The 55,033-nt window shown below is 72.3% G+C and carries 58 protein-coding genes (1 of these 58 cut by a window edge); 18 read left to right on the forward strand and 40 right to left on the reverse strand.

What is annotated here, in order from left to right; genetic code table 11:
- Positions 1-61: 61 nt before the first annotated feature.
- Entirely contained in the window at positions 62-247 is a 186-nt protein-coding gene (locus tag ABD143_RS30940) for a hypothetical protein (RefSeq protein ID WP_343985033.1), read from the reverse strand.
- A gap of 124 nt (positions 248-371) precedes the next feature.
- Positions 372-941 carry an RNA polymerase sigma factor ShbA gene (gene shbA, locus ABD143_RS30945; protein WP_343985035.1) on the reverse strand — a complete coding sequence of 190 codons (570 nt, stop codon included), beginning with the start codon at positions 939-941 and terminating at the stop codon, positions 372-374.
- Between the two features lie 369 nt (positions 942-1,310).
- On the opposite strand from shbA, the gene ABD143_RS30950 reads away from it, so the two are divergent.
- A complete protein-coding gene (locus ABD143_RS30950; protein ID WP_343985037.1) occupies positions 1,311-2,687 on the forward strand; it encodes a cystathionine beta-synthase in 1,377 nt (458 codons plus the stop codon).
- Between the two features lie 18 nt (positions 2,688-2,705).
- On the opposite strand, the gene ABD143_RS30955 is transcribed toward ABD143_RS30950, so the two are convergent.
- Positions 2,706-3,998 (reverse strand): ankyrin repeat domain-containing protein, encoded by a 1,293-nt coding sequence (locus ABD143_RS30955; protein ID WP_343985039.1) that lies wholly within the window; start codon positions 3,996-3,998, stop codon positions 2,706-2,708.
- A gap of 137 nt (positions 3,999-4,135) precedes the next feature.
- Positions 4,136-4,300 carry a hypothetical protein gene (locus tag ABD143_RS30960; protein ID WP_343985041.1) on the reverse strand — a complete coding sequence of 55 codons (165 nt, stop codon included), beginning with the start codon at positions 4,298-4,300 and terminating at the stop codon, positions 4,136-4,138.
- Between ABD143_RS30960 and ABD143_RS30965 the strand changes: the two genes are divergently transcribed.
- Positions 4,299-5,444: a cystathionine gamma-synthase gene (locus ABD143_RS30965; protein WP_343985043.1), complete on the forward strand. Its 1,146-nt coding sequence runs from the start codon at positions 4,299-4,301 to the stop codon at positions 5,442-5,444. The genes ABD143_RS30960 and ABD143_RS30965 overlap by 2 nt on opposite strands.
- Positions 5,445-5,491: 47 nt before the next feature.
- Here the strand turns inward: ABD143_RS30965 and ABD143_RS30970 are convergent, their stop codons facing one another.
- Positions 5,492-5,719: a hypothetical protein gene (locus ABD143_RS30970; protein WP_343985045.1), complete on the reverse strand. Its 228-nt coding sequence runs from the start codon at positions 5,717-5,719 to the stop codon at positions 5,492-5,494.
- 121 nt (positions 5,720-5,840) lie between these two features.
- Between ABD143_RS30970 and ilvA the strand changes: the two genes are divergently transcribed.
- Complete coding sequence (gene ilvA / locus ABD143_RS30975) at positions 5,841-7,082, forward strand: threonine ammonia-lyase (RefSeq protein WP_343985047.1); 1,242 nt, start codon at positions 5,841-5,843, stop codon at positions 7,080-7,082.
- A gap of 18 nt (positions 7,083-7,100) precedes the next feature.
- Here ilvA and greA read toward each other — a convergent pair whose 3' ends face one another.
- The gene (gene greA / locus ABD143_RS30980) at positions 7,101-7,598 is read right to left on the reverse strand and encodes a transcription elongation factor GreA (RefSeq protein WP_343985049.1); all 498 of its coding nucleotides are present in this window, start codon (positions 7,596-7,598) and stop codon (positions 7,101-7,103) included.
- Positions 7,599-8,215: 617 nt separating this feature from the next.
- Here greA and mca point away from each other — a divergent pair.
- The 4 genes from mca (at position 8,216) to ABD143_RS31000 (ending at position 12,128) form a co-directional block, all read left to right on the forward strand.
- Positions 8,216-9,088: a mycothiol conjugate amidase Mca gene (mca, locus tag ABD143_RS30985; protein WP_343985051.1), complete on the forward strand. Its 873-nt coding sequence runs from the start codon at positions 8,216-8,218 to the stop codon at positions 9,086-9,088.
- A gap of 21 nt (positions 9,089-9,109) precedes the next feature.
- Entirely contained in the window at positions 9,110-9,379 is a 270-nt protein-coding gene (locus tag ABD143_RS30990; RefSeq protein WP_343985053.1) for a hypothetical protein, read from the forward strand.
- A gap of 12 nt (positions 9,380-9,391) precedes the next feature.
- The gene (locus ABD143_RS30995) at positions 9,392-11,413 is read left to right on the forward strand and encodes a thioredoxin domain-containing protein (RefSeq protein WP_343985055.1); all 2,022 of its coding nucleotides are present in this window, start codon (positions 9,392-9,394) and stop codon (positions 11,411-11,413) included.
- 94 nt (positions 11,414-11,507) lie between these two features.
- Positions 11,508-12,128, forward strand: coding sequence for a hypothetical protein (locus ABD143_RS31000; protein WP_343985057.1), 621 nt, complete (start codon positions 11,508-11,510; stop codon positions 12,126-12,128).
- A gap of 9 nt (positions 12,129-12,137) precedes the next feature.
- Here ABD143_RS31000 and ABD143_RS31005 read toward each other — a convergent pair whose 3' ends face one another.
- Positions 12,138-12,572, reverse strand: coding sequence for a PPOX class F420-dependent oxidoreductase (locus tag ABD143_RS31005; protein ID WP_343985059.1), 435 nt, complete (start codon positions 12,570-12,572; stop codon positions 12,138-12,140).
- Positions 12,573-12,624: 52 nt separating this feature from the next.
- Positions 12,625-13,248 carry a PAQR family membrane homeostasis protein TrhA gene (gene trhA / locus ABD143_RS31010; RefSeq protein ID WP_343985822.1) on the reverse strand — a complete coding sequence of 208 codons (624 nt, stop codon included), beginning with the start codon at positions 13,246-13,248 and terminating at the stop codon, positions 12,625-12,627.
- A gap of 215 nt (positions 13,249-13,463) precedes the next feature.
- Here trhA and ABD143_RS31015 point away from each other — a divergent pair, with 215 nt between their 5' ends.
- Positions 13,464-14,243, forward strand: a complete 780-nt coding sequence (locus tag ABD143_RS31015; protein ID WP_343985061.1) for an isoprenyl transferase — start codon at positions 13,464-13,466, stop codon at positions 14,241-14,243.
- A gap of 67 nt (positions 14,244-14,310) precedes the next feature.
- On the opposite strand, the gene ABD143_RS31020 is transcribed toward ABD143_RS31015, so the two are convergent.
- Positions 14,311-14,667, reverse strand: coding sequence for a hypothetical protein (locus tag ABD143_RS31020; RefSeq protein WP_343985063.1), 357 nt, complete (start codon positions 14,665-14,667; stop codon positions 14,311-14,313).
- 350 nt (positions 14,668-15,017) lie between these two features.
- On the opposite strand from ABD143_RS31020, the gene ABD143_RS31025 reads away from it, so the two are divergent.
- Entirely contained in the window at positions 15,018-16,247 is a 1,230-nt protein-coding gene (locus ABD143_RS31025; RefSeq protein ID WP_343985065.1) for a DUF885 domain-containing protein, read from the forward strand.
- Here the strand turns inward: ABD143_RS31025 and ABD143_RS31030 are convergent.
- A complete protein-coding gene (locus tag ABD143_RS31030; RefSeq protein ID WP_343985067.1) occupies positions 16,225-16,734 on the reverse strand; it encodes an O-acetyl-ADP-ribose deacetylase in 510 nt (169 codons plus the stop codon). The two genes, ABD143_RS31025 and ABD143_RS31030, sit on opposite strands and share 23 nt — an antisense overlap.
- A gap of 484 nt (positions 16,735-17,218) precedes the next feature.
- Between ABD143_RS31030 and phoH2 the strand changes: the two genes are divergently transcribed.
- The gene (gene phoH2 / locus ABD143_RS31035; RefSeq protein ID WP_343985069.1) at positions 17,219-18,556 is read left to right on the forward strand and encodes an RNA 5'-3' helicase PhoH2; all 1,338 of its coding nucleotides are present in this window, start codon (positions 17,219-17,221) and stop codon (positions 18,554-18,556) included.
- A 76-nt stretch (positions 18,557-18,632) separates the two neighbouring features.
- Here the strand turns inward: phoH2 and ABD143_RS31040 are convergent, their stop codons facing one another.
- Together ABD143_RS31040 and ABD143_RS31045 are read right to left on the reverse strand one after the other, a co-directional pair.
- Positions 18,633-20,084 (reverse strand): GuaB1 family IMP dehydrogenase-related protein, encoded by a 1,452-nt coding sequence (locus ABD143_RS31040; RefSeq protein ID WP_343985071.1) that lies wholly within the window; start codon positions 20,082-20,084, stop codon positions 18,633-18,635.
- Positions 20,085-20,152: 68 nt separating this feature from the next.
- Positions 20,153-21,661 (reverse strand): ATP-dependent DNA ligase, encoded by a 1,509-nt coding sequence (locus tag ABD143_RS31045; protein WP_343985073.1) that lies wholly within the window; start codon positions 21,659-21,661, stop codon positions 20,153-20,155.
- 133 nt (positions 21,662-21,794) lie between these two features.
- On the opposite strand from ABD143_RS31045, the gene ABD143_RS31050 reads away from it, so the two are divergent.
- A complete protein-coding gene (locus ABD143_RS31050) occupies positions 21,795-23,252 on the forward strand; it encodes a gluzincin family metallopeptidase (protein ID WP_343985075.1) in 1,458 nt (485 codons plus the stop codon).
- Here ABD143_RS31050 and ABD143_RS31055 read toward each other — a convergent pair.
- From ABD143_RS31055 to ABD143_RS31080, 6 genes are all read right to left on the reverse strand, one after another.
- Positions 23,249-23,890 carry an HAD family hydrolase gene (locus ABD143_RS31055; protein ID WP_343985077.1) on the reverse strand — a complete coding sequence of 214 codons (642 nt, stop codon included), beginning with the start codon at positions 23,888-23,890 and terminating at the stop codon, positions 23,249-23,251. The two genes, ABD143_RS31050 and ABD143_RS31055, sit on opposite strands and share 4 nt — an antisense overlap.
- Before the next feature lie 201 nt (positions 23,891-24,091).
- On the reverse strand, positions 24,092-25,084 hold the full coding sequence (locus tag ABD143_RS31060) for an ABC transporter ATP-binding protein (protein ID WP_343985079.1): 993 nt from the start codon (positions 25,082-25,084) through the stop codon (positions 24,092-24,094).
- A complete protein-coding gene (locus ABD143_RS31065; protein WP_343985081.1) occupies positions 25,081-25,866 on the reverse strand; it encodes an ABC transporter permease in 786 nt (261 codons plus the stop codon). The genes ABD143_RS31060 and ABD143_RS31065 overlap by 4 nt, the downstream gene beginning before the upstream one ends.
- Positions 25,863-26,765 carry an ABC transporter permease gene (locus ABD143_RS31070; RefSeq protein WP_343985083.1) on the reverse strand — a complete coding sequence of 301 codons (903 nt, stop codon included), beginning with the start codon at positions 26,763-26,765 and terminating at the stop codon, positions 25,863-25,865. The genes ABD143_RS31065 and ABD143_RS31070 overlap by 4 nt, the downstream gene beginning before the upstream one ends.
- Positions 26,762-27,898, reverse strand: a complete 1,137-nt coding sequence (locus ABD143_RS31075; RefSeq protein ID WP_343985085.1) for an ABC transporter substrate-binding protein — start codon at positions 27,896-27,898, stop codon at positions 26,762-26,764. The genes ABD143_RS31070 and ABD143_RS31075 overlap by 4 nt, the downstream gene beginning before the upstream one ends.
- 221 nt (positions 27,899-28,119) lie before the next feature.
- A complete protein-coding gene (locus ABD143_RS31080; RefSeq protein ID WP_343985087.1) occupies positions 28,120-29,313 on the reverse strand; it encodes an EAL domain-containing protein in 1,194 nt (397 codons plus the stop codon).
- Positions 29,314-29,647: 334 nt separating this feature from the next.
- Between ABD143_RS31080 and ABD143_RS31085 the strand changes: the two genes are divergently transcribed.
- Positions 29,648-29,872: a hypothetical protein gene (locus tag ABD143_RS31085; RefSeq protein ID WP_343985089.1), complete on the forward strand. Its 225-nt coding sequence runs from the start codon at positions 29,648-29,650 to the stop codon at positions 29,870-29,872.
- Here the strand turns inward: ABD143_RS31085 and ABD143_RS31090 are convergent, their stop codons facing one another.
- The 5 genes from ABD143_RS31090 to glpX all read right to left on the reverse strand — a co-directional run bounded on the left by ABD143_RS31090 (position 29,873) and on the right by glpX (position 33,728).
- Positions 29,873-31,282: a class II fumarate hydratase gene (locus ABD143_RS31090; protein WP_343985091.1), complete on the reverse strand. Its 1,410-nt coding sequence runs from the start codon at positions 31,280-31,282 to the stop codon at positions 29,873-29,875. It abuts the gene before it with no gap.
- 66 nt (positions 31,283-31,348) lie between these two features.
- Positions 31,349-31,708: an LppA family lipoprotein gene (locus tag ABD143_RS31095; protein ID WP_343985825.1), complete on the reverse strand. Its 360-nt coding sequence runs from the start codon at positions 31,706-31,708 to the stop codon at positions 31,349-31,351.
- Positions 31,650-31,982, reverse strand: a complete 333-nt coding sequence (locus tag ABD143_RS31100; protein ID WP_343985092.1) for a hypothetical protein — start codon at positions 31,980-31,982, stop codon at positions 31,650-31,652. Before ABD143_RS31100 ends, ABD143_RS31095 begins: the two co-directional genes overlap by 59 nt.
- 53 nt (positions 31,983-32,035) lie before the next feature.
- Positions 32,036-32,533 (reverse strand): L,D-transpeptidase, encoded by a 498-nt coding sequence (locus ABD143_RS31105; protein ID WP_343985094.1) that lies wholly within the window; start codon positions 32,531-32,533, stop codon positions 32,036-32,038.
- Positions 32,534-32,651: 118 nt separating this feature from the next.
- Complete coding sequence (gene glpX, locus ABD143_RS31110) at positions 32,652-33,728, reverse strand: class II fructose-bisphosphatase (protein ID WP_343985096.1); 1,077 nt, start codon at positions 33,726-33,728, stop codon at positions 32,652-32,654.
- A 147-nt stretch (positions 33,729-33,875) separates the two neighbouring features.
- Between glpX and ABD143_RS31115 the strand changes: the two genes are divergently transcribed.
- Positions 33,876-34,490 (forward strand): DUF4245 domain-containing protein, encoded by a 615-nt coding sequence (locus tag ABD143_RS31115; protein WP_343985098.1) that lies wholly within the window; start codon positions 33,876-33,878, stop codon positions 34,488-34,490.
- A 142-nt stretch (positions 34,491-34,632) separates the two neighbouring features.
- On the opposite strand, the gene ABD143_RS31120 is transcribed toward ABD143_RS31115, so the two are convergent.
- Positions 34,633-35,535: a TetR/AcrR family transcriptional regulator C-terminal domain-containing protein gene (locus ABD143_RS31120; RefSeq protein WP_343985100.1), complete on the reverse strand. Its 903-nt coding sequence runs from the start codon at positions 35,533-35,535 to the stop codon at positions 34,633-34,635.
- A 206-nt stretch (positions 35,536-35,741) separates the two neighbouring features.
- On the opposite strand from ABD143_RS31120, the gene ABD143_RS31125 reads away from it, so the two are divergent.
- Positions 35,742-36,965, forward strand: a complete 1,224-nt coding sequence (locus ABD143_RS31125) for an FAD-dependent monooxygenase (RefSeq protein ID WP_343985102.1) — start codon at positions 35,742-35,744, stop codon at positions 36,963-36,965.
- Here the strand turns inward: ABD143_RS31125 and ABD143_RS31130 are convergent.
- The 3 genes from ABD143_RS31130 to ABD143_RS31140 form a co-directional block, all read right to left on the reverse strand.
- Complete coding sequence (locus ABD143_RS31130; protein WP_343985104.1) at positions 36,946-37,164, reverse strand: exodeoxyribonuclease VII small subunit; 219 nt, start codon at positions 37,162-37,164, stop codon at positions 36,946-36,948. The genes ABD143_RS31125 and ABD143_RS31130 overlap by 20 nt on opposite strands.
- Positions 37,161-38,447, reverse strand: a complete 1,287-nt coding sequence (gene xseA, locus ABD143_RS31135) for an exodeoxyribonuclease VII large subunit (RefSeq protein ID WP_343985106.1) — start codon at positions 38,445-38,447, stop codon at positions 37,161-37,163. The genes ABD143_RS31130 and xseA overlap by 4 nt, the downstream gene beginning before the upstream one ends.
- 72 nt (positions 38,448-38,519) lie before the next feature.
- Entirely contained in the window at positions 38,520-39,077 is a 558-nt protein-coding gene (locus tag ABD143_RS31140) for a lipid droplet-associated protein (RefSeq protein WP_343985108.1), read from the reverse strand.
- Between the two features lie 108 nt (positions 39,078-39,185).
- Between ABD143_RS31140 and ABD143_RS31145 the strand changes: the two genes are divergently transcribed.
- Positions 39,186-40,145: a 4-hydroxy-3-methylbut-2-enyl diphosphate reductase gene (locus ABD143_RS31145; RefSeq protein ID WP_343985110.1), complete on the forward strand. Its 960-nt coding sequence runs from the start codon at positions 39,186-39,188 to the stop codon at positions 40,143-40,145.
- Here ABD143_RS31145 and ABD143_RS31150 read toward each other — a convergent pair.
- From ABD143_RS31150 to ABD143_RS31175, 6 genes are all read right to left on the reverse strand, one after another.
- Complete coding sequence (locus ABD143_RS31150; RefSeq protein ID WP_343985112.1) at positions 40,075-40,662, reverse strand: DUF6542 domain-containing protein; 588 nt, start codon at positions 40,660-40,662, stop codon at positions 40,075-40,077. The two genes, ABD143_RS31145 and ABD143_RS31150, sit on opposite strands and share 71 nt — an antisense overlap.
- A 16-nt stretch (positions 40,663-40,678) precedes the next feature.
- Entirely contained in the window at positions 40,679-42,217 is a 1,539-nt protein-coding gene (locus tag ABD143_RS31155; RefSeq protein WP_343985114.1) for a DNA recombination protein RmuC, read from the reverse strand.
- Between the two features lie 126 nt (positions 42,218-42,343).
- Positions 42,344-43,543, reverse strand: coding sequence for a S8 family peptidase (locus ABD143_RS31160; RefSeq protein ID WP_343985116.1), 1,200 nt, complete (start codon positions 43,541-43,543; stop codon positions 42,344-42,346).
- The gene (locus ABD143_RS31165) at positions 43,540-44,235 is read right to left on the reverse strand and encodes a hypothetical protein (protein WP_343985118.1); all 696 of its coding nucleotides are present in this window, start codon (positions 44,233-44,235) and stop codon (positions 43,540-43,542) included. Before ABD143_RS31165 ends, ABD143_RS31160 begins: the two co-directional genes overlap by 4 nt.
- A 439-nt stretch (positions 44,236-44,674) precedes the next feature.
- Positions 44,675-45,175 (reverse strand): methylated-DNA--[protein]-cysteine S-methyltransferase, encoded by a 501-nt coding sequence (locus ABD143_RS31170; RefSeq protein WP_343985120.1) that lies wholly within the window; start codon positions 45,173-45,175, stop codon positions 44,675-44,677.
- On the reverse strand, positions 45,172-46,728 hold the full coding sequence (locus ABD143_RS31175) for an AlkA N-terminal domain-containing protein (protein ID WP_343985122.1): 1,557 nt from the start codon (positions 46,726-46,728) through the stop codon (positions 45,172-45,174). Before ABD143_RS31175 ends, ABD143_RS31170 begins: the two co-directional genes overlap by 4 nt.
- Positions 46,729-46,773: 45 nt before the next feature.
- On the opposite strand from ABD143_RS31175, the gene ABD143_RS31180 reads away from it, so the two are divergent.
- The 3 genes from ABD143_RS31180 (at position 46,774) to ABD143_RS31190 (ending at position 49,510) form a co-directional block, all read left to right on the forward strand.
- Positions 46,774-47,100 (forward strand): hypothetical protein, encoded by a 327-nt coding sequence (locus ABD143_RS31180; protein ID WP_343985124.1) that lies wholly within the window; start codon positions 46,774-46,776, stop codon positions 47,098-47,100.
- On the forward strand, positions 47,087-48,694 hold the full coding sequence (locus ABD143_RS31185; protein ID WP_343985126.1) for a sensor histidine kinase: 1,608 nt from the start codon (positions 47,087-47,089) through the stop codon (positions 48,692-48,694). Before ABD143_RS31180 ends, ABD143_RS31185 begins: the two co-directional genes overlap by 14 nt.
- 150 nt (positions 48,695-48,844) lie before the next feature.
- A complete protein-coding gene (locus tag ABD143_RS31190; RefSeq protein ID WP_343985128.1) occupies positions 48,845-49,510 on the forward strand; it encodes a response regulator transcription factor in 666 nt (221 codons plus the stop codon).
- Between the two features lie 18 nt (positions 49,511-49,528).
- On the opposite strand, the gene ABD143_RS31195 is transcribed toward ABD143_RS31190, so the two are convergent.
- The 7 genes from ABD143_RS31195 to ABD143_RS31225 all read right to left on the reverse strand — a co-directional run.
- The gene (locus ABD143_RS31195; RefSeq protein ID WP_343985130.1) at positions 49,529-49,990 is read right to left on the reverse strand and encodes a hypothetical protein; all 462 of its coding nucleotides are present in this window, start codon (positions 49,988-49,990) and stop codon (positions 49,529-49,531) included.
- Between the two features lie 337 nt (positions 49,991-50,327).
- Complete coding sequence (locus ABD143_RS31200) at positions 50,328-50,654, reverse strand: hypothetical protein (protein ID WP_343985132.1); 327 nt, start codon at positions 50,652-50,654, stop codon at positions 50,328-50,330.
- Positions 50,655-51,042: 388 nt separating this feature from the next.
- Complete coding sequence (locus ABD143_RS31205) at positions 51,043-51,459, reverse strand: DUF6223 family protein (RefSeq protein ID WP_343985134.1); 417 nt, start codon at positions 51,457-51,459, stop codon at positions 51,043-51,045.
- An 18-nt stretch (positions 51,460-51,477) separates the two neighbouring features.
- Complete coding sequence (locus tag ABD143_RS31210) at positions 51,478-52,239, reverse strand: DUF998 domain-containing protein (RefSeq protein ID WP_343985136.1); 762 nt, start codon at positions 52,237-52,239, stop codon at positions 51,478-51,480.
- A 590-nt stretch (positions 52,240-52,829) separates the two neighbouring features.
- A complete protein-coding gene (locus ABD143_RS31215) occupies positions 52,830-54,053 on the reverse strand; it encodes a phosphotransferase (protein ID WP_343985138.1) in 1,224 nt (407 codons plus the stop codon).
- Positions 53,983-54,756 (reverse strand): hypothetical protein, encoded by a 774-nt coding sequence (locus ABD143_RS31220; RefSeq protein WP_343985140.1) that lies wholly within the window; start codon positions 54,754-54,756, stop codon positions 53,983-53,985. Before ABD143_RS31220 ends, ABD143_RS31215 begins: the two co-directional genes overlap by 71 nt.
- Positions 54,738-55,033, reverse strand: the 3' portion of a protein-coding gene (locus tag ABD143_RS31225; protein WP_343985142.1) for a class I SAM-dependent methyltransferase. Its footprint extends 295 nt past the window's final position; 296 of the gene's 591 nt are visible here — the last part of the coding sequence; its start codon lies off the right edge, out of view; its stop codon occupies positions 54,738-54,740. Before ABD143_RS31225 ends, ABD143_RS31220 begins: the two co-directional genes overlap by 19 nt.

Here is a 55,033-nt window from a genome sequence, read left to right on the forward strand (position 1 = left end):
TCCACCCCGACTCGCACCAGCCGCACATCGGCCGGCAGACAGGTGCGCAGCCCGGCGAGCATCACCGCGACCCGCTTCGGGTCAGCGGGAACTCCACCGCCGGCATGATCGTCCGCCCGGTGAAGTCGCACGCCATCACCATCGCCGAGGACTTGCCCACGTCCACTGGCACCGCCACCAATTGCCGCAGCGGCACCTCCTCGCTCCGCGCGGTCCACCCCACGACTTGCTCATCGATCGCTCGCATCGCCACCTCCGGCGGAAGATCAGGCCGGGTCACCCGGCCACCGAGACTGACGATCTCCTTGTGGCACCTTCAGCGATCACAACGAGGGAGCCACGCCGGAACAGATATCAGCGATCCTTGGTCGCTAGGGCTCGGCGCGGCGCGCCGCCACCAGCTCGCGCAGCCTTGTCAGCGCCCGGTGCTGGGTCACGCGCACGGCCCCGGACGTCGACCCGACCGTCTGGGCCACCTCGACGGCGGACAGGCCGAGGGCCAGGCGCAGCACCAGGATCTCGCGGTGGTGCTCGGGGAGCTCGTCGAGCATCGCCCGCAGTTCCCCGACATCGGAGCCGAGCATCGCCGACTGCTCGGGGCCAGGGCTCGGGTCGGGGGAGTCGGGCACCCCGTCGCTGGGCACGGAGCGATCGCGGCCGGCCGCCCGGTAGGCGTCCACCACCTTGTTGCTCGCGATGCCGTAGACGAACGCCATGACGCGCTTCTCCGGCCGCCAGCGCCCCAACGCGCCGCAGACGGCGACCAGCGCGTCCTGTGCGACGTCCTCGGCGGCCTGGGAACCGAGCATGCCGTTGCCGATCCGCGCCCTGCAGTACTGAAGGACCATCGGGCGGATGTGCGTCAGCAGCCGGTCGAGGGCCAGACGGTCACCGGCCGAGGCGAGGCGCGCGAGATCGTTCAGCTCGGCGTCACGTTTCACCGACCGGGCTGCGTCAGCTCGGTCGGCTTCCTCGACTGCGGTAGCGTCGTCCCCGGCCGCTGGCACCGGTGCGCCCCTCCTGCATGTCTGTTAGGTCGGGAACAGGTGCTGGGTGTCCGGCCGGGGAGAGCGGTCCGCGTCCGGAGTGGTTGCTCGGAGGGATGTCGGATCACCCGGCCGTCTCGCCCGCGCCCGGGTGGAAATGTTTTCGACGGCGAACAGTAGCCCGTCCGCGCCTTCTCGCGCTTCCGAACGGCGTCCGCGTACGCCGCCGTTCGGGTTCGCAGCTCAGCCGAGGGCGCCCCCGACGGGCCGCTGGAGCGCAGCGTCTGCGCGCTTCCCGCGGCGCGCGGGTGCGACTATGGACCTATGCGATACGTCGAGCACGTCTCCGACCTGGTCGGGAACACCCCTCTCGTCCGGCTCGGCGCGGTCGCCGAGGGGATTGCCGCTCCCGTGCTGGCCAAGGTCGAGTACTTCAACCCGGGCGGGAGTGTGAAGGACCGCATCGCCCTGCGGATGGTGGAGGCCGCGGAGGCCTCGGGTGAGCTGCGGCCCGGCGGCACGATCGTGGAGCCGACGTCGGGCAACACGGGCGTCGGGCTCGCGATGGTGGCCCAGCGCAAGGGCTACAAGTGCGTCTTCGTCTGCCCGGACAAGGTGAGCGAGGACAAGCGCAACGTGCTGCGCGCCTACGGTGCCGAGGTCGTCGTCTGCCCCACGGCTGTGGACCCGGACCACCCCGACTCCTACTACAAGGTCTCCGACCGGCTCGTCGCCGAGATCGAGGGCGCCTGGAAGCCCAACCAGTACGCCAACCTGCACAACCCCGAGTCGCACTACCTCGACACGGGCCCGGAGATCTGGGAACAGACCGAGGGGCGCATCACGCACTTCGTGGCGGGCATCGGCACCGGCGGCACGATCAGTGGCACCGGGCGCTACCTCAAGGAGGTGTCCGGCGGCCGCGTGCAGGTGATCGGCGCCGACCCGGAGGGCTCGGTGTACAGCGGCGGGGGTGGGCGGCCCTACCTGGTCGAAGGGGTGGGCGAGGACTTCTGGCCCTCCACCTACGACAAGGACATCTGCGACCGGATCATCGCGGTCTCCGACGCCGACTCCTTCGACATGACGCGCAGGCTCGCGCGCGAGGAGGCGCTGCTCGTCGGTGGCTCCTGCGGGATGGCCGTGGCCGCCGCCCTGCGGGTGGCGCGTGACCTGTCGCCGGAGGAGGCCCGCGACGCCGTCATCGTCGTGCTGCTCCCGGACGGCGGGCGCGGCTACCTGGGCAAGGTCTTCAACGACTCGTGGATGGCGAGCTACGGGTTCCTGCCGCCCGCGCAGGGCGCCACCGTCGGCGACGTGCTGCGGCGCAAGGACGGCTCGATCCCCGACCTGGTGCACGCCCACCCGAACGAGACGGTGGCCGACGCCGTGCAGTACCTGCGGGAGTTCAACGTCTCGCAGATGCCCGTCGTGCGCGCGGAGCCACCGGTGATGGCCGCCGAGGTGGCGGGCGCGGTGGTGGAGCGCGACCTGCTCGACGCGCTGTTCACCGGGCGCGCGCAGCTGTCGGACCGGCTGGAGAAGCACATGTCCGAGCCGCTTCCCACGATCGGCGCGGGCGAGGCCCTCGAGACCGCGATGACCGCGTTCGCCGAGGCCGACGCGGCCCTCGTGCTGGTCGACGGCAAGCCTGCCGGCGTCGTCACCCGCTCCGACGTGCTGGCCTTCCTGGGCTCTTGAGCGGGCAGAGGCCCCGGCTCAGGACGGCCGCGGGCTCGTCAGCAGGGCGTCGATCTGCTCGTCGCCCGTCGGCGGCTCGTGCCGGGTCGGCGCCCCGGCCGCAAGCAGCAGGGCCACGGTGCCCGGGTAGTCGCCGTCCGGGGCGCGGTTGTTCACCACACCCCAGATCGCGCAGTCCAGCGGTGTCGGGCCCTCGTCGTCGAACGCGCAGTCGGCCAGGTCCGCCCCGCGCTCGACGAGGAGCCGCACCGTGTCCGTGCGCCCGTGCATCGCGGCCTGGTCGAGCGGGGTGAACCTGCTCCAGCCGCGCGTGTCGGTTCCCCAGCCGTCGTCCAGCAGCACGCGGACGACATCTGTGCGCCCGAGCAGGGCGAACTGGCCCAGCAGCCAGCCATGGCCCTCGCCGGGGAGGCCGGGCATCGGCCGGGGCGCGGCCGGGAGCACGGCCGGCCCGCCCCTGGCGAGCGCGAGCACCGCAGTGTCCACCGAGTCGAGGTCGGCGCGGGCCCCGCTCGCGTGGAGCAGGTCGTACGCGGCGAGGTGGCCGCAGCGAGCCGCGACCGCCAGCGGTCGGTGGCCCGTCCGGGGATCGGGCAGGTTCACGTCCGCGCCCGCGTCCAGCAGCATCCGCAGGATCCGCGTGCCGCGCCCGCGACCGATGGCCCAGTGCAATGCGCCCGCGTTCGCGTCGGCGCCGTGCTCGAGAAACCACGCGATCCCGCCGGCGTCCTCGAAGTCCAGCTTGTGGATCACGAGCCGTTCGAAGCCCGGCCGGTACAGCACGTCGAGGAAGGCCGTGTCCCCCTGCTCGCACGCGTGGTAGAAGGCGTCCTCGTCGGGTTCGGCGCCTGCGTCCAGGAGGAGCCGGACGAAAGCCAGGTCCCGACGCTCGACGGCGTCGAAGAGGGCCGAGCGACGCCACTCGCCGCCGTACTCGACGGTGTGGGCGCCAGGGTCGGCACCCGCTGCGAGCAGCAGGTCAGCGCAGCGGCGGACGTCGGCGGGCGCGCCGTTGGAGCGGCGCAGCAGTACCAGGAGGGGCGGGTGGCCGTCGAGCTCCGCCGTGGCCGCGCCCGGGTCGGCGGCGAGGATCCGGGCTAGCCCCTCCGGGTCGGCGAGCACGAGCGCCCGCTCGATCCCGTGCAGCCCGAGCGCCTGCACGTGGTGCACGAGCCGCGGCCAGCTCGCGAACCCGTGGGACCGCGCCAGCTCGTGCTGGGCGCTGCTGAGCGGGATCCCCTCGCGGCGGCGCAGATCCTTGGCCTGCTTGCGCAGGTGTTCCAGCGAGGGGTGGGCGGGGAGGGCTGGCACGGCGAACCTCGTTCCGGGCCCGTGTCCGCGCGTGCGGGCCGAGGTCCGTCCGGACGTCGGGAGGTGGTGCTGCCGGTGGGATCGTCCCTTCCCCGCGGACAGGGCGCGCCCGGCGGCGCGAGATCAGGGTAGCGACGTCAGCCGTGGCCCGCGACCGGCGCGATCGGCCGGAAGCCCGCCAGTGTGATCGGCACGAGCAGCACCGCCTGCATCGCCGCGATGGCGCCTTCGCCGGGCGAGTCCGCCGGCTCCCGGTAGGTCACTCCGGTGTCCCGGTGGGCCCGCGCGTAGCGTTGCGCCATGCGCGGCTTCTCGACCAACGCCATTCACGCAGGCCAGGCGCCCGATCCGAGCACCGGGGCCGTGATCACGCCAATCCACCTCTCGTCGACGTTCGCCCAGGACGGCGTCGGCGGGCTGCGGGCGGGTTACGAGTACTCGCGCAGCGCCAACCCCACCCGCACCGCCCTGCAGGAGTGCCTCGCGGCCCTGGAGGGCGGGCGGCACGGCCTCGCGTTCGGCTCCGGTATGGGCGCCTCTGACGTCCTGCTGCGGGTGCTGCTCAAGCCCGGCGACCACGTCGTCATCCCGCACGACGCCTACGGCGGCATGTTCCGGCTGGTCGACAAGGTCCTGTCGCACTGGGGTGTCGAGTACACGCCGGTCGACCTCGGCGACGTCGACGCGCTGCGGGCGGCGCTGCGGCCGAACACCCGCGCCGTCTGGTGCGAGACGCCCACCAACCCGTTGCTCGGCATCGCCGACATCGCCGCGGTCGCGGACGTCGCCCGGACGGCAGGAGCGAAGCTCGTCGTCGACAACACGTTCGCCTCGCCCTACCTGCAGCAGCCGCTCGCGCTCGGCGCCGACGTGGTGCTGCACTCCACCACCAAGTACGTCGGCGGTCACTCGGACGTGGTCGGTGGCGCGCTCGTCACCAGCGACGACGAGCTGGCCGAACGGCTGCGGTTCACGCAGAACGCGACCGGGTCCGTGCCTGGCCCCTTCGATGCCTGGCTCACGCTGCGCGGCGCGAAGACGCTCGCCGTACGGATGGAGCGCCACAGCGACAACGCCGAGCGCGTCGCCGAGCTGCTGGCGGGTCACCCGGCCGTGGGGCGCGTGTACTACCCGGGGCTCGCCGAGCACCCTGGCCACGAGGTGGCGGCCAAGCAGATGCGCCGCTTCGGCGGGATGGTCTCGTTCACGCTCGTCGGTGGCCGCGCGGCCGCGCTGGGCGTCTGCGCGGCCACCGAGATCTTCACGCTGGCGGAGTCGCTCGGCGGGGTCGAGTCGCTGATCGAGCACCCCGCCGCCATGACCCACGCCTCGGTCGCGGGCTCGGCCCTCGAGGTCCCGGACGACCTCGTGCGGCTCTCCGTCGGCATCGAGGACGTCGAGGACCAGGTGGACGACCTCCAGCAGGCGCTGGCGAAGGTCCGCTGACCTAGCGACCAAGGATCGCCCAGCTAGGGTGCGCCACGCGGGAGCGGTCAGCCCTTCGACGGCGCGGCCGGATCGATGGCGTTCGGATCCTGCGGCGCAGGGTGCGGCACGACGATGTCGCCAGGTGCGAGGCACCCGCCGATCAGCTGGTAACCACCAGCGACGGGCTCGTAGTGGCCGGGGTCGTCGCAGCCGGCGCCCTTCACCGTGAACACAGCGATCACGGCGAGCACGGCAGCCACCAGCAGCGGGGCGATCGCGCGCAGCTGTGTCATCCCGACCTCCCCGACGCGATGCCCGTGCCGGGCACCGCATTCCTGCCACCCAAGGCTACCGGGACGAGTGAGGAGGTGGCGCGCCCGGCGGATCGCCGGCACGCGGTGTAAGGATGCCTGTATGACCGCCGACCCCGCCGCCGTCGCCCCGGTCGGCCTGTCGGAAGTCCGCGCGGCGCGCGAGCTGCTGGCCGGGATCGTGTCGCTGACGCCGGTGGCGGGCTCCCGGGCCCTGTCCGAGATGTGCGGCGGACCGGTGTGGTTCAAATGCGAGAACCTCCAGCGCACGGGTTCGTTCAAGATCCGCGGGGCCTACACCAGGATCGCCCGGCTCGACGCCGAGCAGCGGGCGAGCGGTGTGGTGGCCGCGAGCGCGGGCAACCACGCCCAGGGAGTGGCGCTCGCGGCGCAGATGCTCGGTGCGCGCTCCACCGTGTTCATGCCGGAGCAGGCGGCGATCCCGAAGGTCGGCGCCACCCGCGGCTACGGCGCCGAGGTGCGCCTCGTCGGCGAGACGATCGACGGGAGCATCGCGGCGGCCACCGAGTTCGCCGAGCGCACCGGCGCGGTGTTCGTGCACCCGTTCGACCACCCTGACGTGATCGCCGGGCAGGGCACGGTCGGGCTGGAGATCCTGGAACAGGTGCCCGACGTGCGCACGGTGCTCGTGTGCACCGGCGGCGGCGGGCTGCTCGGCGGGATCGCCGCCGCGGTGAAGGCGCAGCGCCCCGACGTCGCCGTGGTGGGGGTGCAGGCCGAGGGCGCGGCGGCGTGGCCCGCCTCGCTTGCGGCAGGGGCGCCGCAATCGCTCGCGTCGATGCGCACGATCGCCGACGGGATCGCCGTCGGCCGCCCGGGGAAGGTCACGTTCCCGCAGGTGGCCGCCCTGGTCGACGAGATCGTGACGGTCGACGACGACGCGCTCTCCCGGGCGCTGCTGCACTGCCTCGAACGGGCGAAGCTGCTGGTGGAGCCGGCCGGCGCGGCGGCGGTGGCAGCGCTGCTCGAACACCCGCGCCGCTTCGCCACACCTGCCGTCGCGGTGCTCTCCGGCGGCAACATCGACCCGCTGGTGCTGCTGCACGTGATTCAGCACGGAATGGCGGCCGCGGCCCGCTACCTCTCGCTGCGGGTGCGGGTGGGCGACCGGCCCGGGGCACTGGCCGAGTTGCTCGGGCTGGTGGGGTCGCTCGGTGCCAACGTGCTCGACGTGGAGCACTCGCGGATCTCCGGCACCCTCCCGCTCGGCGACGTGCAGATCGAGCTGACGCTGGAGACGAGGGGCCGGGAGCACTGCGCCGAGCTGGTGGAGGCGCTACGCGCCGCCGGCCACGTCGTTTCCGACGTGGCCGGCGAACACTGACCCCTGGAGCCGGTGGGCTTACGAGGCCCGGAACGGCTCGGCGGAGACCAGGGTGACCTTCATGCTGCCGCCATCGGGCAGCGCGTACTCGCGGGTGTCGCCGACGTGCGCGCCCAGGAGCGCGGCCCCGAGCGGCGAGTTCGGTGAGATGACCTCCAGGTCGGCGCGGCTGCCCTCCTCGCGGGAGCCGAGCAGCACGGTCTCGGTCTCGTCGTCGCCGTCGTAGCGCAGCTTGAGCACCATGCCGGGGGCGGCCGTGCCGGAGTCGGTGGGGGACACGCCGACCTGCGCCGTGCGGAGCAGCTCCTGGAGCTGCCGGATGCGCGCCTCTTGCTGGCCCTGCTCCTCGCGCGCGGCGTGGTAGCCGCCGTTCTCCTTGAGGTCGCCCTCCTCGCGGCGGGCGTTGATCTCGGCAGCGATGACGGGGCGGTTGGCGATCAGCTCGTCGAGTTCCTGCTTGAGCCGATCGTATGCATCCTGGGTGAGCCAGGTCACCTGGGCATCCGTCACGGTCATCACTCCTCCAGCCTGTCCAAGGGTCCTTTGCAGCCACGGAGCGTCGCCCGCGGAAGCGGCCACCCGTTACGGGCAGCCCGTTATCGAGGGCTCCACACCCCCGAGTAAGGAAAAACACGACCCGCCTGCGGGCCGTGTGTGGTTCACGATAACACGGTTCCTGTCCGTTCGTCGCAGCCTTCTCGACGAACGGTCGAGGCTTCCTGGAAGTTCCGGCGTGCTCATCGGCCCAGGTCAGCGTGGCTGCACGTGCATCTGTGCGCACGCCGGGCCGACGCCCCTCCGTCGCGGTGGCCGGTCACCTTAGTGGTGGACCGATGATGTTCGCGAGGGGCTTAGACCTATGGCCCCATTCGCGTCTGGACCACCCGTCCGGCCCAGCGGCGAAGTTACGGACAGTGATCACCGATTTGGGGAAGGTCAGCGGTGCGCCCGGTGTTGCACCGTGGCGACGGTGGAAGTGTCGGGATGTTCTGGAAGCATTCCGAAGACTGGACCCGAGAGGGTCAACCGTGAGCGTCGAACCCCTCGACCCGATGGCACCCGGAAGGACCGCGGCCGATCCCATGTCCTCAGCCGATCCCCGAACCGCCATGAGCACCGGCCCCCTCCGACTCATGACGGTGCACGCGCATCCCGACGACGAGTCCAGCAAGGGCGCCGCCACCTGCGCTCGCTATGTCGCCGAGGAAAGCGAGGTCATGGTCGTCACTTGCACCGGCGGCGAGGCCGGCAGCATCCTCAACCCCGCCATGGACCGGCCCGAGGTGCTGGGGAACATCTCCGAGATCCGGCGCGCCGAGATGGCCAGGGCCGCCGAGATCCTCGGCGTGCAGCACCGGTGGCTGGGCTTCGTCGACTCCGGCCTGCCCGAGGGCGACCCGCTCCCGCCGCTGCCCGAGGGCTGTTTCGCGCGCGAGGACCTCGACGTCGCCACCGAGCGGCTCGTCGCCGTGGTGCGCGAGTTCCGGCCGCACGTTTTGGTCACCTACGACGAGAACGGCGGGTACCCGCACCCCGACCACATCCGCTGCCACGAGATCTCGGTGGCGGCGTTCGACGCGGCGGGCGACCCCGACCGGTTTCCCGATGCGGGGGAGCCGTGGCAGCCCCTCAAGCTGTACTACTCCCACGGGTTCTCGAAGAAGCGGATCATCGCCTTCCACGAGGCGCTGCTCGCCCGCGGGCTCGAGTCGCCCTACGCCGAATGGCTGGACAATTGGCCCGCCGACCGCTCCGACCCGGGGGAGCGCGTCACCACCCGGGTGCACTGCGCCGACTGGTTCGAGGTGCGCGACAAGGCCCTGCTCGCCCACGAGACGCAGATCGACCCCACGAGCCGGTGGTTCTTCGTTCCGCTCGAGATCCAGCGCGAGATCTGGCCTACCGAGGACTACGAGCTTGTGCGGAGCCTGGTCGACGCGCCCGCACGCGAGGACGACCTGTTCGCCGGCATCAACGAGCGGGTGGCGATGCGCCCGGCCGTCTGACGTGCGCGTACCGTTTGCGGTGTGAGTCCCTTGCTGGTGGGCCCGGTCTCCGTCACCCAGGCCGTCGTGTCGGTGCCGGTGCAGGACCCGGCGCCCCCGCCCGGCCAGGGCGAGGAGTTCGGCAAGGCGTCTCCGGTGGCGCTCGTCGTCATCATCCTGCTGGCGCTCGTCACGATCGTCCTGATCCGGTCGATGACCAAGCGGATCCGGCGCCTCCCCACGTCGTTCGACGGGTCGGACGCGCAGCCGCCGGCGCGCGACGCCGAGGATGCCGGGCGCGACCCGTCCTGACACCCTGGAGGCATGCCTAACCGGCTTGCCGCCGCAACCAGCCCTTACCTTCTCCAGCACGCCGACAACCCCATCGACTGGTGGGAGTGGTCGGATGAGGCGTTCGCCGAGGCCGCCCGGCGGGACGTGCCCGTGTTGCTGTCCGTCGGGTACGCGGCCTGCCACTGGTGCCACGTCATGGCGCACGAGTCGTTCGAGGACGCGGCCACGGCGGCACAGGTCAACGCGGAGTTCGTGGCTATCAAGGTGGACCGCGAGGAGCGGCCCGACATCGACGCGGTCTACATGGCGGCCACCCAGGCGATGACCGGCCAGGGCGGCTGGCCGATGACGTGCTTCCTCACCCCGATCGGTGAGCCGTTCCACTGCGGTACCTACTACCCGCCGACACCGCGGCCCGGGATCCCCGGCTTCCGCCAGCTCCTGGACGCCGTGACGCGCGCGTGGCGGGAGGAGGGCGACCGGGTGCGCACCTCGGCCGCCGAGATCGCGGCCCGCCTCGCCGACAGCTCGATGGTCTCGCTGCCGCCCGCAGGTGTGGACGGGGACGTGCTGGACCGGGCCGCCGCAGGCCTCGCCGAGCAGTTCGACAAGCGCGCAGGGGGCTTCGGCGGCGCGCCGAAGTTCCCGCCGTCGATGGCGCTCGAGTTCCTCGTCCGCAACCACGAGCGCACCGGTTCCGAGGAGCCGCTTCGCCTGGCGGCGCTCACCTGCGAGCGGATGGCCCGTGGCGGGATGTACGACCAGCTTGCCGGCGGGTTCGCGCGCTACAGCGTCGACGCGGGTTGGGTCGTGCCTCATTTCGAGAAGATGCTGTACGACAACGCGCTGCTGCTGCGGGTCTACGCGCATCTCGCCCGCCTCCCCGACGCTCCGGACCTTCCGCGACGGGTCGCCGAGGAGACCGCCGAGTTCCTGCTCCGCGACCTGCGCACAACACAGGGCGGGTTCGCATCGGCGCTCGACGCCGACACCGAGGGGGTCGAGGGGCTCACGTACGCGTGGACGCCGCCGCAGCTGCGCGAGGCCCTCGGCGACGCCGACGGCGACTGGGCCGCATCCCTGCTGACCGTCACCGAGCGGGGCACGTTCGAGCACGGGTCGTCCACGCTGCAGCTGCTCGCCGACCCCGAGGACCCCGAACGCTGGGAGCGGGTGCGCGCCGCACTGCTGAAGGCGCGCGGCGCGAGGCCGCAGCCCGCGCGCGACGACAAGGTCGTCACGGCGTGGAACGGGATGGCGATCCTCGCGCTGGCCGAGGGCGGTGCGGCGCTGGGCCGGCCGGACTGGGTCGCGGCGGCCACGGACGCCGCCGACCTGCTGCTGCGGACGCATGTCGTGGACGGGCGGCTGCGGCGGTCGTCGCGCGACGGGGTGGTGGGCGCCGCGGCGGGGGTGCTGGAGGACTACGGGTGCTTCGCCGACGCGTTGCTGGCCCTGCACCAGGCCACCGGAGAGCCGCGCTGGCTGTCGGCGGCCACCGAGCTGATCGACGTCGCGCTGGAGCACTTCGCCGACCCCGAGCGGCCCGGCTCGTTCTACGACACCGCCGACGACGCCGAGGTGCTGCTGCACCGGCCGCGCGAGTTCACCGACAACGCCACCCCGTGCGGCAGCTCCGCGCTGACGTCGGCATTGATCACGGCGTCGGTGCTGGTGGCCGAGCCCGACCGGTACCGCGACACGGCGGAGAACGCGCTCCGGTCCATGGGCACGCTACTGGACATGCACCCCCGGTTCGCGGGGCACTGGCTCACCGCCGGAGAGGCAGCGGTGCGGGGCCCGCTGCAGGTGGCGGTGGTCGGCCCGGATGGCGACGAGGGCAGGGCGGAGCTGCTGGCCCACGCCCGGCGGATCGCGCCCGGCGGCACAGTGATCGTGCCCGGCGAGCCCGGTGCGGCCGGGGTGCCGCTGCTGGACGACCGGCCCCTCGTCGACGGGTCCGCGGCTGCTTACGTCTGCCGCGGGTTCGTCTGCGACCGTCCCGCGACCACGGAGGCGGAGCTGACGGCGAGCTTGGTCCTCCGCGCCTGAGGATGGCGGATTCGCTCCGAGCGAACCGCTGCACAGATACCCACTTGCTGTGTAATCTCGTAATCACGAGAGCAGAGCACGTGGAGGTGGCGTGATGTCCGGACGGATGCACCGCGGGTGGCACGGAGCAGGGGGTCGTGGGCGGGGCCCCGGGCGGGGCGGATGGCAGCAGGCCGACCTGCCCGGAGCGGAGGACGCCGCTGCCTGGCTGCATGGCCGGCTGCCGGACGAGTGGTTCGCCGCGGCGCCGGACATCACGGTCGACCGCGAGGAGATCCTCATCGTCGGCCAGCTGCCGCCGCTGGATGGCGAATTCCCCGACACCGAGGCGGGCCGTGCCGACCGCGCGTCTGCCGAGGCGGGCCGCATCTCCCGCTTCCGCGAGACGACCCGCGAGGAGCGCATCGAGATCGCGCGCCAGGCCGAGCACCGTTACCAGCGCAAGGTGGCGTGGGGCGCCCGCGTCGGCGACACCGTCGAGCTGTTCACGGTGGCGTCAGTGCCCGTGATGACGCGCCTGCGTCAGCCGGAACGCATCGTGCTCGACACGCTCGTCGACTCCGGGGTCGCCCGCTCCCGTTCCGACGCGCTGGCCTGGGCAGTCCGCCTCGTGGGCCAGCACGCCGACGAGTGGCTCACCGAACTGCGTGACGCGATGGCGAAGGTGGACGAGCTGCGCGCGAAGGGCCCCACGGGTGGCGAAGGCACCGCCTGATCCGGGCGCTCAGCGGATCTGTTCGCCGTAGACCTTTTCCACCCGCAACTTCAGCAGCACGCGCCGGTCGGCGACCATCACGGCGCGGTACTCGTCCCAGTCCGGGTGCTCGCCGGCCGCCGACCGGTAGTACTCCACCAGCGCGTCCACCTCGGGCCCGTTCGGGTCGGTGCCCGGGCCGATGAGTTCCGCGGTGCCCTCGGCGGTGGCCCAGGACCAGCCGTCGGCGCTGGTGACCTCGAGGGCGGTCCGCGGGTCGCGGCGGAGGTTCTTCGTCTTCGCGCGTCCCTCGGTGATCGAGACGTAGACGAAGCCGGCGTCCCGGTCGTAGTACGGCGTGACCGGGGAGAGCTGCGGACGGCCGTCGGACTTGATCGTGGCAAGTACCCCGAGGCGGGACTGGGCGAGCAGCGCGTGCGGGTCGAACTGAGTGGCGGCGGTCATACCGCCGTCAACCGGCCGCGATCAGATCGCATTCCGGGTGGCCCGACGATGGTCAGAAAAGGATCAGCCAGATCGCGATGTAGTGGCAGATGGCCGCGAGGACCGTGGCCGCGTGGAAGAACTCATGGAAGCCGAACGTGGCGGGCCACGGGTTCGGCCAGCGCGTGGCATAGAAGACGGCGCCCACGGTGTAGAGGAGGCCGCCAGTGAGGAGTAGGACGAGCGCGGCCACCCCGCCGCCGACGAGCATCGCCGGGATGACGAACGCGGCCATCCAGCCGAGCGCGATGTAGATCGGCACGCCGACCCACGCGGGCGCGTGCGGCCAGACCGTCTTGAGCACCACGCCGGCGAGCGCGCCTGCCCACACGACGATGAGCACCCACCGGGCCGTGCCCGGGTCCATCGCCAGCGCTGCTACCGGGGTGTAGGTGCCCGCGATGAACAAGAAGATCATCGAGTGGTCGAGCCGCTTCATCACGGCGCGGCTGCGCGCCGTACGCCAGGTGCGGCGGTGGTAGAGCGCGCTCGTGCCGAACAGGCCGAGGATCGTGACGCTGTACACCGACGTGGCGAGCGCCGCGGCCCCGCCGACCAGCGCCGCGGAGACAGCGATGAGCGTGGCGCTGGCGGCGATCGACACCGCGAAGGACCAGAAGTGGAGCCACCCACGCATCCGCGGCTTGACCAGCGGGGCTCCGGGGGAAGGCGAGTCGCGGGTCCCGGTCGTCACGCATCGAGATTACGGCACCCCGCCGAGCGCCGAGGTGTACTGCGCGTGAATCCGGCCACCGGCCGGGCCCGATCATTGGCCTGATCACGGACCCGGTCACGGTGCTCCTGCCCGCGCGCCTGCAGGGCCCTCAGGCGGCGGGCGTACGCTCTCCGGCCGTGAATCTCCGCGACCTGCTCTACTCGGTGTACGAGCGCAAGCTGAGCCGCGAGTTGAACAGGGCGGGTGCAACAGCGGTCCGGCCGCGGCACGTCGCGCTGATGCTCGACGGCAACCGGCGATGGGCGCGGGACGCCGGCTTCGTCGACGTCAACGACGGGCACCGGGTGGGCGCGGCCAAGATCGCCGACCTGCTGGAGTGGTGCGAGGAGGCCGGTGTCGAGGTCGTCACCCTGTGGCTGCTCTCGACCGACAACCTCAAGCGCGCCGCCGAGGAGCTGGAACCGCTTCTGAAGATCATCACGAACGTCGTCGACGAGCTGAGCGGTCCGTCGGCCCGGTGGCGGCTGCGGATCGTCGGCGCGCTGGACGTGCTGCCGCGGGAGATGTCCGAGAGCCTGTCCACTGCGGCGGCGCGGACGGTGGGACGGCCGGGGCTGCAGCTCAACATCGCGGTCGGGTACGGCGGGCGGCAGGAGATCGCCGACGCCGTGCGCAAGCTGCTGCTGAAGCACGCCGAGGCGGGCTCGTCGATCGAGGAGCTCGCCGAGGTGCTCGACGTCGACCACATCGCGGCCCACCTCTACACGTCGGGCCAGCCGGATCCGGACCTCGTCATCCGGACGTCCGGCGAGCAGCGGCTGTCCGGGTTCCTGCTGTGGCAGTCCGCCCACTCGGAGTTCTGGTTCTGCGAGGCGTACTGGCCGGAGTTCCGCCGGGTCGATTTCCTGCGCGCGCTGCGAGACTACGCGGCCCGGCACCGTCGATTTGGCTCCTGATCTTCTCCACACCCAGAAATGGCGCCGGACCCAATGGTCCGGCGCCACTTCTCAGGCACCGCAGAGATCAGTCCTCGTACTTCTGCTTGACCGAGTCGCCGGCGTCGGCACCCTGCTTGCAGTCGTACTCCTCGGACTCGTCCGTCGTCGCCTCGCCGAAGATCGCCAGCGCGCCAACGAGGTCCTGGACGGCGAAGGACTCGATGTCGCCGTTGGAGCAGTAGTTGAACGCGGCGTCGTTGTCGGAGAAGTTGATCAACGCCTTCTTCGAGTCGTCGACGTGGTTGACGTCCTCGACCTTGACCTTCTTCTTTCCATCGTGGTCATTGTTGTGGTCGTGCTTGTCGCCAGCGAAGGCGAGCGGGCTCACGGCGAGCAGACCGGCAGCGCCCATGGCCACGACAATTCCAGCCTTCTTCAGCACAGTTCATCTCCTGTTAGGTGATCCGGAGTCGGCCGGAGCCGATTCCATTCAGAGTCAGCGTTATGACCGGGGAGCCCTCGCTGACTGAGGAAAACGTTAGCGGCTCCGTCGAGGGGGAAACAAATTTCCTACCACGATCGTGTGGTCCGAATACTCTCGGTTTAGTTACGCCCACTTTCGGGCAGGCCTGGACTTTGCCGGCGCGGCCCTCGGCCGCGCTGGTTGGGCGGTCCGTAATCGAGAATCACCCGGTTGCGACCGTATCTTTTCTCGGTCGAGAAGTAGCGTGATCGGGGCTTCCTGGAGCCGACATCGGGTGGCCCAGCGCTACCGGTCGGTATCGTGCTCCGGTGCGCGCCGCGGAGGCTGTTGGTGACTACGTGTCGCTCGCGCTGCGTCTCGACGCGTTGCTCCCCGGAGCGGCCGACTTCCCCGGCCCCCGACCGGCCGTCGGCAAGGCCACCCCGGCCGCCGTCGTGGCCGACGCCGGCCGGCTTGCCGCCGCCCTGCCGGACACCGGGCTCGGCCCGGAGCGGGAACGGTTCCTGCGCGCCCAACTGCTCGCCGTCGAATGGACGGCACGGCGGCTGGCCGGCCAGCGCGTGCCGTTCGACCTGGAGGTGGCCGCGAGCTACGAGGTGCGTATCTCCCTCGGGACCGAGGACGTCTACCGGCGGATCCACAGTGAGCTCGCCGAGCTGCTGCCGGGCCGTGGGCCGCTCGCCGGTCGGATGCAGGCGCACAGCGCCCATGACGAGGTGCCCGTCGCGCGGCTCGTGCCCGCTGTGCACGCGATCTCGGCGGCCCTGCGCGAGCGGACGCGCGCAGTCGTGTCGCTCCCCGACGATGAGCACGTCGAGTACCAGGTGGTGCCCGACGCCCCCTGGATTGCGCTGCACCAGTACCTGGGCGGCTACCGGTCCCTCGTCACGCTCAACGCGGGCGCCCGCCTGCGCCGGGCGCAGCTGGTGCACCTCGTCGCGCACGAGGCCTATCCCGGCCATCACACCGAACGCTGCCGCCGGGAGGCCAGGCCCGTCGCTGCGGGGTGGGACGAGCACCGGGTGATGCTGGCCGTCAGCCCGCAGGGCACCCTCGCGGAAGGTGCCGCCGAACTCGGGCTGCACGCCCTCGTCGGTCCGCGCTGGGGCCGGTTCGCCGCGACCGTCCTCGACGGGGTGCTCCCCGGGTTCGACGGCGAGCACGCCGAGCGGGTGCACGCGGCCACGGCGGGGCTCGCCCGGGTCCGGCAGGACGCTTCCGTGATGGTGCACGGTCAGGGCGTGCGTGCCGACGACGTGCTCGCCCACCTACGGCGGTGGGCGCTGCTCGACGACACCCGGGCCGCGCGCGTGCTGCGTTTCCTGCGGCATCCGCTGTGGCGCGCGTACCCGGCGACCTACGTGGAGGGTGGAGAGCTGCTCCGCCGCTGGTGGGAGCTCGACCCGCGGCCCGCGCGCTTCGTGCGGCTCCTCGACGAGCCGCTGACGCCCGCCGCGGTGCGGGCCGAGCTGACGAGCGGTGGGAGCTCCGGGCCGGTGCCCCGGGAAAGGCCGCTCACCGCGACCGCGCCTCACTGAAGACGCGGAACGCCTCGTCCCCGAACAGCACGAAGCGCACCGTGCGAATCGAACCGACCGGCTCCGAGACGGCGGCCAGGGCGATCTCGGCGGCCGATTCCAGCGGCCATCCGTAGATGCCTGTGGAGATCGCCGGGAAGGCGACCGACTCCGCGCCGAGCCCGGCTGCCACGTGCAAGGAGTTGCGGTGGCACGCGGCCAGCAGCGCGGACCGGTCCTCAGAGGCCGACCACACCGGACCGACCGTGTGCACGACCCAGCGCGCGGGCAGCCGGCCTGCCGTGGTGGCCACGGCGTCCCCGACCGGCAGCCCGTCCGGGAGCTCGGTCGCTCGCAGCCTGCTGCACTCGGCCAGGATCTCGGGCCCGCCGCGCCGATGGATGGCGCCGTCGACGCCGCCGCCTCCCAGGAGGGCGGAGTTGGCGGCGTTGACCACCACGTCCACCTCCTGGGTGGTGATGTCGCCTTCGACGATCTCGATGCGCACAGGGCCACGCTACGCGCCGTCGAGCGGCGTGGAAGGCGCTCTCCGAGGCCGCGCCGGCCGGCGTCCCAGGCGGACCAACGGGATGAGCCACCCAGGTCAGTCTCGACGGACAGTGGCCGCAGGGCGATGAGCGGTAGTCCGATCTGTTAAATCTCGGTTCGATCACGCGAGGTCGTACCGAGTTGCTGTTGACCGCACCCGGGTGACCGCCGGTAGCGTTCTAGTCGGCGGAACGTACCCGATGCGTGCCGCTCGGGAGGCCCTGGTCGTGGTGTCACTTTCACCCGAGGGGGCCGGCACCCGGCCCTCGCGGGCGTGGTCGGCGGCGAGTTCCAGGTCGTCGGTAGCGCCCCGCAGGGCCAGCCGGCCTAACGGCTATGTGGGCGCGGTGCCGCGCCCATCAGGGAGCATTCGTCGGCCTTGCCTCCGGGGTCGCCATTGGGCACCGGGGGTTCGGCGTCGGCGACGCTAGCGAGGAGCCTCCGTGACCGACCGTCGTACTGCCCCTGCTCCGCACACCACCACCTGTTACGTGCTTGACACCTCCGTGCTCCTGTCCGACCCGTGGTCACTGACCCGATTCGACGAGCACGAGGTCGTCCTGCCGCTCGTGGTGATCTCCGAGCTCGAGGGCAAGCGACACCACCCGGAACTGGGCTGGTTCGCCCGCACGGCGCTGCGCATGCTCGACGAGCTGCGCATCGAATACGGCCGCCTGGACGCGCCGGTGCCCATCGGTACCTCGGGTGGCACCTTGCACGTCGAGCTCAACCACACCGACCCGGAGGTGTTGCCGGCAGGGTTCCGCACGGACTCGAACGACAGCCGCATCCTGGCCTGTGCGCTCAACCTCGCCGCCGAGCGGAAGGCCGACGGCCGGGGTGACGTGGTGCTGGTCAGCAAGGACATGCCGCTGCGGGTCAAGGCAGCCGCCGTCGGGTTGCAGGCCGACGAGTACCACGCGCTCGACGTGGTGCCCTCGGGCTGGACGGGCATGGCCGACCTGGAAGTCACCGCGGCCGACGTCGACAGGCTGTTCCGCGACGGCATGATCGACCACGACGCCGCCCGCGAGCTGCCGGCCAACACTGGGTTGCGGCTGCTGGGAGGGGGATCGGCGGCGCTCGGCCGGGTCACGGCGGACAAGCGGGTGCGGCTGATCCGCGGCGACCGGGAGGCGTTCGGGCTGCACGGGCGGTCGGCCGAGCAGCGGGTGGCGCTCGACCTCCTGCTCGACCCCGAGGTCGGGATCGTCTCCATGGGCGGCCGGGCGGGCACCGGCAAGTCGGCGCTGGCGCTGTGCGCCGGCCTGGAGGCGGTGATGGAGCGCCAGCAGCACCGCAAGGTGGTCGTCTTCCGGCCGCTCTACGCCGTCGGCGGGCAGGAGCTCGGCTACCTGCCCGGCAGCGAGAGCGAGAAGATGGCGCCGTGGGCGCAGGCCGTCTTCGACACCCTCGGCGCGTTGGTGAGCCAGAACGTGCTGGAAGAGATCATCGCCCGCGGGATGTTGGAGGTGCTCCCGCTCACACACATCCGCGGCCGCTCGCTGCACGACTCCTTCGTGATCGTCGACGAGGCGCAGTCGCTGGAGCGCAACGTTCTGCTCACGGTGCTCTCCCGGCTCGGCACGGCGAGCCGGGTGGTGCTCACGCACGACGTGGCGCAGCGTGACAACCTGCGCGTCGGGCGGCACGACGGCATCGCGGCGGTGATCGAGAAGCTGAAGGGCCACCCGCTCTTCGCGCACGTCACGCTCACCCGCAGCGAGCGCAGCCCGATCGCGGCGCTGGTGACGGAGATGCTGGAGGGCCCGGCCGCGTAACCCCGAACCCCCTTGCAGCAAAGCCACTTTCATGCAGCCACGTTGCGTGAAAGTGGCTTTGCTGTAAGTCCGGGACCTACAGGCCGTGCGGGGTGCCCTCCGTGAAGCCCGCCATCGTCTGGACGCCCACGGTCGCGCGCTCGTGCAGTTCGTCCAGGGTGCGCGCGCCCGCGTACGTGCACGCCGACCGGACGCCGGAGCAGATGGCGTCGAGCACGTCCTCCACGCCGGGCCGGGCCGGGTCGAGGTGCTGGCGCGAACTGGAGATGCCCTCCTCGAACAGCGCCTTGCGGGCACGCTCGAACCCGCCGTCGCCCCTCGTGCGCGCGGAGACCGCGCGCTTGGAGGCCATCCCGAACGACTCCTTGTACGGCTGCCCGTTCTCGTCGCGCAGCAGGTCGCCCGGCGACTCGTAGGTCCCTGCGAGCCAGGAACCGATCATGACGGCCGAGGCGCCCGCCGCGACCGCGAGCGCGGCGTCGCGCGGGTGGCGCACTCCGCCGTCGGCCCAGACGCGGACGCCGTGGTCCCGGCCGGCGGCCGCGCATTCCAGCACAGCGGAGAACTGCGGGCGGCCGACCCCGGTCATCATGCGGGTCGTGCACATGGCGCCTGGCCCGACGCCCACCTTGATGATGTCGGCGCCCGCGGCGGCGAGGTCGCGCACCCCTTCGGCCGTGACCACGTTGCCCGCCACGATCGGCACCCGCGAACCCGCGTTGGTGACGACCTCCCGCGCGGCGCGCAGCGCATCGAGCATCTTGTCCTGGTGGCCGTGCGCGGTGTCGACGACCAGCACGTCCACGCCCCCGGCGAGCAGCGCCTTCGCCTTGACACCCACGTCGCCGTTGACGCCGATGGCGGCCGCGGTGCGGAGCCGGCCCGCCGCGTCGAGCGTGGGGGAGTAGATCTCCGCCCGCACCGCGCCGAGGCCGGTGAGCAACCCGGCGAGGCGGCCGTCGGCGTCGAGGCCGAGGGCCACGCGGCGGCCGCCGAGCGCCTCGAACACGTGCCGAGGCGGTGTGTCCAGCGGCATCGTCAGCGGGGCCGGGTCGAGCACGTCGCCGAGCCGCGTGAAGCGGTCCACGCCGGTACACGCGGCCTCGTCGACCGTGCCGACCGGCTTGCCGTCCTCGTCGACCACGACAACCGCGCCGTGTGCACGCTTGGACAGCAGGTTGAGCGCGTCGGCCACCGCGTCGGCGGGGGTGAGCATCAGCGGGGTGTCCCAGACGGGGTGCCGCGACTTGATCCATCCGACGATCTCGGCCACTGCCTCGGGGGCGACGTCCTGCGGCAGCACGGTGAGGGCACCGCGCCGGGCGAGGGTCTCGGCCATCCGCCGCCCGGCCACGGCAGTCATGTTGGCCGCGATGACCGGGATGGTGGCACCCGAGCCGTCGGCGGTGGTCAGGTCGACGTCGAACCGGGAGGTCACCGAGGACCGGCCGGGGACGAGGAACACGTCGTCGTAGGTGAGGTCGGCGTGGATGTCGGACCTCGGGTCCTGCCCGTCGAGGAAGCGCACGAGACGACAAGAGTACGCGCCGGGGCGCCCGCCGTCAGGGCGCGACCGAGCAGCTCACACGCGGGCTCTCACTCGCGCAGCAGCGCCCGCACCGCGTCGATCGTGTCGGCCTCGGCGGGAGTCTTGTCCGGGCGGTAGCGCAGCACCCGGGCGAACCGCAGCGCGACGCCACCCGGGTAGCGCGGGCTGCGCTGCGCGCCGTCCAGCTCGATCTCGACGACGAGCTCGGGCCGTAGCAGCACCGCCTGGCCCGTCTCCTCTCTGGCGAGCGCGGGGAAGGTGCTGGTCTGCCACGCGAGCAGCTCGTCGGTCATGCCCTTGAACGTCTTGCCCACCATGATCGGCTCGCCGCCGTCGGGGTCGCGGGCGCCGAGGTGGATGTTGGAGAGGGTGCCGGTGCGGCGGCCGTAGCCCCACTCGGCGCCGAGCACGACGAGGTCGAGCGTGTGCACCGGTTTGACCTTCTGCCATGCGCGGCCCCGGCGCCCGGCTGCGTACGGGGCGTCCAGCGACTTGACCATCACCCCCTCGTGGCCCGCGTCCAGCGCGCGTTCCAGCAGCTCGACGGCCTCCTCCGGACTCGGCCGCAGCGCGCCGGGCATCCGGTGGGCGCCCGCTACCTTCTCCAGTGCGTCAAGCCGGACGTGCAGCGGCTCGTCGAGGAGGTCGGCGCCGTCGAGGTGCAGGCAGTCGAAGAAGAACGGCTGGAGCAGCAGCTCGCCTGCAGCAGCGCCGAACCGGCTCATCGTCTCCTGGAACGGGCGCGGCCTGCCGTCGTCGCGCAGCGCGAGCGTCTCGCCGTCGAGCACCACGGACCGGCACGGCAGGCCGCGCACCAGCTCGACGAGCTCCGGGACGCTGGGGGTGATCTCGCGGAGCGTGCGCGTCCAGACGCGCACGCCGTCGCCGTCGCGGTGGACCTGGATGCGGGCGCCGTCGAGCTTGAACTCGACGCTCGCCTCGGGAGCCAGCTCGGCGAGCGCGGAGTCGAGTGTGTCGGCGGGTGACGCGAGCATCGGCCGGACCGGCCTGCCCACCTGGAGGCGCACTGCGTCGAGGCCCTCGACGCCTTCGGTGAGCGCCAGCCGCGCGGTGGCCGGGAGCTGGCCGGACAACATGAACGCCCGCCGGACAGCCGCGGCCGGCACTTCGGCGGCCGCTGCGACGGCCTCCAGCATCACACCCTCGAGCGCGCCCTGGCGCAGCTCGCCGGTGAGCAGCCGTCGCAGGAACGCCTGCTCGTCGGCGGTGGCGGCGCCGAACAGCTCGCCGAGCAGCGTGGCGCGCCGGGCCGCGGACCCCGCGCCCGTGGTGGCGGCCAGCGCGTCGAGGGCGGCCTCGACCGCCGCGACCTCCAGGGTCGGCTCGACCGCCGGGGGCGCGTCGAGCTGGGAGAGGGTGCGCCAGCCGGTGCCGAGCCGGCTCTGCCGCGGCTCGCCTGCCAGCCACGCTGTGGCCGGCTCGATCTCCTCGCCCCCGGCGCTGCGGAGTAGGGCGGCGAGCGCGGCCGACTTCGCCGTGCGGGAACGGGTGGCCCCGACTGCGGCGGAGGTGGAGACGACGTCGGCGAGCAGCACGGACCCATCCTGGCAGCGCGCACCGACATCGGCCGCGATGGCGGTTCCCGGGCGTATCAGCCGGTGACCTCGGTGCTCCTACCGACGTCCGCGACCGAGGCCGCTGTGATCCAGGGCATCCGAGGGAGCACCAATGATCAACTTCATCTCCAACGACCCGCTCGCCCCAATTCACCAGCCCCGCGAAGTCGCCGCGCGGCCCGACCGGAAGCCCGAGCTGGCGGGCTTCCTCGTCACAGGTAACGAACCGGAGGCGGTCTACCCGGTGGGCACTCCGGGCTTCCTCCGGTGGCAGGCCCGCCAGGCCGCGATCCTGGCCGTCGAGGCGTGGGAGGAGGCGCTCGACACCCAGATCACCACCTGGGCGGCCGCGCTCGACGACCCGAGCACCCTCGTGGTCGTGCCCGACGCGGGCACCGACCTCAACGCGTTCTACGACCGCGCGAGCCTCTCCTTCTTCCACCGCAGCGGAAACGGCCGGACGGTGTTCTCGGGAGCCAGCACGGACGTCGTGGCGCACGAGACCGGGCACGCCCTCCTGGACGCGTTGCGGCCCGATCTGTGGGACACGAGCTTCCTGGAGGTCGGCGGGGCACACGAAGCGTTCGGCGACATCACGGCGCTCGTGACGGCGCTCGCCGACAGGTCGACGCGGCAGGACCTGCTGGACTTCGTGCCTGACCTGGGCACCGCCCATTTCGTGGAGGCGACGGCGGAGGACCTCTCCGACGGCGTCCGGCTGTTCATCGGAGCCACGCACCCGGCGTCGAAGCCGCGGCGGGCGCTGAACACCTTCTCGTGGCAGCTGCCGGAGACGATGTCCCGGCACGGCGGCCCGGACGACATGATCGCCGAGGTGCACAGCATCGCCCGCATCCTCACCGGCTGCTTCTACGACGTGCTCAGGGCGCTGTACCGGGAGCAGGAGCAGACGGAGAACGGCCTGTGGGAAGCCACACGCATCGCCGCGCGCCTGGCCTGGTCCGGGTTCGCCAACGCGCCGGAGGTGCCGCGCTTCTTCCGGGCAGTGGGGCGCCAGATGGCGCTGGCGGCGGGCACGCAGAGCGAGGAGATGGGCAGGCTGGTGAGCAGGGCCTTCACCCGCCACGGCATCGCGTTGGGAGCGAGCGCGCTTCTCACGCCGGAGCTCGCGCTCGCAGGCGACGCCCCGCAGTTCAACCGGTCCACGGCCGTCGCGGATGTGCAGGACGCGACCATCGACGACCTGCGCCGCAGGCTCGGCACCGGTAGCGCGCCCGTGGACGTCAGCATGGTGCAGGTGGACAGCACCTCGGTGGCGAAGGTGAGCTTCCACGTGGACGTGGCGCTCGACGACGTCGACCCGCGCCTGGCGGGGGTGGTCTGCCCGACGAACGTGCCGGCGCTCGTCGGCGAGTCCGGGCACTCGGCCGCCCTGCTGCATGCGCCGCGGCAGGACGTGGCGACCGAGGAGACCCAGCAGTTCGTCCGGGTGCTGATCGCGAACGACCAGCTCGCGTTCGACCAGGAGAGCCCCCGGGGTCCGACGCACGTGGTGGGGCAGCGCGATGAGGGCACGCGCGAGCTGCGGCGAGTGGGGTTCTCCTGCTAATACGCGCTGAACCGCGTGCGTTTGATGACGGCCTCGCCGTCCTCGTCGCGCTCGACCTCGTGGGTTGCGCCGGGGGGCAGGGGCACGCCTTCGGGAGCCAGCTGGCCGTGCTCGCGCAGCGACCGCTCGAACACGGCCCCCTCGCGGTCCGCCGGGTCGACGAGCCGGCGGACCAGCGCGGGCACCTGCGACCAGTCGTCGAAGTCGGCCCCGAACTGCAGCGCCCGCATGCCGAGCGCCCGGCACGCGGCGACGTGGGCGGGGTCCTCGGTGATCACGAGGCAGTCGGCGAGCGTGGCGTCGGTGCCGAGCCTATGGAGCGCGAGTTCGTAGACGCGCCGGTCGGGCTTCCGCACGCCGGCGTGGGTGGAGAGCGTGACCCGCCGCTCGACGGGTTCGAAGGAGCCGCGCAGCCCGAAGCCGTCGAGGAGCGCGAGGTACTCCGCGAAGCGCTCCCGCACCCCCTCTGGGGTGGGCGGCACCGCAGCCGGGAAGTCGGACACCAGTGCGGTATCCAGGGGTTCGCCGGTCGCGCCGTCGAGCTGGTCGAGCGCAGCGAGGGCGTCCGTGACGTGCGGGAACGGCCCCTGCGGTCCCACGAGGGTGCCGCCGAGATCGAGGAGCACCACACGAACCATGGCGGGCACGCTACTGCCGCCGGCGACCCGTGGGAACCGACTCGCGCGCACTCACACCCCGACTCGCGCGCACTCACACCCCGACTCGCGCGCACTCACACCCCGACTCGCGCGCACTCACACCCCGACTCGCGGGGTGTTCCCGCGAGTCGGGGTCTGGGTGTACGCGAGTCGCAGTGAGGATCTTGTGCGCGCGAGTTGTTACTGGGTGAGCGCCACCGTCGTCGTGTCGCCGATGCCGGGCAGGCCGGGCCTGCTCGTCGCGTCCACCACCAGCTCGCCCACCTCCGTCGTCAGCACGAGCCTGGTGACCGGGCCCAGGAACGTGCTGGTCAGCACCGTGGCTGCCAGCCCGTCCGGTGTGCCGACGGCCAGGCCTTCGGGCCGCACCTGCAGGGTCGGTGCGCCCGGCGTGATGCGCCCGTCCGCCGCGGGCACGTGGTTGGTCGTGCCCACGAACTCCGCGACGAAGTCCGTGGCCGGGCTCCCGTAGACCTCCTGCGGGGTGCCGACCTGCTCCAGCTTCCCGGCGTTGAGCACCGCCACCCGGTCGGCGACGGCGAGTGCCTCCGCCTGGTCGTGCGTGACGAACAGCGTGGTGATGCCCTCCGCGAGCTGCACGCGCCGGATCTCGTCGCGCAGCTGCACCCGCACCCGGGCGTCGAGCGCCGAGAGCGGCTCGTCGAGCAGCAGCACCGACGGCGAGACGGCCAGCGCGCGGGCCAGCGCTACCCGCTGCTGCTGCCCGCCCGACATCTCGTGCGGGTAGGAGCCCGCCCGGTTGCCGAGGCCGACGACCTCCAGCAGCTCGGCGGCCCGGCGGGTCCGCTCGGCAGCCCCGACGCGGCGCATCCGCAGCCCGAACGCGACGTTCTCGGCGGCCGTCATGGTGGGGAAGAGGCTGTAGGCCTGGAACACCATGCCCGTGTCGCGTTTGGCGGCAGGCACCCCGGTGACGTCGCGGTCGCCGATCAGCACCTGCCCCGACGTCGGGGAGTCGAAGCCGGCGAGCAGCCGCAGCGCCGTGGTCTTCCCACAGCCCGACGGCCCGAGCAGCGCCAGCAGCTCTCCTGGCCGCAGCGCGAGGTCGAGCCCGTCGAGCGCGTGCGTGGCGCCGTAGCTGCGCCGCAGCGCCCTGAACTCGACGGCCACCCCACGCCCGGTCCCGACGGGCGCCTCGGCTGTGCGCGTCATGAACTCGCCTTCCTCGAACGACGGCCGCCGGCGAACGACACCGCCATGAGCAGCACCCAGGTGAACAGCAGGCTCGCGAGCGACAGCGCCACGGAGACGCCCGCCGCGCTGCGCCCCACCTCGACGACGGCGATGGGGAACGTGTCGGTGTAGAGCAGGATGCGGGCGATCACGATCTCACCCAGCACGAGCGCGAGCGTCAGGAACGCCGCGCCCAGCACGGCGCTGCGGATCGTCGGCAGCACCACACGGACGAGGGCGGTCGCCGTGCTCGCGCCCAGGTTGCGGGCCGCCTCCACGAGCGTGCGCAGCGGGATCGCGGCGAGGCCGTTGTCCACCGCCCGGTACGCGAACGGCAGCGCGAGCACCACGTAGAACGGCGTCAGTGCCGTGGTCGACGACGCGAACAGCGTGCGGAACACCGGTCCGCCCAGGTTGGCCTGCACGAACGCGATGCCCGCCGCCATGACGACGGGCGGCACGACGATCGGCAGGATCGTGGCGCTCTCCAGCAGCCCGGCCACTGCCGGGAACCGCAGCCGGACCCATACCGCCGTCGGCACCACAAGCGCGAGCACCAACACCGCGGTGAACACGGCGATCTGCAGTGACGTCAGCAGCGACGTGAACAGCACCTCGTCGCGGACGATCGCGAGGTAGTTGCCGAACCCGTAGCCGCCGCCGGGCGTGCGGAGGCTGAACTCGGCCGCCGACAGCAGCGGCACCAGGAAGTAGAGGGCGGCCAGCGTAAGCACGACCACCCGCCAGCGCCGCCCCCTCACCGTGCGCTCCAACGAGCCGCGCGCCGCTGCAGCACCAGGTACCCGACCATCACCACAGCGATGACCACCACCATGTCGAACCCGAGTGCGAGGCCGACGTTCTGCTGGTCGGCGAGGACGTTGCCGGACAGCGCCGACGCGATCGCCGTCGGCAGCAGCGGGATCGACCCGCTGGTGAGCGCGAGCGCCGTGGCGTACGCGGCAAAGGCGTTGCCGAAGAGCACGAGCGTGGCCCCGCCGAGGGCCGGCGCGAGCACCGGCAGCGCCACGTGCCGCCAGTACGACCACGCGGACGCCCCGAGGTTCTCCGCCGCCTCGCGCCACTGCGGCAGCAGGCCTTCGAGGGCGGGCGTGATCAGGATGACCATGAGAGGCACCTGGAAGTAGACGTAGGTGAGCCCGAGCCCGGTGAGCGAGTCGATCCGGAACCCGCTCGCGTAGAGGTCGACGCCGACGCTGCGCAGGAACACCGTTGCGAGCCCGGTCTGCCCGAGCGCGGCGATGAACGCGAACGCGAGCGGCACGCCGCCGAAGTACGCGAGCACGCCGGACGCCGTCGACACGATCCGGCGCAGTGGGCTGTCCGGCCGCGCGGTGAGCACGGCCTGGGCGAGGAACGCCCCGAACACGGCGCCGATCACCGCCGTCACGGCCGAGAGCAGCACACTCGACAGGAACGCCGCCCGGTACTGCGGGGCGCTCACCGACGCGACGAGGTTTGCCAGGGTCGGGCGCCCGTCCGGGTCCGACAGCGCGCCGCTGATCACGAAGTACAGCGGCCCGCCGAGGAACACCAGCAGGTAGCCGACGAAGGGCAGCAGGCCCAGCGCCGCACCCCAGGACCGGGTGGGTCGCACCCGGTCCGGGGGCGCGGCGGGCGCCTCGAGAAGGTCGCTCATGCGGTGGCGGCTGCCCAGCCCTCGGCGACCACCCGCTGCGCGGCGTCGGTCTGTGCCTGCGTCGGGTACTTCGGCTCCCCGCTCACGGGCGGCAGCGCCGCCTCGAGGGCGGGGTCGGCGGTGCCGGCCTGGGTCATGTCCGTGAGCCGGACCGGGCGGGCCTTACCGGCGAGCCACAGGTTCTGGCCCTCGTCGGAGTAGAGGAACTCCTGCCAGAGGCGGGCGGCGGCCGGGTGCGGTGCGTTCTTGTTGATCGCCTGCGTGTAGTACTGCGCGAACAGCCCGTCCGACGGGACGGCGACCTTCCACTCGAACGACGCCTTCACCTTGTCGGCCTGTGCGACGTTGAGGTAGTCCCAGTCGAGGACGATCGGGGTCTGCCCGCTCTCGATCGTGGCGGGCGTCGGGTCGACCGTGAGCAGGTTGCCGCCCTTCTTGAGGTTCCCGAAGAACTGCACGCCGGGCCCGATGTTGTCGAGCGACCCGCCGTTGGCCAGCGCCGCGGCCCACACGCCCGCGAAGGCCGCCGCAGCCTGCGTCGGGTCGCCGTTGAGCGCGACCTTGCCCGCGTACTCGGGCTTCGCGAGGTCGGCGAACGTCGTCGGGCAGACGGGCACGAGGCTCGCGTTGCAGCCGATGGACATGAAGCCGCCGTAGTCGTTCACCCATGCGCCGCCGGCGTCCTTGTTCCCGTCGGGGATCGAGTCCCAGGTCTGCACCTGGTAGGGGGCGAACAGGTCGGCATTGCCGGTCGCGAAGGACTGCCCGAGGTCGAGCACGTCCGGCGCGCGGTCCTGCGTGCCGAGCTGGCGGACGGCGTTGATCTCGTCCTGGCTGGAGCCTTCCGGGTTGGCCGAGTTGACGGTGATCCCGTACTTCTGCTGGAACGTCGAGATGATCGCGCCGTAGTTGGCCCAGTCGGGCGGCAGCGCGATGACGTTCAGCTGGCCTTCGGCCTTGGCGGCGGTGACGAGCGCGTCGAGGCCGCCTGCGGCCCCTGCGGACGTGGTCGTACTCCAGTCGGTCCCGTTGGCGGCGGCCGGGGCGGTTCCTCCGCCCGAGCTCACGCAACCGGCCGCGCCGAGCGCCAGTGTGGCGACGGTTGCGGCCACGAGGACGCGGCGTGCGGTCATGGTGCTCCTCTGTTGATCTTTCTGATCCCCCGACCGAGACGATGCAGCCTGCATTGTTGAACTGACCACGACATGTCTCACTCGGGTCTGATTGATGGACCCGCGGACTCGGTCCGGTCACGACAGGGTACGGACCGGACGATCTTGACGGGGGGTTCAGGAAAGCCATATTCAGGTCATCTGCGTTCCTGAATGTGGCTTGGACTTCGTGGGGGGGTCTTTCACGCGGCGGAGGGGTTGCCCGTCGCCTCCTGCAGCAGGTCCGTCACCCGCACGATCCCGGCGCACACGTGGTCGCCGTCGAGCAGTACGAGGTCGTCGTAGCTGCGGTCGCGGTCGCTGGATAGGCAGAACTGCAGAGCGGCGCGCACGTCGGCCGTCATCGGGACGGTCCGCGGTGCCTCCGCGAGCGTCCTCGCCGGGCGGTTCGCGTAGAGCGCCCGCCCGAACGGGCCGGAGATCGCGAGCATGAAGCGGTTGCGGTCGAGGAAGCCGGTCGGGCGCCCGTGCGCGTCGAGCAGCACGACGCTCCCAGCCTGCGGGTGGTCGGCGAGGGCCTGCCGCACGCTCTCCGCCGTGACGTCCTCGGGGAGGCTCACCGCGGCCTGAGCCAGGTCGCCGACCGATGGCCGCGGCAGGTCGGGCACAACCGGCTGGACAGTGGTGGCGTCCGTACGGGCGACCGGGCGGGCCAGTGGCAGCAGGTCCACCGGCAGCAGGATGCCGGCGGTGGACGGACGGCGGCGCTGCTCGGCGAGCAGCGGTCCCTGCGCCCATGTGATGCCGTGGTCGCGTACGGCGGTGAGCTGGTCAGGTGTGCTCACCCCGACGGCCGCGACCCGCACCCCGACCGCCCGGCACACCTCCAGCAGCGCGTGCACAACCGTGCGGGCCCGTGGGTCCTGTGGCAGCCGCGCCACCAGCCCAGGTTCGATCTTGACCAGGTCGGGCTCGATCTCGGCGATCAGGTCGAGGCCGAAACCCCGGCAGGCGGAGTCGAAGCCGATGCCGAACCCGTCGGCCCGCAGCTCCGCGACACCCTCAGCAAGCGCGTCCGGCGGCGCGGCCGACAGCGCGGGGTTGATCTCCAGCAGCATCGGCGGCGTCGGGTGGCCCGCCTCCCGGTTGCGCAGCGACGCCCGCAGCTGCCCGATGCGGCGCCGGGCCGCGACCACGGTGTCGGCAAGTACGTCGATGTGCAGCGGCACGGTGACGTCATAACCGGTGCCGTGCAGCACCGAGGCGATCGCGACCCCGGAGTCGAACTCCGCCAGCTGCCGCGTGCCCCACACGGTGTTGCGGGACACGACCGCCACCTGGTCGCGGGCCTGGCAGCGCACGACCTCCAGGCCGACCGGGCGGCCGTTGGCGAGGTTCAGCAGAGGTTCGAACGCGAACCGGCCGTAGTCACTCATCGCATGGCCTCCCCTCCCGGTCCGACGGAATGCAACCACGGTCGGCCCAACGGCGAGATGAACGCCGGATGAATCATCACGGTCGGTGAGCGGGATTACCGCTGATCGGAGGTGGTATGCCCGGATACAACTACTTCGCGTCGTGATTGGTAACTCCGGGTGGAGCAACCGCTCGACCACCGCCAGTTCGCTCATCAGGAAGCGGGCAGCCTCCTCGATGCGGTCGCCCCGGCTGACCGCCTGGCTGCCCGCCAGTGGGCCCACTCGTCGCGCAGGCCGATCGCCTGCTGCCGCGTGGCGCGGCGCCGGCGCCACTGCTGCTCCGGCACTCGCCGTGCTGCCCTGGTCCGTCGACCTGCCGACCGTTTTGGTGCACAGCTTCGTGCTCTACGACGACCGACTCGTGCTCGTGGAGGCGATCAACGCCGAACTGGCCATCCGCTCGTCCGACGACGTTGCGCTCTACGCACGTCCGTTCGAGGCATTCTGGGACGTCGCATTCCAGGGCGAGCAGGCATCCGCGCTGATCGCCCGCGTGGCGCTGGATCTGCCCACCTGATCAGGACTTGGTGCCCCGCGCCATCGAGAGCACGTCGAGGGCCGCGTCGAGTTGCTCCAGGGTGAGCTTGCCGCTGTCCACGTGCCCGCGCTCGAGCACGACGTCGCGGATGGTCTTGCGCTCCTTCAGCGACTGCTTCGCGATCGAGGCCGCCTCCTCGTAGCCGAGGTAGCGGTTGAGCGGCGTGACGATCGCCGGGGAGGACTCGGCGAACTCGCGGGCGCGTTCGGTGTCGGCCTCGGCGCCCGCCACGACCTTGTCGGCGAGCAGCCGGGACGCGTTGGCGAGCAGGCGCGCGGACTCCAGCACGTTGCGCGCCATCACAGGCATCATCACGTTCAGCTCGAGGTTGCCCTGCGTGCCCGAGAACGCGACGGTGGCGTCGTTGCCGATCACCTGCGCGGCCACCATCATCGTGGCCTCGCAGATCACCGGGTTGACCTTGCCGGGCATGATCGAACTGCCCGGCTGCAGGTCGGGCAGGCGCAGCTCGGCCAGGCCGGTGCGCGGGCCGGAGCCGAGCCAGCGGATGTCGTTGGCCACCTTGAAGAGGGAGACGGCCACGGTTCGCAGCGCGCCGGAGGCCTCCACCAGGCCGTCGCGGGCCCCCTGCGCCTCGATGTGGTCCTCTGCCTCGGTGAGCTCGAACAGCTCCGTGGCGGCGCGCAGCTTCTCGACGACCCGCCAGGCGAAGCCCTCCGGAGCGTTCAGCCCGGTGCCGACGGCCGTTCCGCCAATCGGGAGCTGCGCCAGCCTGGGGAGCACGTCGCGGACGCGGTTGGCGCCGTATTCCACCTGCGTGGCCCAGCCGCCTGCCTCCTGGCCGAGCGTGATCGGCACGGCGTCCATGAGGTGCGTGCGCCCGGCCTTGACGACCTCGGCCCAGTCCTCCGCGCGGCGGCGCAACGCGCCTGCGAGGTGCTCCAGCGCGGGCACGACCTCGGTGGCGAGGGCCTCGGTGGCGGCGAGGTGGATGGTCGTCGGGAACACGTCGTTGGACGACTGCGACGCGTTGACGTGGTCGTTCGGGTGCACGTCCACACCGGCGCGGGAGGCGACCGAGGCGATCACCTCGTTGGCGTTCATGTTGGAGCTGGTGCCGGAGCCGGTCTGGAAGACGTCGACGGGGAAGTGGTCGTCGTGCAGCCCGGCGGCCACCTCGTCGGCCGCCGCGGCGATCGCGTCGGCCAGCTCGGCCGGGAGCACGCCGATCTCCTTGTTGACGCGCGCGGCTGCGCCCTTCACCAGGCCGAGCGCGCGGATCTGGGCCCGCTCCAGGCCGCGGCCGGAGATTGGGAAGTTCTCCACTGCACGCTGGGTCTGCGCTCGCCACAGCGCGTCGGCCGGCACCCTGACCTCGCCCATCGTGTCGTGCTCAATGCGAAAGCCGGCCTCGTCCCCGATCGCCATTCGCTCAGTGTCGTCCGCCCGCCACCGGTGCGCAGCGGGGAGTGGGCGACGGCACGGGCGCCCGGGTCACCCCGCGGGAGCAGAGGTGGCGGTGGCCTTCGCGGCTGCGGTCGGGTGGCAGCCGGTGGTCGCGTACATCGCGGCGTTGGCCTCGGTGGCCAGGTTGTAGTACGCCCCGTACGGCCCGAAGGCGCCGACGTCGTGCCGCCCGGGCAGGTCCACCACCGACTGTTGGGGCCCGAACCCGTACCGGGCGGACACCTCGCCAAGCACCTGTACCGTGCGCGGCCACAGCTCGTCGGGGATGCCGCCGGGCCGCAGCCAGGTCAGCGTGGTGCGCTTCTGCTGACGTCGCCGATCGTGAAGCTCACCGGCCGGCGATGCCCTCGACGATGGCGCCAGGCCGCGCCGCCGCGGCCTTCGCAGAGGTCGAGTGCACCGGCGCGCGGCCCATGCCGGCCGCCCCCGAGACGCGCAGTGCCAGGTCGGAGCGCGCGGCCACCTCGGCGGCCATCCGCCGGGAGTGGCCGAGCCGTGCGCTGTCCAACGCCGCCCCGAACGCGGCCGCGGTCGCGACGGTGCCGAACGCGCCGGCCGTCACCGCCACCTGGGACAGCGCCGTGACGGCGCGATCCGCCGCGTCCGCGACGTCCAGGTGCCCTGCGGCCCCGCTGTCGAGTCCCCCTGCGCTGTAGCGCATGTCCACTTCGCACCCCCGAAGTCGGAGCGGAAGTGTAGATCGACAACGAGGGGTCAGGCGACCACCTGCACCACGTCTCCGCGGTCGAGCGAGTGGAAGAACGTCCGGGCCGCGCTGCGCGGGAGGCGGATGCAGCCGTGTGACTTCGACTCGAGGCTGCCATGGTGGAACGCGATGCCTTCATTGAAGAACACGGCGTACGGCATCGGGGAGTTGTAGATCGTGCTGACATGGTCGCGGCTCTTGAACGTCACCTGGAACGTCCCGGGCGGGGTGAGGTAGCCGGGGCGGCCGTGGGTGATCGGCACGGGGCCGTACTCGACCTCGCCGTCGCTGATCAGCCAGGCCTGGTCGCTACCCAGCTCGACGCACGCGCGGGCCGTCGCGAGGCACGGGGTGTCGGGGACGGTCGCGGGAAGCGGCGGCGGGGGCGGGGGCTCGGCGGCTGGGAGCGCGACGGGTGCCGACGGCGCTGCGGACGCGACTCCCACACCGACACCGAGCAGGCTCGCCATCGCCATCACGACGAGCAGACCTAGCACCTTGACCACGCGCAATCCGCACCTCCTGCCTCATCACGGACGGCAAGGAGCTGTCACACCACCCGGAGCGATCAACTCGAACGGGTGGTGCCGCCCGCATAATTGGACCACGGACGCCGGGCTGGAGTCACGGAAGAGGTGGCGCCGAGTGCTCCACGGCGGCGAGCTGCTCATCGGAGAGGTCGAAGTCGACCGAGGAGTACTCGCGGAGCTTGGTGAGCCGGTGGTAGCCCTCGATCATGCGCACGGTGCCGGACTTGGAGCGCATCACGATCGACTGGGTCGTGCACCCTCCCGGGCTGTAGTGCACACCCTTGAGCAGGTCGCCGTCCGTCACGCCGGTGGCGCAGAAGAACACGTTGTCGCCCTGCACCAGGTCGTCGGTGGTGAGCACGCGGTCGAGGTCGTGCCCGGCGTCGAGGGCCTTCTGCCGCTCGTCGTCGTCCCGTGGCCACAGCCGGCCCTGGATCGCGCCGCCCATGCACTTGAGCGCGGCTGCGCTGATGATGCCCTCGGGGGTGCCGCCGATGCCGACGAGCAGGTCGATGCCGGTGTTCGGGCGGGCCGCCGAGATCGAGCCGGCCACGTCGCCGTCGGCGATGAAGTGGATGCGCGCGCCCGTGCGGCGGATCTCCTTCACGAGCGCGTCGTGCCGCGGGCGGTCCAGCACGCACACGGTCACGTCGGCGACGTCGAGGTGCTTGGCCTGGGCGACCCGGCGGATGTTCTCGCCGACCGGCACGGTGATGTCGATGACGTCGGCCGCCTCCGGGCCGACGGCGAGCTTCTCCATGTAGAACACGGCCGCGGGGTCGAACATCGCGCCGCGCTCGGCCACGGCCAGCACCGCTACCGAACCGGGCATGCCCTTGGCCATCAGCGTTGTGCCGTCGATCGGGTCGACGGCCACGTCGCAGTCGGGGCCCTCCCCGTTGCCCACGCGCTCGCCGTTGTAGAGCATGGGCGCCTCGTCCTTCTCGCCCTCGCCGATCACGACGACCCCGCGCATCGAGACGCTGCCGATGAGCTGGCGCATGGCGTCGACTGCAGCGCCATCACCGCCGTTCTTGTCCCCGCGCCCCACCCAGCGGCCGGCGGCCATTGCGGCCGCTTCAGTGACACGCACCAGCTCCATGGCTAGGTTGCGGTCGGGCGCCTCGCGGCGACGCTCGCGGGCGCTTGCCCCGTTCGCGGACGTGGTCATCTCGGCCTCCTCATCTCCCCTGCCGACGGCGCGCGGGGCCGTAGCCGCGCTGGGGATGCTCAGATCCTCGCAGATCAGTCTGCCTCGTAGTGGGCTCGCAACCCGGCGGCGGCTGAGACGGTCCGCACGTGCTGCACCATTGACCTCGTGAGCACCGCACCCGGCCCGCCGTCGAAGCCGCCGCGTTCCGCCCTCACCGTGCGCGACATGATCGCCGCGATCGGGGTGCTCCTGCTGGTGGTCCTCGTGGTCGGTGGGATCTCGCGCTCGTGCTCCTTCACTCCGGCGGGCCCCACCGTCGACTCGAGCCGGCTCCCCGTCGTCGACGCCCCCGCCGAGCTGCGCCGGCTGGCGATCGACCTCCCGTTCTCCGTGCGGATCCCGGCGGTGCCGTCGGACTGGCGCGCAAACTCGGCCGACCGGCTGTCCCTGCCGGACGGCGGACTGTCCGTGCGCACCGGCTACCTCACGACCGAGGGCCGCTTCCTGCGCCTGGTACAGAGCAACGCCACCGAGGAAGCCCTGCTCACGGCCGAGACGGGTGGAGAGCCCGCGCCGGCGCAGGGAGTCGTCGACGTCGACGGCGCGCGCTGGGTGGCGTACACGGGTCCGGGCGAGCGGGCGGAACCGATCTGGATCACTGAGGTCACGACGCCGGACGCGTCCGCGGTGCGGATGCTGATAACGGGCAGTGGCAGCGAACCCGACCTGAGAACCCTGGCGACCGCCGCAACCCAGGGCGAACTGATCCCCGCGCGGTAACACCGCAACTCGCGCGCACTGAGCCCCCGACTCGCGCGCATTCAGACCCCGACTCGCGGGGGCCCCGCGAGTCGGGGCGTGAGTGCGCGCGAGTCGGGGCGTGGGTGCGCGCGAGTCGCTGTCCGAGTGCGGCTGAGTTGTGTCAGGGGTGGGTGAGGCGGGTCGTTAGGCCGTCGAGGATGCTGGTCAGGCCCAGTTCGAACAGGGCGTCGAGGTCGAAGTCGAAGTCGTCCAGTGCCGTGACCCGCTCGAACATGGGGAAGTTGCCGCCCGCGGTGAGTGACTTGAGTGGGTCCGTATGAGCCCGGATCCACTCGTCGTTGTCCATGCCCGACTCCGCCTCGGCCTGCGCCTCGGTCTCAAGGTTGATCGCGATCCCGCGCACGTAGCTGACGAGCATGATTTGGACGTTGAAGGCCTCCGTTGTGTCGAGGCCCAGGCCGTCGAGCGCGGTGAGCACGTACTCGGTGTGCGCGAGCACGCTCGCCACGGGCTGTGGGCGGGTGAGCGACATCGCCTGGGCGAGCCAGGGGTGGCGGCGGTAGCAGGACCACTGTGTGCGTGCCGACGTCCCGAGCGCGGCCCGCGCGCTCTCTGGCGGCCCGGCGGGAAGTAGCTCCTCGCCGAACGCCCGGTCGATCATCATCAGCAGCAGGTCGTCCTTGCTCGCGACGTGCTGGTAGAGCGACATGGTGGCGATGCCGAGCTCGGCGCCGACGCGGCGCATCGACATCGTGGCGAGCCCCTCGGCGTCGGCGATCCGGATCGCGGTGTCGACGATGCGGTCGGCCGCGGGTCCCGGCGCGGTGGCCCGGGGGTGCGGAGTCCGCGACCGCTCCGCGACGACCGTGCCGACCCCGCGCACCGATCGGACGAGCCCTTCTTGCCGGAGGGTGGTGAGCGCCTTCGTGGCCGTCGCCATCGCCACCCCGAAGCGTCGGGTGAGCTCGCGGGTGGACGGGACGCGGTCGCCGGGGGCCAGCTCGCCGTCGCTGATGCGCGCGCGGAGGTCAGCGGCAATCCGGGCGGATGCGGGTTCGGTCACGGCTCTCCCTTCAGACAGCAGGTGCCCTAGTGCGGAGGCTGGGTGTCGTGCCTGCACGCCGCTCTCCACCCCCGCACTCCCGACTCTACTGTACTAGTGCGCTTTGAATTAATCTGCTGGTGACTGGCCAGTCGAGCTTGAACATATTACCGTACGCTGTACAGTCACTGGCGATCGGAAAGCTCGAAACGAGGGGGAGTCGTACGATGCACGAAAAGGATGTCCTGATCTCCGGTGCCGGTATCGCCGGGCCCGCCATGGCCCACTGGCTGAGCCGCGCCGGCTACCGGCCCACGATCGTCGAGCGCGCGGCGGCGCCGCGGCCCGGCGGGCAGACCGTCGACGTCCGCGGTGCCGCGCGCACCGTCGTCGAGCGGATGGGGCTGCTCGACGCCGTCAAGGCGATCCGCGTGGAGGAGCGCGGCATCGCCTTCGTCGACACACACGGCAGGCGGAGGGCGGAGATGTCGGCCGACGCGTTCGGCGGCGAGGGCATCGTCGCCGAGATCGAGGTGCTGCGCGGCGACCTCGCCGAGCTGCTCCATGACGCCACCCGCGAGACCACCGAGTACCTGTTCGACGACGCGATCACCGGCATCGAGCAGAACGACGACGGTGTCACGGTGCGGTTCGGCCGCGCCCCGGAGCGCCGGTTCGCGCTGGTGATCGGGGCCGATGGGCTGCACTCGGGCGTGCGCACGCTCGCGTTCGGGCCGGAGGAGCGGTTTGTGCGCCCGCTCGGCTGCATCTCGGCGTACTTCACCGTGCCCAACCGCTACCGCCTCGACGGCTGGTTCGAGATGTACAACGCGCCCGGCACGATGGTCGCGCTCCGGCCCGACCGCGACCCGGCCACCGTCAAGGCCCTACTCGGCATGCGGACGCCGGCCGGGGGCGTGGACCGCCGCGACCAGGAGGCCGTGCGCGCCCTCCTCGCCGGGACGTTCACCGGCGCGGGCTGGGTGGCCGACCAGGTGATCGCCGACATGCAGACCAGCAGCGACGTCTTCTGGGAGGAGCTCGGCCAGGCCGAGATGGACTCGTGGTCGACGGGCCGGGTCGTGCTGCTCGGCGACGCGGCCTGGTGCCCGTCGCCGATCTCGGGCCTCGGTACCAGCGCGGCGCTTGTGGGCGCGTACGTACTGGCGGGCGAGCTGGCGCGGGCAGGAGGCGACCACCAGGCCGCGTTCGCGGCGTACGAGACCGTGTTGCGGCCCTACATCAAGGAGACGCAGCAGCTTCCGCCTGGCGGCGTGGACGGGTTCGTGCCGGCCTCGCGCCTCATGATCGCGCTGCGCCTTCAGACCACGCGCTGGATGACCCGGTGGCCGCTGCGGAACGTCGTGGCCAAGGAGTTCACGAAGGCCGAGGCGATCACCCTGCCCGACTACACGATCTCCGCGGCCCCGGTCACTCGCCCTGCTCCGTGACGCCGAGCACCTTCTCCACGCGTTCGCGGGCGCCGGCCAGCTGCTCCTCGCAGCGGCGGGCCAGCGCCTCGCCGCGCTCCCACAGCGCCACCGACTCGTCCAGGCCGAGCCCGCCCGCCTCCAGCGCGCGCACCACCTCGGCCAGCTCGTCGCGGGCCTGCTCGTAGCCCAGCCCGTCCACCGGGGGGCGTTCGGTCACGTCGAACTCGCTTTCGTCCTGCGCCGCTTGGCGGGCGGCTGCGCCTTGTCGGGGGCCTTCTCGTCTCCCGCGACCTCGGCCACGACCGCGCCGTCGGCGACCCGGATCCGCAGCCGGTCGCCGGTTCCGACCTCGTCGACCGAGCGCAGCACTGGCAGCGGGTCGTCGCCGGTCATCCGCTGCACCACCGCATAGCCACGGGCGAGTGTGGCGGCCGGGCCGAGCGTCGTCAGCCGGGCCTTGACGTGGTCCAGTTCGGTGGCGCGCCGGTCCAGCCCCCGCACGAGGCACGCGCGGGCGCCGTCGCGCAGGCGTTCCACCTCGACGCCCCGCGCGTCGATCGCCCGCAGCGGCTCGGCCAGCACAGGCCGCCCGCGCAACGCGGCGAGCAGTCGTTCCTCGCGGTCCACCCACCCGGCGAGCGCCCGCCGGGCCCGGTCGCGCAGACCGGCGATCCGCGCGCTCTCCTCCGCGAGGTCCGGGACGAGCCTGCGGCCGGCCTCGGTGGGGGTGGAACAGCGCAGGTCGGCGACGTGGTCGACCAGGGGCGTGTCCGGCTCGTGGCCGATCGCCGAGACCACGGGAGTGCGGCAGGCCGCGACGGCGCGGCAGAGCGTCTCGTCGGAGAACGGCAGCAGGTCCTCCACACTCCCGCCGCCCCGGGCCAGCACGATCACGTCGACCACGGGATCACGGTCGAGCGCCCCGAGCGCGTCGACGATCTGCGGCACGGCGAGGGCGCCCTGCATCGCGGTGTTCTCGATCCGGAACCGCACGGCGGGCCAGCGCGCCTGCGCGTTCGTCACGACGTCGTGCTCGGCGGCCGATGCCCGCCCGGTGACTAGGCCGATGCAACCCGGCAGGAACGGCAGGCGGCGCTTGCGGGCCACGTCGAACAGGCCCTCGGCGGCGAGCAGCCTGCGCAGCCGTTCGATCCGGGCGAGCAGCTCACCGATCCCGACGGCGCGGATCTCGTCGACCCGCAGGCTCAGCGTGCCGCGGCCGAGGAAGAACGACGGCTTGCCGTGCACGACCACCCGATTGCCCTCGGCCACGGCGGGGCCGCCGTCACGCACGAGCCCGATCGGGGCCGTGAGCTGCAGTGACACGTCTGCGGCTGGGTCACGCAGCACCAGGAACGCGGTGCCGGTGCCTGCCCTGGCCGTGACCTGTGCGAGCTGGCCCTCCACCCACACCGCACCCAGCCGGTCGACCCACTCGGCGATCTTCCGCGCGACCGTGCGGACTGGCCACGGCTGCTCGGGCGAGGTGGAAGAACTCACGGAGCTTCCCCGCTGACGCTCGTCAGCACCGCGAGCGGACTGCTGTCTTGAATGGTGACCTCGCGGGCTCGGTCACGCTTCCGTGACCGTGGTGATCCGGTTGGAGAGCATCGTGACGTAGGGCGGGCGGTTCCCGCGGGCCGTCTCCCACGCCAGCAGTGACCGGAGCTCCTCGACGGTGAGGTGGCGCAGGCGGCCGCGCAGCTGCGGGATCGTCATCGAGGCGTAGTCGGGCAGCACGTTGGGCCCGGTCACCACGTCCTCGGCGGCGGGCGCCTCCGGCTCGACAACTGCTTCGACGACGGTCTCCACGATTGTGTCCGGCTCGGGCCTGCTGGTGCGCCGCAGCTCGGTGACGGCGCCGTTGCGCGCGACGCGCTCGTCGTCGTCCTCGTCGTCGAACGTGGCCCAGCTCGGCCGCTCCTCGACGGGGCGGAGTGTGCCCAGTGCGCGGTCGCCCTTGATCGCCAGCTCGGTGACCTTCTGCTGCATGCGCATCGACGCCTGCAGCGCCTGGCTCACAGCGGTGACAGGGAACTCGACGACGAGTCGAGGCAGATCCCTCGCCTGTTCCACGGCGGTGGCGACGAGGCCTGCGGCGATGCGGACCGGCAGCGGCAGCGGACTCATGCCCCACAGTCTCCCCCGGAGCCCCGACATCAGCAGCTCCGGGTGTGTCTCCCGGCGCAGGGGCCCGACCATCGGGCGTCCCTGATCGGCCGCCCGTAGGCTGGGGCCATGTCGCGAGCGAGGAAGCGCGTCCTGCTGGCCGCGCCGCGCGGGTACTGCGCGGGCGTCGACCGCGCCGTCGAGGCCGTCGAGCGGGCGCTCGAGCAGCACGGCGCGCCGGTCTACGTCCGCAAGCAGATCGTCCACAACGTCCACGTCGTGGAGACGCTCACCGAGCGCGGCGCGATCTTCGTGGACGAGGCCGACGAGGTGCCGGAGGGCGCGCTCGTGGTGTTCTCCGCCCACGGTGTCTCGCCCGCTGTACGCGACCAGGCGAAGGACCGCGGCCTTCGCACGATCGACGCCACCTGCCCGCTGGTCACGAAGGTGCACCACGAGGCCAAGCGGTTCGCGCGCGAGGACTACGACATCCTGCTCGTCGGCCACCAGGGCCACGAGGAGGTCGAGGGCACCTCGGGTGAGGCTCCCGAGCACATCCAGCTCGTCCAGACGCCCGCCGACGTCGCGGGTGTCACCGTGCGCGACCCGGAGAAGGTCGTGTGGCTCTCGCAGACCACGCTCTCGGTCGACGAGACGATGGAGACGGTGCGCGCGCTGCGCGAGAAGTTCCCGTCCCTGCAGAACCCGCCGTCCGACGACATCTGCTACGCCACGCAGAACCGCCAGGTGGCGGTCAAGGCGATGGCGCCGCACTGCGACCTCGTGCTCGTGGTGGGCTCGAAGAACTCGTCCAACTCGGTGCGGCTCGTCGAGGTGGCGCTGCAGTCGGGAGCCGGCGCGGCGTACCTCATCGACTTTGCGCGCGAGATCGACGACGCCTGGCTGGAGGGTGTCGAGACGATCGGGCTCACCAGCGGGGCGTCCGTGCCTGAGGTGTTGGTGCGCGGGGTACTCGACTACGTCGCCGAGCGCGGCTGGGAGTCGGTGGAGGAGCTCACTACCGCCGAGGAGACCCTGACGTTCTCCCTGCCCCGCGAGCTGCGCCCCGCCCGGAGCGCTGCGCGCTAGCCGGCGTGGGCGCGTCGAGCGGCCGTTGCAGGAAGATCCGGAGGAACCCGAGCACCAGCACGGCGCCGGTGGTGCCTGCCATGATCGGGAACGCGTTGACCAGCGGCGCGCCGATCACGAGCAGGCGGTCGGCCACACCCTGACCGGGGCGCGGGGAGCCCGCGAGCAGCACCACAACCGGCACCGCCGCGGCGACGAGCAGCGGCGGCTGCACCATCGGCCCGAATAGCCCGTCGCGGCGCACCCACGCCACGGCGAGCACGCAGCCGGCGATGTGGCAGATCGTGAACACCGCGCCCAAGGTGCCGATCCGCGTCAGGTCGACGAGAACCCCGACGGCCGTGAGCACTGCGCCGAGGCCGACCGCGGCGTACGGCCGGATGCCCAGCACCGTGGGGAGCACGGATCGCTCGGCCATCGGCCACTGCCCGCCCGTCCGCTTCACCGGCGGCGGGCCCTCGTCGGACTCGGGCCGGACGCGTCGCCGGGACGGCCGCTCGCCGTCGTCGCCCGTCACCGCAAGGTCCCGCTGGTCATCCCCTCACGGTAGCCCGAGGTTCTGGACGCCCGTCGCCACCGGGCCGTTCGGCCTGCCGGTCCAGCCGGCTCAGCTCGTGCAGCGCCACCAGGGAGTCGGCGGCCGAGGCCACCAGCTCCGGCGCGGCGACCGTGCGCGGGGCGCGTTCGACCTGGGCGGGAGCGGGGATGTCCTCGTCGGTGACCTCGAGGTCGGTGAGCTTGCGGGCCGTGACCAGCACCCGCGCCTCCAGCGACGACACGGTCTGGTTGTAGCTGGACACCGCCGCGTCGAGGCTCCGACCGAGCTTGGCCACGTGCGTGCCCATCGTCGCGAGGCGGCTGTGCAACTCCTTCCCGAGCTGGTGCACCTGCGCCGCGTTGCGGGCGAGCGCCTCCTGCCGCCAGCTGTAGGCGACCGTGCGCAGCAGCGCGATGAGCGTGGTGGGGGTGGCGATCACCACGTTGCTGGAGAAGGCGTGCTCCAGCAGGGCCGGGTCGGCCTGCAGCGCCGCCTCGAGGAAGGGGTCGCCGGGCACGAACAGCACCACGAACTCCGGCGACGGCTGGAAGGCCGCCCAGTAGCTCTTGGCACTCAGCGAGTCGACGTGCTGGCGCAGCTGACGGGCGTGCGCGGCCAGCCGCTCGCGGTGCACACCCGGGTCGCGGCTCTCGACGGCCTCCAGGTACGCCGCGAACGGCACCTTCGCGTCCACGACCACCTGCTTGCCGCCCGCCAGGTGCACCACCATGTCGGGCCGCACGCCGCCGTCCTCGCCCTGCCCGACGACCTGCGTGGAGAAGTCGCAGTGCTCCACCATCCCCGCGAGCTGGACGATCCGCTCCAGCTGCAGCTCACCCCACCGGCCGCGCACCTGGGGCGCGCGCAGGGCGTTGACCAGCTGTTTCGTCTCGTCCTGCAGGCGATCCGAGCTGGTGCGCATGGCGCTGACCTGCTCGCGGAGGCCCGCATACGCCGATTCGCGCTCCTTCTCGACGGTGCGCAGCTGGCCCTCGACACGCTGGAGCGTGGCGGCCACCGGGTCGAGCAGCTTGCCGAGCGCCTCCGCCCGCGCCGTCGAGTCGCCCTCGGCCCTCGCCGACAGCGCGGCGGTTGCCTCCTTGATGCGGCCCTCGGCGAGCGCCACGAACTGCTCGTTGTTGCGGGCGAGCGCGTCGGCCGACAGGGCCTGGAACGCCTGCTTCAGCTCCGCGTCGCGGCGGGTCAGCATGGCCTCGCGCTGGGCTCCCGCCTCCCGTTCCCCCTGCAGCGCAGCGTTGGCCCCGGCGGCTTCGGACTCCGCCCGGCGCAGCCGCTCGACGGCCCGCTCGTGCGCCTCGGTGAGATCGTCGAGGCGCTCCAGCAGTCCGGTGCGCTCCGCGCGGAGCCCTGCGGCGTCGGCGCGGAGCATCGCGGAGGCGTCGGCGGCGGCCCGCGCGGCCTCCGCCGCCGTGAGCCGCGCTTTGGACACGACGAGGAGGTACGCGGCGCCCGCACCGAGCGCCGCGCCCACGATCACGCCGATGAGCAGCACGGATACGGTCGTCGTGTCCACACCGGCAAGGGTGCACAGCCCCACCGACGGAACCCGGGAAGGCGCGCCGGGCCCGGGGCTCAACGGCGCAGGCGGATCGGCGAACGGTCGAACGGATGGTCGAGGTGGCTGGGCAGCCCCGAGCCGTCAGGTCATGGCTCTCCTGCGCGCCCGACTGCCCCTGAACAGCCTGATGCCGAAGAGGATCATCAAGGCACCGGGCACGATGCCGACCATGGCGATCGCGACGTACTCCCAGTCGAACGGCACGTGCGTCGCCCTCGGTGTGCCGTCGTCTCCCGGGCCGAAGTGCTCCGGACCCGTGTAGATCGTCGCGGCAGGGATCATCTCCCCAGGAGTCATCCCGCTCGCCGCGTTCAGCGCCGCCGCGGCGTCGATCTGGCCGTACCCGGTCTCGGGATCATGGCCGGCGGAGTAGTGCGAGGCGGTGGTCTCCAGCGCCTTCTCGACCTGGCCCGCCGAGAGGCCCGGGTACGCCGAGCGGATCAGCGCCGCCGCGCCGGCGGTGAGGGCAGCGGCCGGGGATGTTCCCTTGCCCGGGCTCCGGCCGCCGTTGATATCGGCGGCGTTGATGTCGACTCCCGGTGCGAGCACGTCGACGTAGTCGTGTACCTGCGAGAAATCGGCGCGTCTGCCGCCGGGCGTGCCGGCGCCGACCGCGATGACGCCGGCGAAGGCGGCCGGGTAGCTGATGCCGTTGAGGTCCTTCGCTTCGTTGCCTGCGGAGGCGATGACGACGATCCCGCGGGCGTTGGCCTCGGCGATGGCGTTCTGGGTGTCGGCGTCGTACCCCGACAGGACGGTCTGCCCGTCGCCGACGGACATGCTGATCACGCCCGCCCCGGCCGCGACGGCCTGCTGGATCCCCCGCAGCAGAGCTGTGCCGGTCACCGGATCAGGGCCGGACGCGAAGGCGTCGGGGGAGAAGTCCGGGTCGTCGTCGTCGCGGGTGATGCGGATCCCGAGCACCTTGGCCTGCGGGGCGACGTCGAGCACGCTGCTCGCCATCGCGGTGCCGTGGTTTCCGTAGTACGGCTGGTCACGGTCGTTCTCGCCGAGCATGTCCGTACCTTCCTCGGCCCGGCCCTCCAGCGCCGGGTGGTCGGTGCGGATGCCGCTGTCGAGAACGGCGACGGTGACCCCCTCGCCCTGGGTGATCTCGTGCGCCGCGCCGACGGACATCGCCGTCAGTTCCCATCCGGGGCCGCCCGCCTGATCGGGAGCGGCGTTCGCGGGGCTCGGAGAGGCCAGCACGAGCGCGGTGGTCATCATCGCGACGCCACCGCCCAGCACAGCGCGGTGCGCGGGTCGCGACCAGCGGTTCACGATCCCTCCTCCCTCGCGGTGTCGAACTTGCTCTGCAGGTGCGAGGCCACCTGTTCCGCGATCCCGAAGTAGGGCTCGACCTCCTTGCGCTCGGAGTAGCTCCACTTGCCCGGTAGCTGCGCCACGGTCCGGCCGTCGAGCGGACCGACGGTGGCGGCCATGAGGTACGCCTGGTCGGTCTCGTCGGAGGAAACGGTGCGGACGTCGCTCGCGACCGCATGGTCGTCGCTCCACGCCGCGGCCGGGGTGCCCTCCACCGGATAGGCGTGCAGGATCGCGCCGACGTCCCTGCCCTTGTCGTAGTCGTACTCGTAGAGGGCGTCGGCGCCGGTCTTGTCCAAGACCGCGACCGCGACGGTCGCAGCGACCGAGTCGGTGAGGTCGATGTAGGTGGCGCGCAGCAGGGTCGTGCACTGGTACCGCGAGGCCTCCTCGAGGAACAGCCCGCGGAACCCGTCCGCGCACGTCGTCTCCTCGATGCCCGCCCGGTACCAGGTGTCGAGCCCTCTGGCGTCATCGACCAGTTCCGCGTGCTCGCCGATGCGGTCCGGGAAGATCTCCGTGGCACCCAGGTTGTGCCACGCGACCTGGAAGAAGGTGTCGTTGCCGGTCGTCTGCTGCGCGTTGCTGATGGCCTTGGCGATGACCAGGACGCCGGCCAGCAGCGGGATGACCCCGAACGCGATGAGCACTACACCCCAGACCCGGCGCGGGCGACCCTTCGGCTTGGGGTTGCCGGTCGGGCCGGCGGGATAGTGCTGGCCAGGTGGCGCCCCGACAGGAGGGACGGGTGGCCGCCACCCTGCGTGCGGGCCCGGTTGCTGGAACTGGAGGCCTGGCTGCCATCCGGGCGCGGGCCCCTGCGGGGGTGGTCGGTAACCGGGAGGGGGTGGGTAGGACAAGGTTGTCATCTCCGCGTCGAGCTCGGGGGAGCGGGTGAACGGCGCCGGGGCACGCGGTCACCCCACCCGACCGGCATCGTCCGAGGTCGACCTGGACCTTCCGCGGAACGACAGGGCGCCCACGGACGCGGTCTGCGAGTTACCAGTTCCCCCAACAGGGTGATCTTATGACGCCTCACCCGAAGTGGATCTTCCTACCGGTTTGGCCGAAAAGTGCAGTTCGAGCCGGTCAGCGGCCCGCCTCGTGCGCCAGCAACTGCTCCTTCACCGTCACTCCCCAGCGGAATCCGCCGAGCGTGCCGTCGGTGCGCAACACACGGTGGCACGGGACGAAGAGCGCCACGGCGTTGCGGGCGCAGGCCGAGGCCGCGGCGCGCACGGCGGCGGGACGGCCGGTCTTCGCCGCGTACTCGGTGTAGGTCACCGGCGCCCCGGCCGGCACCGTGCGCAGCACCTCCCAGGCGTGCTCCAGGAACTCGCCCGACCGTTGCCGGACGGGCACGTCGTCGATCGCGGACAGGTCGCCGTCGTGGTAGCGGGTGATGGCGTCCGCGACGGGGCCGAGGTCGCCCTGCTCCAGCGCGGCCGGCCGCAGCGTCGGGTGGACCTGCGGCATCAGCTCGTCGAGCGACGCCGTCCAGCCGGAGGCGATGACCGCGCCGTCGGCGTCGACGACTGCGGTGAACGGGCCGATGCGGGTGTCGATGGTGGACCAGGTCGCGGTGTTCATGAGGTGCTCCGTTGGGTGGTGGTGGAGGTGGCTCGCCACAGGTGCACGGCGGCGTAGGACCGCCACGGCGCCCAGCCCGCGGCCCGCGCCGCGAGCCCGTCCGCGTCGGACGGGAGGCCGAGCGCCGCCGCCCCGCGCCGGACGGCGAGGTCGGTGGCGAGGAGTTCGTCGGGGTCGCCGAGCAGGCGCATCGCCAGATAGCCGGCCGTCCACGGCCCGACCCCGGGCAGCGCGGTGAGCGCGGAGCGCAGGTCGGCGGGGTCGCGGGCGGGATCCAGCACGAGCGATCCGTCCGCGACGGCCGTGGCCAGGCCGACCACGGCGGCGATGCGCCGGGCCGGGCCCGTCAGCACGTCGATGCCGCGTTCGGCGACGGCGGCGGCGGTGGGGAAGAGCAGGTCGGGGCCGTCACCGGACAGGCCGGGAGGGAGGCGCTCGCCGAGCGCCGCGGCCAGCCTGCTCGCCGCAGTGCGCGCGGCCGCCACCGAGACCTGCTGGCCGAGCACGGCCCGCAGCGCGGTCTCCACGCCGTCCACCGTGCCGGGCAGGCGCAGGCCCGGAGTGGCGGCGACGAGTGGCGCGAGCACCGGGTCCGCGCCCAGCACGGTGTCGACGGCGACGGGGTCGGCGTCGAGGTCGAGAAGCCTGCGCAGCCGGGCCACAGCCGGGCCGAGGTCGCGCGGGTCGGCCAGCCGCAGCGTCGCGAGGACGTGTGCGGTCTCGGGCCGCAGCTCCACGGTCGCGGCGCCGTGCGGCAGCCGCAGCGTGCGGCGGTAGACGCCGTCGCGCACGCTCTCGACGCGGTCGAGCGCGCGGGCGGCGAAGAATGCGAGCAACCCCTCCGCGTCGAACGGCGGGCGGTAGGGCAGCCGCAGCACGAGCGTCCCGGCGACGGCGGGAACCGCGCCCCGGCGCCGCCCGGCCTCCGTGCGGAGGGTTGTCGGCGGTACCCCGTACACCTCGCGCACGGTGTCGTTGAACTGGCGGACGCTCGCGAACCCGGCCGCGAACGCGATGTCGGCCATCCCGAGCGGAGTGGTCTCGACGAGCAGCCGGGCGGTGTGCGCGCGGTGCGCCCGCGCCAGGGCCAGCGGACCGGCGCCGAGCTCGGCGGTGAGCACCCGGTTGAGGTGGCGCTCGGAGTAGCGGAGCTGTGCGGCGAGGCCAGGCACGCCGTCGCGCTCGACCACGCCGTCGGAGATGAGCCGCATGGCCCGGGCGGCAAGGTCGGCGCGCAGGTTCCAGTCGGGCGAGCCGGGTACGGCGTCGGGCTGGCAGCGGCGGCAGGCGCGGTAGCCGCGCTGCTGCGCCGCTCCCGCCGTGGGCAGGAACTCCACGTTCGACCGCTTCGGTGTCATGGCGGGGCACGAAGGCCTGCAGTAGATGCCGGTAGTGCGCACCGCGGTGATGAAGTGCCCGTCGAAGCGGGCGTCGCGGGAGGCGACGGCGCGGTAGCAGCGGTCCTGGTCGAGTAGCACGACGTTGACTCTGCCACCGGAGATGCAGCCCCTCTGGCGGAAATCGGACGCGAGCGCAGATGAAAGTCTTTTCATCCGGCTCTCATCCGGGAGCCACCCCGACCGGTGATCGTCGTGGCCATGCGCATCCCGCTCGTGATCGCGACGACCGTCGTGCTCACGGTCGTGCTGGCGGTCGGCGTGGTGACGCTCAGCGCGGGCACCGGCGACGACCGTCCGCTCGAACCGATCACGGTCCGCGCGCCTGCCGTCCCCGTGCCCGCGGGCCAGCCCGGCCCAGTGAACCCGGTGAACCCGGCGGACCCGGGAGCGGCTGCACCGCCGCAGCGATTCCCCGAACCCGCCCCGCGGGACCCCGAGGGCTACGTGGCGCCGCCGCCTCCGGTGGACGACGACGATGATGACGACGACGGCCCCGGGGACGACGGTCCGGATGACGACGACTGACCGGCCCGGCGGCCCGCGTGGCGCGGGTGATCTCGGCCAGGATGGCTACCTGCACCATTCCGACCGGGCCATCGCCAGCGCGCAGGCCAGTACAAGGACCTCGATGGTTGCGACGCACGACCCCCCGACGGTGCCGACCCTGGCCGCGGCGCCCCGCGTGCGGCGGCTGCTCCCGTCGACCGCGCGGACGCGCATCATCGGCTGGGTCCTGCTGCTCGTGCTCGCCGCGCTTGCCGTCGTCACGTTCGTGACATGGCGGCTTCTCATCCAGGTCACCGACGAGCGCATGGACGCGGCGCTGCGCTTCGAGGTGGAGGAGTTCGAGGAGCTCACCGCCCCCGGCGTGAACCCCCGCACCGGGTTGCCGTTCGGGTCCGTCGACGAGGTCATCGGCGAGGCGATCGCCTACAACCCGGCGCGGCCCAACGAGAAGTTCCTCGGCTACGTCGACGGCGGCTACCGCACGCAGAGCCGCCAGGAGCCGGGCACGCCGGAGGTGCTCGCCGGGGACCACGACTTCGCCGCGCTCGTCGCGAACGTGCCGGTGCCGGTCATCAACGGAATCTACGACAGCCCGGCCGCCGGCGAGGTTCGCTACCTGGCCATCCCCGTGCAGCTCGAGGGCGACCCGGCGCGCGGCGTGATCGTCGCGGCATTCCTCGCCGACGCCGAGCGCGCCTACGCCGACGACGCCGCCCGGCTGATGCTCGTGGTCGGGGGCGTGACCCTGCTCGGCGCCGCCGCTGCCGCCTGGCTCGTGGCCGGGCGCATCCTGCGCCCGCTGCGGGCCGTCGCCGAGACCGCCCGCACCATCACCGACACCGACCTCTCGGGGCGCATCCCACACGCGGGCGACGCCGACGAGCTCGGCGACCTCGTGCGCACCGTCAACGCGATGCTGGACCGCGTCGAGACAGGGGTGGCCGCGCAGCGCCGGTTCACCGACGACGCCGGCCACGAGCTGCGCACGCCGATCACGATCGTGCGCGGGCACCTCGAGGTGCTCGACCCGACCGACGCCGACGACGTCCGCACGACCGTCGCGCTCGTCGACGACGAGCTGAGCCGGATGAACCGCATGGTCAGCGACCTCCTGCTGCTCGTCCGCTCCGAGCAGCCCACGTTCCTGCACCTGGAGCCGGTCGACGTCGCCGACCTCACCGCCGACACGTTCGACAAGGTCGAGCGGCTCGGCGAGCGGGAATGGGTGCTGGAGACGGCCGCCCGCGTCGACGCCGTGCTGGACCCCCAGCGCATCACGCAGGCCGTCGTCGCGCTCGCCGACAACGCGTGCCGCCACACCGCCCCTGGGGATCGCATCGGCATCGGGTCGCAGCTCACGGACGGGCGGCTGCGGTTCTGGGTGTCCGACACCGGCCCCGGCGTGAGTCCCGCTGACCGGGCCCGCATCTTCGAGCGCTTCTCCAGGGGCACCGAGGCCGGGCCGCGTTCGGACGGGGCCGGGCTGGGGCTGTCGATCGTCCGCGCCATCGCGGTCGCGCACGGCGGGCAGGTGCTGCTCGACAGCGTGCCCGGCCGCGGCGCCACGTTCACCGTCGTGATCCCGGCGGTCGTCCGGCAGGAGGGCCAGTGAGCGAGCTTGCGAGCTCACCATCGGGCACAGCAGCGCCGCGAACGCGGCCGACGAGCGCCAGCGAGGAGGGCTAGTGAGCGAGCTTGCGAGCTCACCATTGGATACAGCAGTGCCGCGAACGCGGCCGACGAGCGCCAGCGAGGAGGGCTCGTGAGTAGGATTTTGATCGCCGAGGACGAGCCGCGCATCGCCGCGTTCGTCGAGAAGGGGCTCTCGGCCAACGGGTTCGCCGTGACGGTGGTCGGCGACGGGCACTCGGCGTACGACTACGCGCTGACCGGCGGGTTCGATCTCATGGTGCTGGACATCGGCCTGCCGGGTGTGGACGGGTTCACGGTGCTGCGCAAGCTCAGGGCCGAGCAGTGTCACATTCCCGTGATCGTGCTGACCGCGCGCGACAGCGTGCAGGACACCGTCGCGAGCCTCGAGGGCGGCGCCGACGACTACATGCCGAAGCCGTTCCGCTTCGAGGAGCTGCTGGCCCGGGTGCGGCTGCGGCTGGCCACGGATCGGTCGGCGGAGCTCACCGTGCTGACCCTCGGTGGTCTCCAGCTCGACCTGCGGACCCGGCGGGCGCAGGTCGGCGGGCGCACGGTCGACCTGTCGGCCCGCGAGTTCGCGCTCACCGAGACCTTCCTGCGGCACCCGGGGCAGGTGCTATCCCGCGAGCAGTTGCTCAGCCACGTGTGGGGCTACGACTTCGACCCCGGGTCCAACGTCGTGGACGTGTACGTCAGGTACCTGCGTCGCAAGCTCGGTGCCGAGCGGATCGCCACCGTGCGCGGTATGGGCTACCGGCTCGACGACCTGCCCTGACTAGACCTGCCCTGACGATCAGGCGCCGCGGCAGATCTGGCCCTGGATCCGGCCTTCGTCGCACGCCTTGCGGAGATCGCGGCGGAACTGCTCCCACTGGCTGTTGCCCGGTCGGCGCTGGGCGTTCTGGTTGGCCCGTTCCTCCTGCTGAGCCTCCTGCCGGGCCTTCTCCTCCTCCGCCGCGGCGTTGGCGGCAGCGGCCTCGGCGGCGGCGGCGCGCTGGGCGATCAGCGAGTCCGCCCGCTCCCGGGCCGGCGCGAGGGCGAGCCCCGCGATCTGCGCTCCGGAGACGGGCGGGCCGGCCACCGTGGGGGCATCTGCGGGGTTCTGCGCGGGCGCGCCGGGGGCCGCCGGAAGGTCGGGGGCGGACTGGGCCGCGTCGACAACCGCCCCGTCGGGCATCGTCAGGACGGTGCCACCGCTCGCAGCGAGTGCGGCGAGGACGGACGCCGCGAGCACGGGCCGAGACGGGAACCGCACGAGCGCACCACCACTTCCGTGAGATGACATGAGCCCACTCAGACCATCGATCCAGGGCCGTGAGCGTTATCCAGGGTAGCCAAACGGGTGAAGATCACCTTCGGCGCCACCCGGACGCCGCAGCGCCCGCAACGATGGAGTGAGCAACCAAACGGGAAGCCGCTGCTCAGCAGACCGTGCGGACGACGGGTAGCAGCTGTTCTGTTCGGTAGATCGTTCCCTTTGGGTGAAGAACTCCCGCCAGAGCGTGATCGGGGGTCGAACAGCTCGTTCCCGTCAGCGACGGGTCCGGCCGCCGAAGGGGTGCGGCCGGACCCGGGTGTTGCGTCGCCTGCGGTCAGTCGTCGTCGTGGTCGTCGTTGTCCGGGGTGTCGTCGTGCGGAGTGTCGTCCCAGCCGTCGTCGTCCGGGCTGTCGAACGGCGAGTCGGGCGACTCGAAGGGGCTCTCGAACGGCGAGTCCGCCGATTCCGGGGACATGTCGGCTGCGGCTGGGGCCGGTGCGAGCGGCGCAGCGCCGCCGCCCGAGGTCGAGACGACCGTGATCGGCCGCGGCGTCAGGCGGTCGTCGTCATCGGAGGCGGCCGCGATGCCTGCTCCCGCGATGCCGAGCCCGCTGAGGGCGGCGCCGACGGTGAGGATCTTCCAAGTGGCCGGACGTTCCATGGTGCTCGCTCCTTCGATCGTTTTCGCTGACGAGGACCACGCTGCCGGGCGGGCATGAGTAATCCGGGAGATCCAGATGAGGCCGTTTTCAGGTTGAGGAGGGCCCTGAACAACTCGGCCCTACTGCCCGCTGCCCCGGGCAGCAGGAAACAGGAGCGCTTGTAACCAGCTCGCCGCGCTCACGTGCTCGCACCAGCACGGGCTGAGAATCTCGCCCATGACACGCCCAGGAGTCCACAGTGGATGATCTGGTCGTGACGGACGGCTGCTGTCTGTCGGAGCGGTTGAGGGCAGCTACCGGGCACGAGGCTGGGACGGCGACGCTACGGCGGGCTGGGACTTGGCAGGGGCGTCGGTAGACCCGAACGCGCGCTCGTATTCGCTGCGGTCAGCCAGTCAGCCGGTCGACAGTCAGCTCGGTGCGGCGGGAGCGGGCCAGAGCCAGCCCGCCGAGGATCGCGCCGATCAGCCCAAGCACCAGGGCCAAGGCGCCACCGGCTACTCCGTTGCCGGTGCCGAGACCACCATCGGCGACGGCCAGATTCACCGCGCCGTTGACCGCGCCGGTCAGCCCCGCTACCAGGGCCACGATGCCCCCCTTCCTCCCGCCGTTGCCGATACGACGGACGGCGCGCAGCGCCAGCCCGCCGATGACCACGCCGACCAGCGCCACCAGTGCGGCCACGCTGGCCCAGATTCGCTCGGGGGTACCGATGAAAGTATCGACACCCTGGCCCGCGCATTCTGCCGGCGTCGTACAGACTTGCGCGGCCGCCGGTGCGGCAAGCACAAATAGGACGGACATGAGGTGCGCCTTCTCTTCCTATGACTGGACGTCGCCAGAATCGTGTCCGCTGGACCCGCCGCCGGTCGTCCTGCTGACGTGGGCACTTCGCGCTGCCGCCGGTGCCGTATCCGGAAACATCACCTCGTTGCCCGACTCCCGTCCGTATAGGTGCGCCGCGAGGATGGTCACCCAGATCCAGGGCGTCACGAGGAAGACCACTGCGATGGCGTAGGGGTAGCCGCCAACGGCGGATTTGACGGCGATGAGGGCCGCGAACACGACCGGGACGGCGGCTCCGTAGAGGCCGTAAAACCAGGCCCATCCCCGGCGTCCGGTGGCGGCGAAGTGCCTCGCGATCACCACGCTTGTTGCGATGAGGAGGAAAGTGCTGGCCCCCCGCGAGGCGTTCTGGGCAGCCCCTTGCCAGGTGGTCTGCACCATCTCTGATGCGGCGCCGGGCGGGAAGCCGGCCACCGGGTCCGCGGTAAGCGCGCCGCCGATGACGTAGGCCACGCCGAACAGCCCGAGCAACCGCGGTCCCCACACCGCGCCCCGGCCCGTCCGCAGCACTTGTGCGGCCCCGACCGCGAACAGCACCGTGAGCACCCCGACCAGCAGCATGTTCGACTTGTGGATCCAGCCCAGGTCTCCAGCGGTCAGCGCCGTGAAACGGTGCCGGGCCAGGTCAAACCCGTCGCGGGTCAGCGCCTGGGCCATCGCCACCGTCACATATACCGGGCCGGCCACGGCGCCGCAGGCCAGCAGCGCCCGTGTCGGCAACGTCCGTCTCGCCATCATGCCCCTCCGATCGGCGACGCTTTGTGGCAACGATCCTGGTCGCCGGGCTGGGTCCGTGCGTCGGACGGCGGACGTGTCTTCGCCCTGATCCGCTGGGTATACGGTCAGCCGCCAGTGGTAGGCGTCCTCATCCGTTTGCGGTAGCCCCACAACCAGGCCTCACAGCATCCGACCGCCGTCGCACCCCAATGGAAACGCGAGCAACAGACGGATCCCCCAGATCCGACTGGGCTACTGCAGCGATTACCTGGCTGGATCGCGCTTCGTCCATGGTGATGTGAGGCGGCGTCGACCGACCAGCGGCCCGCGCCCACGATGAGCCGAAGAGCAGCCCGTCGAGGTCGTCGACGGCACTCTCGACGACCTCGACATTCGAGTCCTCCGGCTCCTTGCCGGTCTGCTCACCACCCGCCAGCCCGCGACCGAACCCAGCCCACCCTGGGCCAGCAATCGGGGATCAACGTCCCGATAGACGTGCTTCGGGTGCTATGCGCCATGGCTCATGCGGATAAGGCGGGATAGACAGCACTTCGGACGGCGGTCCAGGGTGTCGAGCTCGACTTGCGATGCACCCACCTGGACGCCGCTCGCTACGGGCGGAGTTGTTCAGGACCCTCCTCCAGCCAGCGCTCGGCGAGCGCGAGCCGGGCGCGCGTGTGCGCCGCCCAGCGGTCCTGCTGCACGCGGAACGGGCCGGTGGCAAGTCCGAGCACGGCGGCGGCGATCCGCGGCCGGACCTGCTCGGATGGGTGGGCCTGCTCGGCCGCGGCCAGCAGGGCGGCGCCGTAGCGGCGCACCGGCCCTGGCCGTGGGACGTGCAGGGCGAGCACCGACAGGTGGGCCAGCAGTGTCGCCCACTCGTCGATGCGGTGTCCGCGTCCCGCCGTGTCGACATCGAGGAGGCCGGTGACGGTGCCGGCGCGCGCAAGCAGTTGGCCCTCGTGGAAGTCGCCGTGCACTGGCACGACCGGATGCTTGCCTGGCTCGACGCCGATGAGGGCGGCCTCGAGGGCGCCCAGCCGGTCGCGATCCTCCGGCGCGGTGACGGCGGTGAGCGCGAGCACGGTGGCGAAGTGCCGCACCCGCTGCAGGTGCGTGCGCCTGCCGGGGAACTCGAGCAGCCCGACGGAGAGGGTGTCGAGCAGTGAGGTGAGCGCGGCCGGGCCGGGTGGCGGGATGTCCCCGTCGAGCAGGGCGCGCAGCGGGGTGCCGGGCAACTCCGGCATGACGAGCAGCCCGTCCGGAGTGCAGGCGAGGGGACGCGGCACAGGCATGTGTTCGGCGAGCAGGTCGTGGCGGGCGCGCAGTGCGGCAACCGCGGACGGGCGCACCACCTTCGCGTAGAGCCGGGGGCCACCCTCGCTGATCTCCAGCACCGCCCGCCGTCCGGGCCGGTAGGCGCGCACCCGTAAATGCGGGAGAGCCGTGCGGCGCACGCCGGCCGCACTCAGCGTCTCGGCGAGCCGGTGCGGGTCGGCCGCGACCTCGAGGGCGGGGAGCGCCGGGTCCTGCGGCCAGCGCCAGACGCCGACCACGGTGCCCTGGCCGTGGAGCAGCGCCGCGCCTGGCGGGATGTGGTCACCGGTGGTCGCGGCGAGCGTCTCGCGAGTCACGGTGGCGTCGGCGCGTTCGACGTGGGCCTCGTACAGCACGACGGCGGCTCCGGTCGGCTGGACGGTGACGGACGCGGCGCGCAGGCGGCGCAGCCGGCCGCCGTGGGCGCCGACGGCGACGGCGAGCAGCTCAGGGGCGTCCGGGCCCAGCAGCAGGGAGAGGGCGCCCGGCCAGCAGGGTTCGATCGGGGCGAGGAGCATCCGGCCAGGATGTGGACCGGTTGTGGAGCAGGCATGAGAGGTCGATGAGACCGCCCTCATCCACCTCTCCCCGGCGGCCGCCGCGGGCGCGCAGCGTCAGCGCCCCGATCAGCAGTACGACGACCACGATCGGCGCCCACCCGGCGTGCGTCATCACGTGCGGGCCGACGCGGTTGCCGAGCACCACCAGCGTCGTGGCCCACGCGGAGCCGGAGACGACCAGCACGGGGCCGGCGATCCGGTACGGCACGCCCGCGCCGCCCGCGACCCGCGGCATGATCGGCCGCGCCGCCGCGGCCCAATGCCCGCACGCCAGCAGGGCGGCCGTCGCGACCGGCCCGCGCTCGGCGAGCCACCCGCGGGCCTGCTCGGCCCGAGCGTGCACCGCCCGCCGTCCGCGTGACGCGGGCGGTTCGAGGGCGGGCCGCCCTCGTCGCGTCTGCCCGCGCCACCAGCCGAGGTGCGCGCCGGTGACGGTCGCCGCCGCACCCACCGCGACGGCAGCCAGGAGGGCATCCGGAACGGCGTGCGACCACAGCCCGAGCGCGACGAGGAGCGTGGTGCCGGGCAGCGCCATCCCGGCGAGAGTGCCGCTCTCGACCACGAGCAGCACCGCTGCGACCGCGAGCACCGCGGGGACCGGCAGCGCACCAACGGCGTCCAGCACCGCTGTGAGCACCTCCATCAGCGCGGGCGCCGGCACACGAACAACCGCGACGGCGGGACGTTGCGCCACACCGGACGCGTCGCGACCACCTCCTCGAATCTCGCATCGAGGTCCTCCCGGAGGTTGCGGACGAGCGCCGGGAGCGCTGTCAGCGTGCTGATCGTCGCGAACACGCCGTCGGGGGCGAGCGCGGCCGCGATCTCGGCGAGCATGTCGCGGCGTTTGGCGGGCGGGAGCAGCGTCCAGGGCAGCGACGAGACGACCGCGTCCACCGGTCCGACGTCCGCGTCGGCGAGCAGCGTGCGGAGGTCGG

Origin of the sequence: Pseudonocardia aurantiaca (assembly GCF_039526725.1) — a bacterium.
In the GTDB taxonomy this organism is placed as follows: domain Bacteria; phylum Actinomycetota; class Actinomycetes; order Mycobacteriales; family Pseudonocardiaceae; genus Pseudonocardia; species Pseudonocardia aurantiaca.

Excerpts from the sequence above, each read along its gene's own strand:
- trhA (WP_343985822.1), bottom strand. The coding sequence starts at position 13,248 with ATGCGTGGGTGGCTCCACTTCTGGTCCTTCGCGGTGTCGATCGCCGCC.
- ABD143_RS31050 (WP_343985075.1), top strand. The coding sequence starts at position 21,795 with ATGATCAACTTCATCTCCAACGACCCGCTCGCCCCAATTCACCAGCCC.
- ABD143_RS31185 (WP_343985126.1), top strand. The coding sequence starts at position 47,087 with ATGACGACGACTGACCGGCCCGGCGGCCCGCGTGGCGCGGGTGATCTC.
- ABD143_RS31075 (WP_343985085.1), bottom strand. The coding sequence starts at position 27,898 with ATGACCGCACGCCGCGTCCTCGTGGCCGCAACCGTCGCCACACTGGCG.
- ABD143_RS31215 (WP_343985138.1), bottom strand. The coding sequence starts at position 54,053 with ATGCTCCTCGCCCCGATCGAACCCTGCTGGCCGGGCGCCCTCTCCCTG.
- ABD143_RS31060 (WP_343985079.1), bottom strand. The coding sequence starts at position 25,084 with ATGACGCGCACAGCCGAGGCGCCCGTCGGGACCGGGCGTGGGGTGGCC.
- ABD143_RS31175 (WP_343985122.1), bottom strand. The coding sequence starts at position 46,728 with ATGAAAAGACTTTCATCTGCGCTCGCGTCCGATTTCCGCCAGAGGGGC.
- ABD143_RS30940 (WP_343985033.1), bottom strand. The coding sequence starts at position 247 with ATGCGAGCGATCGATGAGCAAGTCGTGGGGTGGACCGCGCGGAGCGAG.
- ABD143_RS31100 (WP_343985092.1), bottom strand. The coding sequence starts at position 31,982 with ATGCGCTACAGCGCAGGGGGACTCGACAGCGGGGCCGCAGGGCACCTG.
- ABD143_RS31170 (WP_343985120.1), bottom strand. The coding sequence starts at position 45,175 with ATGAACACCGCGACCTGGTCCACCATCGACACCCGCATCGGCCCGTTC.
- ABD143_RS30950 (WP_343985037.1), top strand. The coding sequence starts at position 1,311 with ATGCGATACGTCGAGCACGTCTCCGACCTGGTCGGGAACACCCCTCTC.
- mca (WP_343985051.1), top strand. The coding sequence starts at position 8,216 with ATGACGGTGCACGCGCATCCCGACGACGAGTCCAGCAAGGGCGCCGCC.
- ABD143_RS30965 (WP_343985043.1), top strand. The coding sequence starts at position 4,299 with ATGCGCGGCTTCTCGACCAACGCCATTCACGCAGGCCAGGCGCCCGAT.
- ABD143_RS31145 (WP_343985110.1), top strand. The coding sequence starts at position 39,186 with ATGTCGCGAGCGAGGAAGCGCGTCCTGCTGGCCGCGCCGCGCGGGTAC.
- ABD143_RS31210 (WP_343985136.1), bottom strand. The coding sequence starts at position 52,239 with ATGATGGCGAGACGGACGTTGCCGACACGGGCGCTGCTGGCCTGCGGC.
- ABD143_RS31200 (WP_343985132.1), bottom strand. The coding sequence starts at position 50,654 with ATGGAACGTCCGGCCACTTGGAAGATCCTCACCGTCGGCGCCGCCCTC.
- ABD143_RS31005 (WP_343985059.1), bottom strand. The coding sequence starts at position 12,572 with ATGACCGCCGCCACTCAGTTCGACCCGCACGCGCTGCTCGCCCAGTCC.
- ABD143_RS30995 (WP_343985055.1), top strand. The coding sequence starts at position 9,392 with ATGCCTAACCGGCTTGCCGCCGCAACCAGCCCTTACCTTCTCCAGCAC.
- ABD143_RS30970 (WP_343985045.1), bottom strand. The coding sequence starts at position 5,719 with ATGACACAGCTGCGCGCGATCGCCCCGCTGCTGGTGGCTGCCGTGCTC.
- ilvA (WP_343985047.1), top strand. The coding sequence starts at position 5,841 with ATGACCGCCGACCCCGCCGCCGTCGCCCCGGTCGGCCTGTCGGAAGTC.
- ABD143_RS31205 (WP_343985134.1), bottom strand. The coding sequence starts at position 51,459 with ATGTCCGTCCTATTTGTGCTTGCCGCACCGGCGGCCGCGCAAGTCTGT.
- ABD143_RS31140 (WP_343985108.1), bottom strand. The coding sequence starts at position 39,077 with ATGAGTCCGCTGCCGCTGCCGGTCCGCATCGCCGCAGGCCTCGTCGCC.
- ABD143_RS31080 (WP_343985087.1), bottom strand. The coding sequence starts at position 29,313 with ATGAGTGACTACGGCCGGTTCGCGTTCGAACCTCTGCTGAACCTCGCC.
- ABD143_RS30960 (WP_343985041.1), bottom strand. The coding sequence starts at position 4,300 with ATGGCGCAACGCTACGCGCGGGCCCACCGGGACACCGGAGTGACCTAC.
- glpX (WP_343985096.1), bottom strand. The coding sequence starts at position 33,728 with ATGACCACGTCCGCGAACGGGGCAAGCGCCCGCGAGCGTCGCCGCGAG.
- ABD143_RS31090 (WP_343985091.1), bottom strand. The coding sequence starts at position 31,282 with ATGGCGATCGGGGACGAGGCCGGCTTTCGCATTGAGCACGACACGATG.
- ABD143_RS31125 (WP_343985102.1), top strand. The coding sequence starts at position 35,742 with ATGCACGAAAAGGATGTCCTGATCTCCGGTGCCGGTATCGCCGGGCCC.
- ABD143_RS31180 (WP_343985124.1), top strand. The coding sequence starts at position 46,774 with ATGCGCATCCCGCTCGTGATCGCGACGACCGTCGTGCTCACGGTCGTG.
- ABD143_RS31070 (WP_343985083.1), bottom strand. The coding sequence starts at position 26,765 with ATGAGCGACCTTCTCGAGGCGCCCGCCGCGCCCCCGGACCGGGTGCGA.
- ABD143_RS31055 (WP_343985077.1), bottom strand. The coding sequence starts at position 23,890 with ATGGTTCGTGTGGTGCTCCTCGATCTCGGCGGCACCCTCGTGGGACCG.
- ABD143_RS31000 (WP_343985057.1), top strand. The coding sequence starts at position 11,508 with ATGTCCGGACGGATGCACCGCGGGTGGCACGGAGCAGGGGGTCGTGGG.
- greA (WP_343985049.1), bottom strand. The coding sequence starts at position 7,598 with ATGACCGTGACGGATGCCCAGGTGACCTGGCTCACCCAGGATGCATAC.